The organism is Sulfurovum xiamenensis (genome assembly GCF_030347995.1).
In the GTDB taxonomy this organism is placed as follows: Bacteria; Campylobacterota; Campylobacteria; order Campylobacterales; family Sulfurovaceae; genus Sulfurovum; species Sulfurovum xiamenensis.
The window spans coordinates 269565-323270 of record NZ_JAQIBC010000003.1 but is presented as its reverse complement, the minus strand read 5'-3'; the positions used below and the strand labels follow the sequence as shown (position 1 = coordinate 323270).

The following is a 53706-nucleotide window of genomic DNA, read 5'->3' as shown; positions in this document are numbered from 1 at the left end:
AAGTTATATATTTTATAAGGTTTTCAACTAAAAGCAGAATTTACGGTTGAAGCTCTGGGGCGAATAGGAAACACCGCTTAGTTGGTGTCCAAACAAGCGATTATGAATTAGCTATTTTAATATTCTTTCTCTAGTTCCAAAACTTTATTCCATAACTCTTCGGAATTGCTTTGAATAGCTTCTTTATAGGCATTATATAGTTTCTCTTTCTTAGGTTTTATCTTGTTCTCCATTTCAAATGCTCGTTTATCATTAGGCCTATACATAGTGAGATATTTCTGGAAATTTTTTCTTGCTTCACTTAAAGAATAATCGTGGTTTGGACCGCCTCGAATAATGTCCGCATCATCTGAATCCTGACCGTCATCCTCCCAAAAGCATATATTGCAGAGCTCAAAAGCAGCACGATCATCCAGTGTCGGCATATAACAACAAGGGCATAGATATCGACCTCTATACGTTGCCCAATTCTTTTCTTTATCAATTTGGTGGCAGTACCAATTAAACCATTCAATACTCATTTTCTTCCTCATCCATTGGAAAGAATGTATATCCTTTGCCACCTAATCTTACCCACCATTTTGCCTCAGCTATTTCTTCTAAGTAGATCTTAGGAGTAAGGGTGCTGTCTTTAACAACCATCTGAATAAGATAATCATCATTTTTAATTAATTCTACTGCTGCCAATTCTGCTTCTTCTGAGTTAGAAGCTTTTACGGTTCTAGTTGTCATGAAACCGACATTTTGAATCTTCCCATCATAATTGATTTCAAAGTTCTCGCCTCTAAGCAATACAATAAATTTCACTATAGCTCCCTTGATTTATAACTATTTATTAAAGAAACAAAATGTTCTCTATCCCCTTTATTGAAGTATTAGTAGTATACAAAAAATGTCCTGTTGTTTTTTAGGGAAACATTAGTGCTGATGTGAGCTGAGCAACTTCTTGTGTAATAAGCTATNATACAATAAATTTCACTATAGCTCCCTTGATTTATAACTATTTATTAAAGAAACAAAATGTTCTCTATCCCCTTTATTGAAGTATTAGTAGTATACAAAAAATGTCCTGTTGTTTTTTAGGGAAACATTAGTGCTGATGTGAGCTGAGCAACTTCTTGTGTAATAAGCTATAAAATGAAAACCTTATAATCTAACATATTTTATAAGGTTATTCGCTATAACGACGTTTACGAGCCATGAATTTATACCCTTCGATAGAAAACCTTATAAAAAGTGCTATATAGAAGATTTTATAATGAAAGCATCTTATTTCGAAAAGTGCTGATAGTCTTTCACACCTGACCAGTCACCACCCCACTGCCAACCATATTTTTTAAATATTTGAACGGCTTTATCATCTTTCAGCAATACTGCTTTATCAGCATAAGTAGAGTTTTGATGTACTCTTTTTCTATAGGGTACCGATGCTTTATGGGAGATATATCCTTTTCTGGAAATATAGGGATTTTCTATCGGATTGATATCTATGGCCTTTCCGTAAGAGTGTTTGGACCATTTTTTACTGCCTGTAGCTTTACGGCAGTTAAATGCAGATGTATTGTCCGACTCTATGGATTGCCAGTCACTGCCTTTATAGTCACTCACCAGTCTCATTTTTTTGATAGGATACCCTATCTTATACAGTGTTTCGAAGACCTTTGTCACCTCAGCAGAAACCTCTTTATGTACAACTATTTCACCCATCTGCTCTTCACCGTTGAAATTGATATATTTGATACGTAAATAATGCAGATCTTTTAATCCTACAGGACAGCCTTTTCTCCAGGAGTTTCCTTGAACCATTCTTTGTTTGATCCGAGGTGTGATCTCCGTAATATGAGATTCAAATCCGGCGAAAGTCACTACTGTTACTGTGATGAATATATAAACTATTTTTACCATACCTTTATTATAACGCATTGTATGATTTACCTTCCGTTTGTATCTATATGGTATATTTATAATAAAAATAACTATTTTAAGGATAGCACACAATGGAACAATTGAAAACCTATGCTCTAATGACGGGACTTACCCTGTTATTTATCTGGTTTGGGGGTATGATAGCAGGAAAAACGGGAATGATCATCGCTTTTCTTGCCGCAGCAGGTATGAACTTTTATGCCTACTATTACAGTGATACACAGGTATTGAAACATTACCATGCCATACCTGTAGACCACAACTCTGCCACAGGGCTCTATACCATCGTAGAAAGACTCACACATCGTGCCAATCTGCCGATGCCTGCACTCTACATCATTCCTGAAGCACAGCCCAATGCATTTGCCACAGGTAGGGATTATGAACATGCTGCCGTAGCAGTTACTGAGGGTCTTTTAGACCTGATGACAGAAGAAGAAGTGGAAGCTGTTATTGCCCATGAACTGAGCCACATCAAACACTACGATATGCTCATAGGAACCGTAACAGCGACCATCGCAGGAGCTATAGCGATGTTGGCACAGTTTGGTATGTTCTTTGGCGGAGACCGTGATAGACCGACAAACCCGCTTGTCATGATAGCATTGATGATCATCATGCCGCTTGCTGCCACAGTGATACAGATGACTGTAAGCCGTAACCGTGAATTTATGGCGGATGAAGGTGCCGCAAGAATGACAGGCCATCCTGAATGGCTGCAGAGTGCCTTGGCTAAACTGGATAACTATGCCCGAGGCATGATGATGCACGATGCGGACCCGCAAACCGCACATATGTTCATCATCAATCCATTTACGGGTAAAGATATGTCACTCAAACAACTCTTTAGTACACATCCAAGTACAGAACAAAGAATAGAGAGACTTGAAGCGTTAAAGTAATATAATAACTCTTCATGAAAGTGACACTACCGTTTACTTTACAGACCATTGAAGAGAGTTTTTGACCATGTCCCCATTTGCCATACAACTTATCAACGGGTGTCTCATTTCAGACATCGAACAAGAAGACCAGAACAGTTTTCAGGCACTACAGCAATTGGGTGCCATTGAAGAAGTAGACGGGCTTTGGAAACTTAAATCCATCTATCGTGTCGGTAGACTCTACATAGGTAAAGATGGCAAAGGGTATGTGGAAGCAGAGTTCAAAGAGCAAAGAGACCTGCTGATTGAACCCGATGATCTTCGGGGCGCAAAGCATGGAGATGTGGTCGTTGCCAAACGGGTCATCGCCAGACGTGGACGTGCCAGTGGCAAAGTACAGCTTGTCATAGAAAAAGCCCATCTCTTTACGATCGCTTATACACACAGGGATGAATCAAATAATTTTCTTATTCTAGACATCCGTACAGGATTACCAACCCATGCTGTCATGGAAGGTATGGACCTTAAGGCATTCAAACTAGGTATGGTACTCAAAGTAGATATTGATACAGATAAAGTACTTGAAGTGATGGGAACCCTCGATGACCCTATGGTCGATGAGAAGATCTCACTGGCCCTTTATGAGCGTGAAGATGAATTCCCGCCAGCGTGTGTCACTGATGCACTGGAGGTTGAAGTAGAAGTCACCAAAGCAGAACATTCTGACCGTGTGGATCTTACACATCTTGATTTCTGTACGATCGACCCCGTGACCGCAAAAGATTTTGATGATGCTATCTATTTTGATATGGAAGAGTATACCCTTTATGTAGCGATCGCTGATGTCAGTCACTATGTGCCTTTCTTTACCCATATAGACAAAGAGGCCAAAAAAAGAGGTTTCACCACCTACCTGCCGCACAAATCTTTTCCTATGCTCCCCCGTGAGCTCAGTGAGAACATCTGTTCACTCAAACCTAAAGTAGACAGGCTTGCCTTCGTATCGAAGATAGCTTTGGACAGGACTACCCTAAAACCGATCAAAGAAGAGTTCTTTGAAGCGATCATCCACTCAAAGCACCGTTTTAACTATGACAATATCGATGCTATATTGGAAAATGGAACAGAAGGAGTTACCGATACCGTAGCCCAGATCCTCACATGGCTGCTTCCTTTACAGAAAATCACCGTCAAATTGCGTAATGAAAGGCTCAAGCACGGCTTTGATTTTAGGTCTGAAGAGACCAAGCTCACGATCGATGCTTCACATTTGCTGGTCAGTACAGAGATAGAAACAGGTACACCGTCACATTCGCTCATAGAAGAATGTATGCTTTTAGCCAACCAGGCTGCAGCGAAACGTTTTACAGGTGAAGGTGACAGTATCTTCCGTATCCATGAACCACCGCAGCTTGCCAAGATGGAAGCGTTACTGACTGAACTTGCGGCCATTGGTCTTTATGTGGAAGAGTATGAAGATGCACCTTCTCTTATACGTGCCATACAAAAAGAAGCAGCAAAAATGAATCTTTCCTCCGAAGTGGATGCTATGGTCATTAAAGCGTTACGGCGTGCAAGCTACTCGGCACAAAATGTGGGGCACTTTGGACTGGGATTCAGTCACTACAGCCACTTTACCTCACCCATACGTAGATATGCCGACCTGATACTGCATCGTCTTATCAAGACACAACTGCGTGATCAACCCGAAGAGGCAAGTTATCTGCTAAGAAATATCGAACCGCTCTGTGCAAGGGTCAGTGAACTTGAGAGAGATGCAACCAAAGCAGAATGGGACTTTAGAGACCGTAAATTCGCACGTTGGGCAGCCACACACTTGGGTGAGACTTTCGAAGCGGAGATCGTCGAAGTTGAAGAGAGTGCCAAAGCCGTACTCTTAGGCGAGATCAAAGGTGTTACGGTGCATCTTAAAGGGGACAATGTGATGCTTTTTGACAGAGTCAGGGTCAGGATCAATGAAGTCAATATCCCTCAAGCCATCATCATGGTTGAATTCGTTGAAAAATTGAGTAAAGATGCCATGGAGTTAGCCTAATGTACCAAAGAGAATTTGACCAGAAACTCAAACAGGCTTTTCCTAAATCTGTATTGTTTTATGGTGAAAATGACTACCTTGTGGACCATTACATCGATACCTATATCAAAAAAACCGATGCAAAAGAGAGTATGCTCACTCTCTACCACGACGAATGGGATTTTGAACAGGCTAAGAATTTTCTTTCCCAAACCTCTCTGTTTGGTGGTACAAATCTTGTAGTGGTCAAACACGATAAGAAAATACCCAAAAAAGAGCTCGATATACTCATAGAACTTGCCAACAAAAGTGAAGACAACTACTTTCTTTACGGTTATGCAGGTGCTCCCAAAGATGCAAAGAGTATGCAAGCGGCTTTCAGTGAGAAAAAAGGCGGAGTATGGGTACGGTTTTTCGAACCGAACATACGTGACGGTATAGCGATGCTACAACAAAAAGCACAGCAGATACAGCTTGACATCGATCACTATGCCCTCCAGCATCTGATGCTCATACTCAATAACAACCTGGCACTCTGTGCCAACGAACTGGATAAACTTGCCATACTGGGTATGAAAGTGACCAGTAAAGATATCGATAGACTTGTCTACTCGACCGCACCTCTGGCAACAGAACAACTGCTCATAGACCTTTTTAACAAAAAGCCTATCACGGCAACCATTACCAAACTGCTTGAACTGGGAGAAGATGAAGCGTCACTGCTTCGCTCCACACAATATTTTGTCAATCAGATCTTCCTCTTTCATGCCTATATCAAACTCCATGGACATGTCGATTCAGCGGCTATACTTGGATACAAACTGCCTAAACAGATAGAAGAACAAAAAGCACAGTTGGCTTTACGTGTAAAATCCGCGGCATTGCTGAAAATATTTGAACATTTACTGGAGAGTGAGATACTCATCAAAAAGGCGCCGGGTACGCAAAAAGAGGTATTGGTCTACAGTATGCTGATCAAGCTGCAGGGCTATCTGTAAAACATAATTTTTATTTTATTTTTGGAAAATTTAATAGGTTAAGGTTTTTAATAAGTTGTATTTAGATTTGAGGGTTTGAGTAAAGGAGGCTACACTGGTAGCTGATTACACTCATCCCTCAAAGATGAGTGCAAATCATTAAAAAGATGACCTATTAAGAGAAGAGTTCTCTCATTACTCCACCAAACCACTCTCTAGTCGCTTTTGCCGTACCTTTGGATCTGAACTTACCGCCACCGTCTTTTGGCTTAGGCACATTGCCTTTACCTACCAGCTTACCGCTTGGATCTGCTGTAAAGGTATGTGTCACCATGATCGCCTCTTCTGGTTTTCCACTTACCATAGAATAACATACATTTGCCGCTTTAGCCGGAAGACCTGCTTTAGGATCATTTGCTTTGGCGTTCAATTGATCAGTGATCTGTCCTGCTGCTCTGTGTGCTGCCCATATAGCTGTCTGTCCACTTGGTGGTATGGCATGTGTCACCGCATCCCCGATCACATAAATATTTGAATCTGTCTTGGATCTGAAGCTATACCCGTCCATCATTGCATACCCTGCACCATCGACTTCAATACCGGCCATAGCCACAACAGGCGAACACTTGTTGATAGGTATAAGGTTACACACTTCATACTTCTCTGTCTTCAATACACCTTCATCATCCGCTTCATCTTCAAACACTTTATAGGTAACGACTTTTTTCTCCGTATCGATATCCACGACCTCGGTCAAACCGTGATACTCAATGATATCCGGGAAGATATCTTTCCAAGACTCTTGAAACGCTGCCCCTTTAGCAAATTTACCGTTTCTTGTATCCAGTGCGATCACTTTCCCTTCGATACCTTCCTTCTTGAGATAATTCGCTACCATAGCTATTCTCTCATACGGTGCAGGAGGACATCTATACTTTCCTGTTGCTGGTGGTATGATGATCACGTTACCGTCATCCATATTCTCAAGTTGCCGTTTCAGCGCAATGTGTTCATTTCCTGGCATCAATGCAGCGGGACAAGCTTGTGAAACTTCTGCGATCTTTTCGGAAGACCAAGTAGGGAATTGTTTTTCATAATCATAAGCGATACCAGGAGAAAGGACAAGAATATCATAAGCGATATCTCCCGCAGTGGTTGTCACCGTCTTAGCTTTTCTATCGATAGACGTCACTGTCGCATGTACAAAATCATAACCATACTTTCCAGCCGGCTGGAAATAGTCACCTACAAACGTGTCTAAACTGACACCATCAAGACCGCCAAGCAGTGTGTTGGAAAAAGGACAAGCCATGAAGATATTGTTTTTCTCGATCACGGTTACTTCAATGTTTTTATCTTTTTTTCTAAGTGCTTTAGCTATGGTCAACCCACCAAAACCACCACCTACAATTACAACTGATTTGCCACTTGTCTTCTTTGCGGTTGATTTTTTCTCGCTAGCTGTCGCAATACTCGGCATTGCTGCAGCTGCTGCAGCAACACCGACAAGTTTAAATGTGTCTCTCCTATTCATTGCCATAATGTCTCCTCCTAAAATGGTATATTGTTGATCACTTTACATCATATAAAGTAACTCTATTATGACAAAAGTTTTCTTTGAATCAACTATTCTGAAGAGTGTAATGAATAATTTTGAAGATATAACAAAAAGCTACATGCAGATGTGGATCCCACACCTAATAAGATGTTGATGTGCTACATCATCATCTTATAGCTTACTTTTATAGTCGAATGATATCAGCAGAAAAATTTTTAAGTGTCTGTACTTTTGTCTCTTCTTTCGTAAGTTTTTTAGCTTTTCTTCTGTTCCCATAGAACTTTTTAAACTCATCTTTAAAGGCATCAAAGTAATCCTGGAACTTCACCGGACCCAATACGGCAACTGCCCAGATGTTATCTTCTGCATCCACTTCTAAAATAATAGAAGCCAAACCTTGAGTAGCCGGTCCGCCTACTACTTTCCCGCCTTGTTTAGGTTCAAATCTTGACAGATGGGACATACATACAAATGCGCCACCACTGTAAGCTTTTGTTGTACCTTTTTCATCTATATAATGGAACATACTCATCTCAGGCTGAGGGTGTGTGAGCTGATGTGGACAGATAGCAGAATAGGCAACGATCGTACCCTTTGCACCTACGCCTCCCCTATAGATATATTTTGTACCATCTTCAGCTGTAAGTTCAATATCCTTTTCTGCCGGTGAAGTAAGATTGACCATGATAGCCGGTGTACCTACATACGGGTAATTGAATACATAATTTTCCTCAACAGCTAACGCAGAAGCTTTGATAGGATTTCCTTCAGCGTCTTTCAGTTGTACCTTCTCAAAAGGTTGAAACAAACTTCCATCTTCGGCATAAAGTCTTTGAGTGATCAATGATGGAGCAATAGCTACTGCCATGGCTGATGTAGCGGATAACCGTAAAAAATTTCTTCTTTCCATACTGTAATACCTTCTGTAATAAATTAACTTTATTAAATCATACAAAAATATTTATTAATTTTAAGTTTAGGACCGAAAAAAGATGTAGATCCCTCTCTAATGTGCAACTAAGAAATAATATAGTAAACTATCGCTTCCAAAATTCTTGCTCATTTTTGGACAGCTAATGACAGCTGTATACATGGGCTATTAAACCAAAAGGAAACAATATGACTTGTTATGAAACACTGTTTGTAGTTAAACCTACACTTACAGAAGAAGAGATTGCAGCACAAATTGCGAAAGTAAAAGATGTTCTTGCTAAAGAAGGTGCCGAGCTAGTTGGTACGAATGACATGGGTATGAGAAAACTTGCATACCAAGTAGAAAAACATAACAGAGGTTACTATACTGTTCTTTTCTATAAAGCAGAAGGTGCAACGATCCAAGAACTTGAGAGAAATCTTAAGATCAACGAAGATATCATTAAGTTTTTAACTGTGAAATATACTAAAAACAAAGAGATCGCACAGTTTGAGAAACTTGTAGCAGAAGCAAACAAAGGTACGACAGAGACAAAAGCACCTGAAGCAGAAGCGACAGAAGCATAATCAACCATAGATTAGGAGCCACCTTATGTACAACAAGATCATTTTAGCCGGAAACCTCACTAGAGATATTGAGATTAAATATACACAAAGTGGAAGTGCCATCGGTAATACTGCCATTGCAACTTCACGTAAATTCAAATCTGCAACTGGTGAACAAAAAGAAGAAGTTCTCTTTATCGATCTTACTTTTTTTGGAAGAACGGCTGAAATTGCAAATCAGTACTTACGTAAAGGTAGCAAAGTTTTAGTAGACGGAAGATTGAAGCTAGATCAGTGGACAGCACAAGACGGAAGCAAAAGAAGTAGACACTCAGTTACAGTAGAAAACCTTCAAATGCTAGGAGGAAAAGACGAAGCAGCACCTATGGGTGATAACGGATATAGCCAAGGTGGACCATCAGGGTATGATGCTCCATCGCATGACAGCTATAGCCAACCTGCACCGTCTGCTCCAAAAGCTGCACCGCAACCTACGTCAAACATTCCAGAAATTGACATCAATGAAGATGAAATACCGTTTTAATCGATACTAAAATACAAGTGTAAATAACTATAAACTAACTTCCCAATATATAGGACTTAAACCACTATTTACACTTTTTATCAACTTATTTCCATTTGTGCTATAATGTATAACAAAAAAACTGGAAATAAGTATGATGCCTTACACTATAAAAAAAGTCATGTTTAGTACTGGGGAAAGACTCCCAATGCTGATAGACAATGAAACTGGGTTTCCTGATTACTGGAGTACTCTTTTTTCTATTACTCAACATAGATCCAAAGGTGATGCTGCCAATACCATTGAACAGGTACTGAGACATTTAATTATCCTGAAACTGTTTTTAAAGAACTACAAGATCAATGGTATAGATCTTGAGAATAGAATTGATCAAGGAAAAATACTTCACTTACATGAAATAGAATACCTTTGTGACCTCTGTAAACTTTATTTGGAGGATATCAGAGAAGAGGTAAAAACTGAAAATCAAAAACAATCTCTTACACTGAAGTCTTTAGAAGCATTTCGATCTAAAGATTCTACTAATTGTTTTAAAACAGTGGGAAGTGATACCGTTGCTCAAAGGATTAGACAGATCAGAGATTTTCTAGTTTGGATCGCTAATGTACATATGGCGCGACTAGCTGAATCAGATCCAATCCTAAACATACTGAGAGAATCTCAAAGTCAAGTCAAGACCACTATGACATCACGTATTCCAAGCTCCTCTTCAGGTTCATCCAGTGAAGCTCCAATGGGGTTATCTGATGAATCAACTGATGTGCTGCTGTCTATTATTAATCGTAACTCACCCGACAATCCCTGGAAAAGCGAATTTACAAAAGTTAGAAATGAGCTGATCATCTTATGGCTTTATACATTTGGACTCCGTAAAGGAGAACTGCTAAGTATTAAAATATCTGATATTGATTTCAGAGCTGAAACTGTTCAATTGGTACGACGACCTGATGACCCTCAAGATCCCAGAGTGACACAACCATTGGTGAAAACACTTGGACGTAAACTTGCAATACCAAAAAAAATTATTTCTTTAACAGAAAATTATATTATTGAACACAGAAAATTGCTGCCAAAGTCTAAAAAACATGAATACTTATTTGTTGCAGATAAATCTGGCTCACCACTCAGTCTAGTTGCCGTGAATAAACTTTTTAATAAGATCAAACAGTTTTCACCTGAGATACTTAAAAATTTAACACCACATATTCTTCGACACTCATGGAACGATAGATTTTCTGCTAAAATGGATGAGAAAAACATATCTGAAGAAAAAGAAAAGAAAATACGATCACAATTGATGGGATGGTCTGAAAGTTCAAACAGTGCAGCAACCTATACAAAACGTCATACGCAGACAAAAGCCAATGAAGTTATTTTGGAAATGGGCAATGAACAACTAAACAGATCTTATAAAGATACTGGAGACAAAAAATGAAGGCCACACCAAAAACCAAAACTAGTAAACACTATATACCTATATCAAAAACAAAAAATGGTCAAATATTTAACCCTAATGATGAAATATGGATTTTCAATGACATATCAAAAAAGCATATAATTAATTTTTCAGTGCTTCAAATATCTCAGAACATTAAATATGGATTAAAACGAATATTTGTATGGTACTTACAAAATCGTGCAGTTCAACACCCAGTTAATATGTATAATAGATTAAAAGAACTAATTCAATTTTTATTTGAACACTATAACTATGATATTTCTATAATAACTTCTACACATCTAATTAACTATAGAGGTACCCTAGATGCTCAACATGAATGGTATTTAGGCTCATTGTCCGGTTTTTTAAAAAAGTGGTACGAGATGGGATATCCAGGGGTATCTAAAGACGCCTATAGCTATCTCAATGAAACCAAATTTAAAAGTAATGAAAAAGGAAGAGCTGTCTTAACAATGGACCCTTATGATGGACCCTTTACGGATCTGGAGCTTGAAAATATTCAGAGTGCTATTAACAACAGTTATGCAAATGGAAATATTTCTCAAGAAGATTATCTACTCATCTGGCTATTAATGGTCTATGGCTCCAGGCCTATACAGTTTGCGCAAATGAAAGTCTGCGATCTGTTATCAGGAATGGTTAAAGATAATTCCAAAGAATACATCATCCGTATTCCTAGAGTAAAAAACAGAAAAAAGCCAAGATCAGAGTTCAAAGAACGCCTATTGCCTCCTGCTCTAGTAAAAGTACTATTCGACTATCGTGATAATATCAAAAAAACTTTTGCTGGGGTTCTTGATAATATTGAGCAATCTCCTCTTTTTCCATCAGAAGATCAGCAAAGGACTGGAGAGTTTGCATATCATAAAAGTTCTGACACGATAACTGACCAAGTTCAAAAAGTCATCGATAGTTTAAACGTAACCTCAGAAAGAACTGGGGAAAAGATCCATATCACTCCAACACGTTTTAGAAGAACAATTGGAACAAGAGCCGCAGCTGAAGGGCATGGTGAACTTATTATTGCTGAAATCCTCGATCATACGGACACTCAAAATGCTGGTGTATACACCCAAACTACTCCTGAGATTATAAAACGCATAGACAAAGCAGTTGCGCTACAAATTGCTCCAATAGCACAAGCATTTGCAGGTGTTATATTTACGGATAAATCTCAAGCTAAACGTGCAGATGATCCTTCTAGCGATATCATTGATCCAAGTATTGAAAGTGAATCTAATTCTCTGGGAAAATGTGGAAGCTATGGATTCTGCGGATTACTAGCTCCGTTGGCTTGCTACACCTGTGGCAGCTTCCAGGCATGGTCAGATGCTCCTCATGAAGAACTTTTGATAACCCTTCTGAAAAAGCGGGAAGAATTACTCGAGATAACTGACCATAGAATTGCAAGTGTAAATGATAACATTATCTTTGCAGTTGCCCAAGTGGTAGTGGAATGTCAGAACATCAATGCACGAAATATTTTGGAGGTAACCCAGTGAGTACCGTATTACAGTTTGAACCTATTGAAACACTTAGTTCACAAGAAAATCTGAACAGGTTCATCACAATGTGCAAAAATGATCTTACTGTATTTGGATCTGATCTTCCATTTAAAAATAATATATGGGATATTTCTTCTTTTATGGAACAAAAGGGTAAGACGAAACGTATTGCAGCTATTTTTTCAACATATGAATACGCTTCCAAAAATACTGGTGGAAAGATAAATGAAGAAAAAATGGTCGCTATGAAAGAGCCCTTCCTGAGTTTTACAAAAGCTTATTTTAGATATAGGTTTGGACATAATTCTTTCAAGTCTCCAGGACACCTATTAGAACCTTTGCGTGTAGTGGATCAAGCACTCATCAATATTAAAAATAGCTCTAATCCTAATGATATTGACAACTTTGTATTGGACGAGGCAGCAAGAATTACAAAGAAACACTATTCTAAAGCAAGAGCATATCGTATTGGAGCTGTTCTAGCAGATATTGGTTTATTTCTCACCAATAAACGTTTGATAAAAGTACCTATAGACTGGAGAAACCCGATGAAACGTCCTCCAGATAGTTCACGTGTCGGGAAAGAGGCTGATGAACTTCGAAATAAGAAAATGCCGTCCAAGGCAGGATTGGAAGCATTGCCAAAAATTTTCAATCAGGCCAGTACACCCTATGAACAACTTTCGATCTCATTGATTGCCCTACTGATCTGTGCACCAAACCGTGTCAACGAACTATTCTTATTGCCATATGATTGTGAAGTTACACAAAAAGATAGTGACGGTATTGAACAATATGGTCTGAGATGGTTCCCCGCTAAAGGTGCAGCACCAATGATCAAATGGATAATCCCCTCGATGGTCGATGTTGCAAAGGAAGCGATCTCAAGAATAAAAACCGTAACTATGCATGCCAGAGAGGTAACACAATGGTATGAGAACAATCCAAATAGAGTATATCTTTCCGAGGATATTGAGAACCTACGCGGTAAAGTACTCAACACTAAAGAGGTCGCTTATATCCTCTTTGGTAAATCTCAAACAGACAATGATCTAGAGCGTTTCAGAAGGTTGGCATCTGCCTGGGTCAATAAAAACTCTGTTCATTTTGAAAAAGATGGTAACAAACTTGTCATTAAATTTTCTGACCTTGAAAAAAGGATACTTGAGCTCTTGCCTGATAGATTTCCCTATCTCAACGAAGAAGTAGGCATAAAATTTTCTGAGGCACTTGTTTATCAAAGGATTAATGAATACCATAGTGATAAAGGCACATTAATCCCTACTGTAAAAGCAATTAGCGACCAACTAGTTTCAGATGCCCTAAAAACAAGAGGAAATGTACTTTCTCTCTTTGAAAAGTTTGGCTATACGGAAAATGATGGCAGTCCAATTCAAATGACATCCCATCAGTTTAGACACTGGCTCAATACACTGGCTCAAAAAGGAGGCTTAAGTCAGCTTGACATTGCCAAATGGTCAGGACGCCTTGATATCAGACAAAACCAAGCATACGACCACATCAGTGCCGATGAAATGCTTGAAATGGCACGTGAAGCCATAGGAAATGAAGAATTGATGAGTGGACCTTTATCCAATATAGACGATATCAAAAAGAAAGTGGTTATATCACGTGATGAATTTGCAAGACTGAAAGTCCCAACCGCTCATGTTGGAGAGTATGGTGTTTGTATCCATGACTTTACCATGACCCCCTGTCAACTTCATAGACACTGTATGGGATGTTCCGAACACTTCTGCGTAAAAGGGGACCTAATAAGAACTGATAGGATAAAACTACTAAAAGAAGAAACTGAAGTACTTTTGGAACGTGCGAAAGCAGCACAAGAAGATGGTCATTTTGGAGCTAACAGATGGGTTGAATCCCACTCAATCGACCTCGAAGTCCTGACAAATACATGTGAAATTCTGGACAATGATAGCATTCCTGACGGATCTATCATTCAATTATCCAATATTTTATCGGTTTCACCAATAGAGCAAGCATCCAATAGAAGAAAAGAAAATTTAAAGCTTGATCAAAAACAAACAGAACTGGAACCTGATGACTACAGCGATATAAAAAAACTAATAGACGAACTAGGGGATTTTTAATGGCACAAAAAAGAACACGAGAACGCTCAAAAAATTTAACAGATGCTGACATCGAGAAAATAGTCGACATTACCGATGGATGGTCCGGTAAATTAACTTGGGATGATCTTATATCTGAAGTTGAATTGCGACTGAAAGAACGCTACACACGTCAAACACTTGCAAAACATACTCGAATTAAATCTGCTTATGATTCTGCTCAAAAAAGATATCAAGATACAGGTGACGAGAAGAAAAAAAATACAATAGAATATGATGTATTACTACAAAGACTTGAAAGGCTTGAAGCACAAAATACAAGACTGATACAAGAGAATAATGCCCTGCTTGCACAATTTGCCCGATGGGAATATAATTCTTATGCTAATGGTGTAAGCAAAAAAGAACTGGATAAACCTTTACCAAAAATAGATCGGAGATAACATGATGATTCTTATTCCATTTTTTCATCAAGACCTTCGATTTCCATACTTCTACTTTTATCGAAGATATTTTGTAAAGTGGGAAGGGAATCGTCAGGGATGAATACCAAGCTTTTTCGTCTCATTTCCTCAAGCCTGATATACATAGTATACATACTGAAATAATCCAATATCTCTTCTTCCGAAAACTTAACCTTCATATTATCACGAACCTTTGGACCATTTTTGAGATACAAAATACACATGAGCAAAGTGGATGAAGGTACTTCATCAGTTCTATCCTCATCTAAAGCTTTTGCTTCCAGGACAAGTCTCTTAAATATATCCTCTGGAAGATTTTGAGGAAGAAGTATTTTCATTCCATGCTTTTTAACACATTTTCTAAGTTTATTTACTGGATGTGAATTTGTTTTCATCTCAAACTTCCTATAACTTGTTATAACAAGTTGAATGATAGCCTATATCTCATTAAACTTTACCAACTTCTTATAGCAAGGTAAAAAATGAAAGATATTGAAACACTTCCAGAGAATTATATAGATAGATTGTATACACAAATTGGGAGAAATGTAAAAAAGGCTAGAGAAAAGAAAGGCTTAACGCAACTTCAATTGTCACAAGCAATCGGACATAAATCAGTGACGATTGTTTCACTTGCAGAGATCCATAAAGGTCAACACTTTAATATTGAACATCTAGCTAAAATAGCTTATGTACTAGAAATAGATATTTGTAATCTTTTATCTAAGCTGCCAAACGAATAAATCAAACCATTATATAAAATCAGTTTACCAGAATAACCAATGTAGAAACAGCTATTTAAAAACCTGACCTTGGTAGTGAAAACATTAGGGAGGTTTTGGGGAGGTTCCAACTTATTTTTTCTTACGTATTTCTAAGATGTTGAATTGTTTTCATATATTAAGCTTAAAATATTTATTATACTCAATTTCATCAGCAATTTTAACTTTCTCATACCCTTATTCAATTTGTTGTTAATTCTTTTAGTCTATGTTGATAAAAGAAAACCTTGTCACTTCACTGAAATGTTTGAATATGTATTTAGCTCTTTTTAAGATATATAGCATATAAATTAAGTAGTATTTGTCACTCTAATTTATAAAAACCTAAGCTATAATCTAATAACAAAATAGAATGGATAAATATGATAATACTAGGCATTGGTAATGTACTGCAAAAAGACGATGGGTTAGGAGTTTACGCCGCTACTTATTTGAATGAGAATTATATATTTCCAAAGGAAATTCAAATTATTAATGGCGGGGTAAAGGGTATTCATTTGGTCAATATCTTTATGGAAAATGACCATATACTTATCTTGGATAGTATTGGGTTAGATGATGAACCTGCTTCTATTTATGCTATACCTGCTGAAGAGCTCAGTGGCTACGGACTCAATAGTGGTGGTGCACATGAGATAGGTGTGTTACAATGTTTGGATATGTTAGAACTTCAGGGAAAACCTGTGCCAAAAGCTCTGGTATTGGGTATTGTCCCTTTTGAAGTAACATTTGACATTGCATTGAGTGATACTATTAAAGAGGCTTTTATTGACTATATTGGTGTGGTATTACAATATCTTGAAAAACATGGTATAACATATAACGAAAAAGAAACCATCACTAGCTTAGAAGAAATCATTAATCGTGCAAAAGACCCATCTGGTGTTATGATTTAACCACACTTGTCTCCCAACCATCATAACTTGCTCCATATTCTTCTAATAAATCTATAAGATATAATGTAAGTTCATCTATATCGTGATAGAAAGGCTTATCTATACGGTAGAATTTTAAGCCTTTTACACCTTCTTCATTTTCTATCTCAGATTGAATTTTAAAACCTTTTACATCCAGTTTAGATACCAACTCATCTTTTTTTTCATCTCCATTTGAGAAAAATAATTTATGTTCTATTGCACGTGCCAGATGTAAGTTATCCTCTTTTGCTTTAAGCACATCACATACTTTATGGTTTTGAATAAGTTGCCACTCTTTTGGTGTGGGATAAAGTAGTTTTTTATAATAATTCCATTCTCTATCCTCCTGATATCCATTACTAATTTCATAACTTTCAAATTCCTCTAATGCAAACTCTAAAAAATCTTGCCAATTGTAGGTAAACTGTACATAAAATAAAAAAGTAACATATCCATCACTAATTACTCGACCTACATATTTTCCAATACGAAATTTGATGAGTGAGGCTTCCAATTTATCTTCCATAAAAAGGATCTCTGGCTCTTCCTGCTCTCCAATCAAACCATGTTCACTTGGTTCTTTCAGTTTTACTTTTACAAATGCAACAATAGGATGGGAGTATTGTAACTCATCTATATCCATAGAAATTCCCGCATTAAACTGTATAGAGGAAGGTTTACCCTCTAGATTTTTCATATATAATTCCCAATACTCTTGCATAATTTCTCCTTTATTCCATTTCTAAACTCATAAGATACATATCTTCACCATCAATGACCTTTACATCTAAACTTTCACACTCTGTACAGGCATAGCGCACTTCGTCTATTTCAAATTCGGTGCGGCAACTGTTACAATGCAGTTTTACCTTCTGCTCATTGATGATGAATTCTGCTCCATCACAAATTGTTCCTTCCTTAAAGGTATCAAATGCTGTTTGTAAAAGATGTGTCTCTATACCACTCATGACACCTATTTTGGTAATGACTTTTGTAACCATGTTTGCATTGTTTTGCTCTGCTACATCTTCACACTGATTTAAAAGTGCTTGTACTACACTATATTCATGCATATATTCTTTCCTTATTTACTATTAATTTCAATCTTTCTGGTGTTTCTATGGGACAAGTTTTATAAACAAATTCCTGACGTAAAATGTGAAAATCACTCTCTTTACTCCAAAACTCCGGATGCATGATTTCAAGTTCTGTCTCTTTCAGTGCTTCTATTTGTTCTTTATGCTGATCCAGGTAATCTTGTTTCTTCGAGATAAAATCATCACTATATACATTTTTAGCAAAATGATGTAACTCTTCATAGTATGTATCCTCGGTATACACTTCATCTATCATTTCCAATGCTTTAGCTTTCTCTACAGAAAGAGGTAAACACTTACTTAATAAAGTCTCTGCCATCTCTTTGCCTATACGCTTTGGTAGGCTATAGGTATGGTATTCGCTTCCACTAAGACCCAAGGTTTTATAGTGAGGATTTAAGACTACACCCTCCTTTCCTACAGCATAATCACACGCCAGTCCCATAAATACACCACCTGCTCCTGCATTATGTCCAAAAGAGGCGACTGTAACTACTTCATCTGCATAGAGTATGGAATGGACTAAATCATTCATAGCATTAATATTTGCCCATCCGTCTTCGCCTTGTTTAGCACTGTCTTCCAGTATGTTTAAATGTATACCGTTAGAGAAGAAATCCATTCCTCCCATCAGCACCAATACTTCACATTCATTTTTCAAATACTCAACAGCATACTTCAGGCGAATACACTGTTGAGTATTCATTGCTCCATTATGAAAATTAAAATGGAGATAGGCCACATTATCTTTCTTCTCTACACTTATTTCATAAAAAGTGTCATAACTCTTGTCAAATATAAGAGGTAGACGTTCTTCTTTAATACCCATTAGCTTTTCTTTTAGAACATACGTTGCAGGTAGTTTAAAACCTCCTACCTTTTTAAGGTGTGATATCCATATAGCCCCATCTCTCGTTCCCAGACAAATAGCTCCATCACGTTTGGCAAGTATTTCTTTAGGTTTCCCCCTAAATTTATCTTCTTTATGTACACCAAAAAGGTAACAAGGCACACCCAGTATTTCGTCCAGAACACCAGGGAAGCTATCTGAAAGATGTATTTTTTTTATAATGGTTTCAGTATCATCTGTTAGCCATTTTATTGCTCTTTTGGATTGTGTAAATTGTTCATGTATAGGATTTAAAAGTTGCGGTGTTACATTATCATTTTTTAGATTCACAAAAAACTGTTCAAGGGCTTGTAATGTTGCCCTTACTATCTCTTGACGATAGAGTGACGCTTTGTATGTATCTCGTACCTTGAAGTTCTGCTGTGCATAGATATCACCTCCGTCATAAAGTTTATTTGCTTTGAGTATGACAACTCCCCACTCTTTAGTATGGTTTTGAAGTGCATACTCCAAAGAATTAGGTCCTCTATCACCGATGGGCCCCGGATGGAAAATGTATGTAGGATAGTTTTCATAAATACTTTCAGGTAAATAACGCTTTAAATATGGGCATAAAATAAGCTGCGGTTCAAAATATTCTATTTCTGTTAACATTTGTACTTCACTGATTGCATATGCCACAGAAACATCATGCCCTCTATCTTTCAATTCAGTATATACTGCTTGTGTTTGAGTGTTAAAGGCGGTACAAAGCAACAGTATTCTCATGCAAATCCTTTAACAAATACGAGGTAATAATTCACCCGTTGGTAAGTCCAAAAATCTCTTTGTCCCCCATGAAGAATTTAGTATTACCTTCCCCTTATGTAACTCTGTTACAGTACCAATGATCGCTGAAGTTATATGCGTTTTCTGTAACACATCAAAAGCCTGCATTTCATCCTCTTTAGCCACTGCTAGAACGAAAGTTCCTTCATTTGCAAGATCAATAGCCTCAAACCCGAGCATTTCGCAGATACCTCTTACCTCTTCTTGTACAGGGATAGTCTCTTCTTCTATTTCCAGACACACATTTGAACTTCTCGCCCATTCATTGAGTACAGCCGAAACACCCCCGCGAGTAGCATCTCTCAATGCAATAATATTTATATTAGCATCTATTAATGCTTTAATTTGAGGGTATAATGAGGCACAATCAGTTTGTAATGAACTTTCAAGCTCAATCCCCTCACGTGCTGCAAATATAGTTGCACCATGTGTACCAACATCACGACTTACTAAAATACTCATGCCCTCTTTTAAAGCCGATGCAGATATATTTTTATGTACTATTTCGCCAATACCTGTAGTATTGATGAAAAGCTTATCTACACTGCCTCTGGGTACAACCTTTGTGTCACCGCTTACAACAATGGCACCATTTATCTCAAGCTCATTTTTCATACTCTTAACTATTTTTTCAAGATCACGTGTAGAGAAACCTTCTTCGATAATCACAGAACATGTCATGTATTTAGGTTCTGCACCCATCATGGCCAAGTCATTACATGTACCGCATACTGCAAGTTTTCCTATGTCTCCACCAGAGAAAAATAGAGGACTAACTGTAAAACTGTCTGTCGTAAAAGCAAGTTTCCCATCTTCTATAACTGCTGCATCTTCACTCTTGGCCAAAATGTCATTTTCAAAGTGTTTATAGAATATTTTTTTAATGAGTTCATTGTTCTCTTCTCCACCATTTCCATGGGCAATAGTTACTGTTTTTGTCATATTAGGTTTCCATATTTATAATAAGCTGCACATGCTCCTTCACTACTAACCATACAACTTCCAATCGGAGTCGTAGGCTTGCAAGCTGTTCCAAAGATAGTACATTCAGTTGGTTTTGCCATACCTCTTAATATATCACCGCAGATACAAAGTTTATGGTCTTCTATCTCTGCAATAGGAAGTACATCTTTATAGACAACTTCTGCATCCAAAGAGGCAAACTCATCTTTCAGTTTGAGCCCACTTTCAGGTACATTTCCCAGTCCTCTCCATCTAAAAAGATCCATTTTTTCAAAATAAGTATTTATGAGTTTTTGAGCATTCAAATTTCCTTCATGATTGACCACTCTTTTGTATTGGATTTCCAATTCACAGCGCTCCTCTATAAACTGTTTTACTAACATACTAATACCTTGCATTACATCAACAGGTTCAAACCCAGAGACCACCACAGGACGACCATAATCTTTTGGAAATTTATCATATATTTTTGATCCACTAATTACACTTACATGACTTGGTCCCAAAAATGCATCTATTCTGTTGTTATAACTATCAACATGTACATCACGGCTGTCTATAAGTTCCACCATCACTTCAGGTACTGTTACATGGTTGATATGAAATAAAATGTTGGGTATTTTTTGCTTAATAACATGCTCTACAAGTACAGCTGTCATCGGCGTTGTCGTTTCAAATCCTATGGCAAAGAAAACCACCGTTTTATCTGGATTTTCTTGTGCTATTTTAATACACTCCATAGGAGAGTAAACAAATCGTACATCTGCTCCTTTAGCTCTGGCATCTTGTAGGCTTCCGTTACTACCAGGGACTTTTATCATATCACCAAGAGTGACTAAAATAACATCTTCTTGCATAGCCAAAACATAGGCATGGTCAATTCGTTCTTTGGGCATAATACACACAGGACAACCAGGTCCATGGATAAAGTTAACATTATCTGGCATGAGTTGAAGTAACCCAAACTTCATTATGGTATGAGTATGTCCACCACATACTTCCATAATGTTAATAGGGTTTTTTAATTTCTTTGCATCCTCAGCAATGATCTGAGCATAAGCTTTAATAGTCTCTCCATCACGAAAGTCATCATATAGGTTTTTAAGTTCCAGTGCCATCATTCACTCCTGTTAGGACATTCATCATCATCAAGTATGGTCTTTCGCCTCTCATCCTCATCCATGATTTCAAGTATCTCTTTATAGGTCTCTATAGAAACCATTGCTTCTTTTTCATCAATCTTGTTCATAACAAAACCAATATGAAGCAAGACATAGTCACCCACTTGTATATCATCATCACCCATCATCATAAGGTTCGCATCACGCTCTACACCCATCGTATCGACGGTACACATGGTTTTATCATCTGAAATTTTTACAACTTTGCTTGGAATAGACAAACACATATTAACCCCTCATTTTACGTTTAAATTCTATCCAGTCTGCAACTGCCTTGACTGAATCTATATCATTCACATTGACCTCAAGTATGTCTACATTCGGCTTGATACGTCTTGCATCACATTTCTCTGCTTCTATATCATATGTAAAGTGTGGAAGTAAATCTGTTTTTGTGATAAGTACAAGATCAGCTTGACGAAACATGACTGGATACTTAGCTATTTTGTCTTCACCTTCAGGCACTGAGACCAGTACGATGTTTAAATGTGTTCCAACATCATAACTTGCAGGACAGACTAGATTTCCTACATTTTCTACAAAACAGACATCTAGGTCGTCAAGTGGCATATCGTGTAATCCTTTATGCACCATAAAAGCATCTAAGTGACATGCTGTACCTGTTTGTATCTGCATAGAAGGTATACCCTTGGCTTTAAGACGATTAGCATCACGTTCTGTTTCCAAGTCTCCTTCAACCACACCAAACTTGAACTCTGCCACATCAGCAAGGTATTCTAAAAGTGTTGTCTTACCAGAACCAGGACTAGACATTAGGTTAATGCCAAGTATACCTTTAGCTTCAAAGTGAGCTCTATTATGTTCTGCCTCATGGTCATTTTTATCAAGTATCTTTTGTATAACCGAAATTGTCTTTGAATCATTTAGCTGTGGGTTATGATGTAAATGCTCATGTGCTTTTTGATGTTCATGAGAATGACTATGCCCCTCTTCACTATGAGAATCCACATGAGTATGCTCTTCCATTCCTCTAATACTACAACCACAATCTGTACACATATTTTCTCCTATCCTATTAATATATTTGTTCCTACAATCAGTGAAATGACACCAGCCGTAGCAAAAGTTCTTCTTACATTTGTAAGATTGCCTAAAAAATTTTGATTCACATAAAGCATTACCATTCCAAATGCTCCAAAGACCAGCATTACACCTAGTGTAAATGCTGTTACCATTGTAAAGTCAACCATGCCACCTTGTACTGCACCAAGTGTGATAAGCATACCTCTAACACCGCCTGCCCCCATAAGAAGTCCCAGTGTAAGTGAAGAAGTTTTAGCCATATTGTCATCATTATGCTCATGTGATTTGCCAAACCATATGTGTATATGTTCTTTGTCATCATGTATGTGTTTACGTAACTGTATGCGAGATGTTGCAACCATATAAAGAAGGTACATACCCATAATAATGATAACTGCAGCTGAGATAATATCCCCATATGCTAAAACATTTTCTGAAATATCTATAGATTGTAATACTTTGGCAAACAGAAAAAGACTAAGTCCATGTCCTATAGCAAATAGTGCAGTGATACGTAGTGTTTTACTTTTATTTTTTCCTATAGAAAAATCAGCTATTGCAGTAAGATGATCAGGGCCAAATGCATGAAGTAATCCATACCAAAAAACCACAAGTAATGATAATTCCATTTGTTTTTCCTTTAAAAGTGAATACTTATTCACTATAATAGTATTTAATTATTAAATATATATTAAATATATACTTTCTACTCTATTTTAAGGACTAAAATGTATACTAATGAATGAAATGTATCTATTGTAAATATCCTTATACCTATCTACTTAAAGACAATCAACGTAAATGTGGTCAATGCAAACGTAAATTTAGCCCTCGGAAACTGGAACGAGAACAAAAATTACGTTCACTCTTCATTGAAGGGTACAATGCTAGAGAAACATCCATCAAAACTGGAATGCATTTTTCTACCGTACAAAAATATTACGAAAACTTCAGAATTGCCATTGCTCTTTATGCAGATGAACAATACCAACTACATGCTAAAAATATTACAGGCTATGATGAGTACCTTTATCTACCCAAAACACTAAAGATTAAAAAGAATATACATAAACTCCAACATTTCCTCACGCTTTCATATGAGAACAAAGTGTATAACCTTATGATGCCGACTCTGCAACATTTCAACTTCGATATAGCCGATGAAAAAGAACAAAAAATCCTCTTAAAATACCTACGTTTCAATAAAATAACAAAACTTACTAAAGCACAAAATACTATTACTCAGTTCTGGGAATTTTTTGAAGAATTTATACTGCAGTATAAAGGTGTGAGTAATGAGCAGTTTATTTTTTATTTAAAAGAAGCGGAGTGGCGGTTTAATTATTCAAAGAGTGAATTAATTCACTCTTTAAAATTATCATAACGGATTTAAAATCGTAGTGCAACATAGATATTAACTGATTTGATCAGCTCATATACTATATATCCTTTTTCTTCAAGGAATATTTGTTTAATATATTCATATTTTTATTTTCTTCTATTGATTCGTACAAAATGTTGAAGATAATAATAAACCTTACAACCTACACAATAATCAAAAGCCGCCTCTAAAAAAGCACAAATTAACAGGGCAATAACTAATATAGTTGCAATTTCAGTATATCCAAAGGTCAGAAAAAAAGTTAAGAAAGCAACAATTCCCAAGCCTAAATAAAGTGAAAAACGTTTGGGGGCCTCATCACAAAACTTGGGTTTCATATCTAAACAGTGAATGATAAGTTTTGCTATGTTAGTAAAAGGGCTTAATTTATTTATTTTTAAAGTACGAATCAAAAAATCAAATAATAAAAGAAAAGAAAAAAATAGATGTTCTGTTATTAAGAGAAGTAAACCAATAATTAATACTTCAAATGCAACAAAACGGACAAAATGTGCATCAATACGATGAATTGAAATAGGACATGATTGTGACATAATGAATCCTTTAAAATTAAATTTTGTGAGTATAATTTTTTTCTAACTTATGCAAGAAATCAACAACCTTGCCAAAAACAATAATTGCTGGTCTTTTTGCTGTTAAAGAAAGTACACTCAAATTATCAAGTGTGCCCACCTGAACCGACTGATTTTTTCTACTGGCATTTGAGATAATGGCACAAGAAGTGTTCATATCTATATCCAGTATTTTTGCCTGCTGTACGATCTCTTTGATACGGGTAAGTCCCATAAGTACAATGACCGTATGCTCTCTATTCTCTAACATAGGTACCCAGTCAAGATTGATAGCGTTACCTTTTAAGTGAGCAGAGACTACAGTAAAAGCATTGCTGTAATCCCTGGCAGTGATAGGGATATTTGCCATCAGCGGTCCTGAGATCGCTGAAGAGATACCTGGTATCACTTCAGTTTCAATACCTTTTTGCGTAAGATAGAGTAACTCTTCTGCTCCACGGCCAAAGATAAAAGGATCACCACTTTTTAATCGTGCAACAGAATAACCTTTTTTGATATATTTGCCTATCAATTTGTTGATCTCTTCTTGTGATTTTGTATGAAACCCTTTTTCTTTACCGACAAAGACTTTCTTTGTATGCTTTGGTACGATAGCCATTATCTCATTAGATATTAGGTGATCATAGAGTACAACATCCACATCTTTTATAATATTATAGGCTTTGAGGGTCAGTAGGTCAGGATCTCCCAGGCCACAGCCTACCAGATACGCTTTCGTTGTCATCTTTTCGATTTTTTTAAGCGTTTTTTCTCTTGCAATCATACCTTTATCTCTTGCTACTTGCAACGTATCTAAAAATGTATCGATGTTGTCAGGAATGAGTGACTGACACTTATCTCTAAAATATTTAGCTACGGTAGGACTTGCACCTGAACTTGACACTGCTATCTGTAGTGGTGCATTTTTTGTCAGTGCCATAAAGTAAAAGTCACAACATTGTGGTATATCTACAACATTTAGCAAGATAGGGTGTTTCTTCTTATACTCTAAAATCTTTTCAGTTACTTCGTCATCTCCTGTTGCATCTATCACTACAAGAGTATCTTTAATGTCTTGAGTTTTGAAGGATTTTTTCTGTATATCATTACATAATGTGTATATTTTAGGATGTACTTCTTTAGCTATAATAGAAAATGAAATATTGTTTTCAGCCAATACTTCTGCTTTCTGTAATGCAACCTTACCACCACCTAACAAAAGAATATGTTGCTCTTTCAGTAATATAGGTAAAGTTTTTCTAGATTTCATCTTTCTATCCAAACCTCTCGTAATGATTCTATAAAGTTTTCATTTTCTATATTCTCTTTTAAAAACCCATGTAATCCATTTTGTCCACTGTTAATATATTGTTCAATAATACTTTCAACAGTTCTATTAAGATATTTTGGTAATATCTTTATACCTGTTTTAAGACCAAAATTTGAGACTTCACCTTCTAAATTACCTCCTAATATGAGTTCGAATCCAGCAACTGAATTTCCTTCTTCATCTTTAACTTTTGTACCCATTAATCCTATATCAACAACATGTGGGTGTGCACAAGAATTTGGACATCCATTAAGAGATATAGACACAGTTTCATCAAAATTAGGAAATCTTTTTTCTAAATATGATGCCAAAAGTATTGCCTGATCTTTTGTTTCAACGACAGCAAATTTACAGAACTTTATCCCCGTACAGGAAATAGTTCTAGCCTTAAAAGGACTAGGTCTTGCATCAACATTTATATCCAATAGCGTATTGGCTAATTTTTCTGAATTTTTATCCGGAACATCTAAAACAATAAAGTTTTGTGTGTTCGTTGCTTTAATTGTGGTCGCTTGGTATTTTTCTAAAATATCTGCTAAATCTGCTAATCCTTTTGAACCAATATGCCCACCATTGATTGCACATCCTATGTATGAATACCCTGCTATAGATGATTTATGAATACCAAAATGTTCTCTTCGTGCATAAGGAGTAGCTTTAAAACTTGGTTTTTTTATTAATTCAAATCCAAGCTTCTCTTCTATACATGCTTTGAATTTATCCAATCCCCATTCATCAATCAAATGTCCTAATCGAGCTTTCTTTCTACTTTTTCTTAGACCATGATCTCTGTAAACAGTAGTTATGACTTTTACCGTATCAAGGACTTGTGCTGCTAAAACATAGCCCAAATGTAGTGCTATTTTTTTATTGGAACCTAATCCCCCACCAACACTAACTGCAAACAATACTTCACCATCAATCTTAACAGCTGTAAATGATAAGTCTTGTATCTCATGTCCCATGCAGTGTTTACTACAACCAGATATTCCTATTTTATATTTTCGTGGCAAATTAACAAGTTCAGGATTACCCCTTAGATAATTATTTATATCATGAGCTAAATAAGTTGTATCATATAGATCATCTTTATCTATGCCGGTAACAGGGCATGTTGCAACATTTCTCGGAACATCTCCAGCAGCAAATACTGAGCTCAATCCAACATTCTGAATACGTTCAAATATCTCAGGAAGATCAATTACTTTTATAAAATGAAATTGTATATCTTGTCTTGTTGTAAAATCAGCCGTAGATCTTGCAAACTCCTCTGATATTTTCGATAAACATCTTAGTTGATCTACATTTATAGCTCCTTGTTCCAATTTAATTCTTAACATAAAATATAATGTTTCATCATTATCATCTTGTAAATTTTTATTCTGAGTATAAAGACCATACCATTTAAATCTATCTATATCTTCAGGATCAATTTCCTTGTTTGAAATAGCATACTCTTTAATATCTGCCAATACAGAGAGGCCGTCTTTTTCACTTTTAATTCTCTCTACTCTTTGTGCTGCTGTTTCTCTTGCCATTGTTTTATCCTATACAATCATATTACTTTTCCCATGAGGAAAGTATTTTTCGACTAATGCATTTAATTCAATTAGAAAATCAGAATGGTTTAATTCTTTTTTATCTTGGTTTTCTGATCTATTTCTAATCATTCCTGCACCTACAGTATTATTTGTAATTCTGTCAATAATAATAAATGAACCCATTGCTTTATTATGCTCATATGGATCAAAAGCAATACTCTGCTCCAAATCTAGTTTAGCTCTTGCTATTTCATTTAGGTTTAATACGCTGGTACTTGATTGTTCCAATGTATTTACATCTGTTTTATAATAAAAACTATCAATTAAACCTACTGTTTGAGTTGATGCCCTTTTGATCAAGTATTGTTTTCCTTTAACTAATGGCTCTTCACCCATCCATACAATATCAACATCTAAATTTGCTGCATTATCTGGCTGTTCATCACTTTTTACGATTACATCACCTCTTGAAATATCAATTTCATCATTTAAAGTTAACGTAATTGCCTGCTGTGTATATGCATATTCTAAGTTTCCATCATAGGTTACAATCTCTTTTATTGTCGAACTTTTACCTGACGGTAAAACTGTAATAGCATCACCAACTTCAATAATCCCAGATGCAACAGTTCCACAAAAACCTCTAAAGTCCAAGTTTGGCCGATTGACATATTGAACAGGAAGTCTGAAGTGAGATAAATCTCTATCCTGATCAATTTCAATTGTTTCTAAAATATGCATTAAAGTGTCACCTTTATACCAAGGTGATCTAGGACTTAAATTGACAACATTGTCACCATTTAATGCAGATAATGGAATTAAGGTAATATCTTCCGTTAATCCCAGTTCTTTTGCAAAAACTAAATAGTTTTCACAAATTTCATTATATTTTTCTTCACTAAAATCAACTAAATCCATTTTATTCACGGCAATCACTATATGTTTAATACCTAATAATTTTGCAATAAATGAGTGTCGTCTAGTTTGAGTTTGAACACCATATCTGGCATCAATTAAAATAATTGCCAAATCTGCAGTTGATGCACCTGTTGCCATATTTCTTGTATATTGTTCGTGACCAGGTGTATCTGCAATAATAAATTTTCTTTTATCAGTGGTGAAGTATCTATAGGCAACATCAATTGTAATACCTTGTTCTCTTTCACTTTGTAAACCATCAACTAATAAGGCTAAATCAAATTCACCTTCAGTTGTACCAACTTTTTTACTATCATTTTTTATAGCTGATAATTGATCTTCGAAAATCATTTTAGAATCATGCAGTAGTCTTCCTATTAAAGTAGATTTACCATCATCAACAGAACCACAGGTAATAAATCTTAATAATTGTTTATTCTCGTGTTCTTTCAAATACGATTCTATATCGTTTGCTATTTTAGTTTCTTGTATTGACATCTTAAAAGTACCCCTCTATTTTTTTCTTTTCCATTGAACCAGCTGAGTCATTATCAATCACTCTACCTTGTCGTTCACTCGTTTTTGTTAATAACATCTCTTGAATAATCTCAGGTAAGGTAGCAGCTGTTGATTCTACTGCTCCTGTTAATGGATAACATCCAAGAGTTCTAAATCTAACCATTTCTTCTTTCACTTCATCCGTTTCTTCGATTGGCATTCTGTCATCATCAACCATAATCTTGACACCGTCTTTTTCAACAACAGGTCTTTTTGCTGCAAAATATAATGGGACAATTGGAATACCTTCAAGGTATATATATTGCCAGACATCCAATTCTGTCCAGTTAGAAATAGGGAAAACTCTAATTGATTCATCTTTATGCACTCTAGCATTATAAAGATTCCACAGTTCCGGTCTTTGGTTTTTTGGATCCCATCGATGATTCTTATCTCTGAAAGAATAGATCCTTTCTTTTGCCCGAGATTTTTCTTCATCTCTACGTGCTCCACCAAATACTGCATCAAACTTATATTTATTCAGTGCCTGTTTTAAAGCTTGTGTTTTCATAACATCAGTATGAACAGCAGAACCATGGGTAAATGGCCCTATATTCTTCTCAATTCCTTCAGGGTTTGAATGAACCAATAATTCAAATCCTTCTTCTTTAGCTCTCTGGTCTCTAAACTCAATCATCTCTTTAAATTTCCATTTAGTGTCCACATGTAAAAGTGGAAAAGGCAATTTTGCAGGTGCAAAAGCCTTTAAAGCAAGATGTAACATTACGGCTGAATCTTTACCTACAGAATACATCATCACAGGATTATTAAATTCTGATATAACTTCTCTCATAATGTGTATAGATTCAGCTTCAAGTTGTTTTAAATGTGTTAGTCTTTCTGTACTTATCATCTTTTTCCTTTTTTATTTTTTGTGTAAGCCACACTCTTTATGTTCTGGGTCTTCCCACCACCATCTACCAGCTCTAACATCTTCACCTTCTTTAACAGCCCTTGTACATGGGGCACACCCTATACTTGGGAATCCCTGGTCATGAAGCTTGTTATATGGAACTTGGTTTTCTTTGATGTAATTCCATACATCATCTTCACTCCAATCTATCAATGGATTAACTTTAATCACTTTAAAATTATCGTCATACTCTACAAAAGGCATCTCTGTTCTTGTCACGCTTTGATCTGCCCTTAATCCTGTAATCCATACATCCAATCCTTTAAGTGCTCGTTGTAAAGGTTCAATCTTTCTTACGAAACAACAATTTTTTCTATTTTCCATACTTTCATAATGGCCATTTACACCTTGTGTTTTATAAAGTTCTTGAATACGTAATGTATCAGGAAAATAAACCTCTATTTTCCTGTTGTATTTTAAATTTGTTGCATCCATAACATCATAGGTTTCAGGATGTAATCGTCCGGTATCAAGTGTAAAAATACGTACATCTTTATCAATTTTTAAGACCATATCTGTTAAAGCCTGATCTTCAGCACCAAAACTTGAAGAAAGTCCAATTTTACCTTGGTAGTTATCCAAAAAATATTCTAATTTTTCAGAAGGTGACTTACCTTTAAAGTTTCTATTTAAACTTTCTATTATTATTTTTGTTTCCATTTTTTCTCCTACTTATATACTCTGATCATCTTTACTCGACTGATGCCTTCCTAAACTAACTTTATTCCAACCTCTCTCATGAAAATAATATAAAATCATTTTGCTAAAAAGTTCAATCGAACCAATTGATGCAGCCATTTTGAAATTACTAGTTATCAAATATGATATGACTACAGTGTCAAGTGTTCCTATTGTTCTCCAAGAAATCGTTTTTATTATTGATCTATATGCCTTTTCTTTCATTTTTTATTCTTTATTCTTAATATTTACAATGAAATTATTTCAATACCATTTTTCTTTATGTACTGATAAAGTTTGCAACCAAAACATATTTTCGTACTTGCTTCCACTATTTTCCAAATTACCAACAGTAAAATTAAAGTAGACTCCAATTTTATGTATCCGAATAATTCCAGGACTATCAAACCACAAGTGATAAAAAGTGCAAGATGCAAAGCAAACTCTTTTTCTGACGTCTCCTTGTTATTCAAGTTATAACTAAATAATAAGGAAATTCTATTTGCTATGAATTCTAGAGGGCTCAGTGAAGGTGACAAATATATACTAATAAAAAAATGATAGATCAATAATATCAATAAACTTTTATAGCCCAAAAATACATAAGCTACCATAGTTAGTGCCACTAATGTTGCTACGATACGTAGCTGATTTTCATCAATAAGTGTATATTTACTCTCTACTATATTATTCATTTCGACTCCTAAATAAAGTTTTATAATTTAATGAATGAATAGTCATTCATATATTATTTTTGAAGTTTATCATCTTTTAATAATAATGTCAAGTATATCTATTGATTTACATATTTTTTTATAAGAATAAAATATATAATCACCATATAAGTACGATGTAATGGGAAGTTGTTGGGTTTAAATTAAAAGAAAATAAATAATATAAAAAGCTTAGAATAGTAATTTTATACTTGTATATGAGTACTGAGATTAAATATTAGGAATGAATTAACAGGGAGAATAAGATATTAGTCTACGGATATCCATTAATGATAACTAATGGTTCTAAGATAAAATATAAATAGATTTGAAACCATTCTAGTATCCGCTTTAAAGGGTATGGTGGCAATCAACTATCTAAAAAATCTAATTTTAGACTTTCTCTTTTAGCGTGATTTCCATCACAATATACCCCATTATAACTTTTTTTACATCTACAAAGATAACTTTCAGCTGTTCTAGTAGCAATAAATTCTCTAGGAACAAATGTACTTCCTTTATGGCTTCCATCACATAGTACCCCATCATCACTGTTGCCACAAGTACAAAAAAGATATTTTTCACCAGCCTCAAGTTTTACTCTTACGGGATGTTTCATTATTTTCCTTTATTTTTTAATTGTTTTTGCATACTAAATACTATCTGTCCTAATGCTATCCCGCCATCATTTGGTGGAATAGCATTAGAAATAATAGCTTCAGGTATCTTTTGTAAAACTAAGCCAAGTAATATCCTATTTTGAAACACTCCTCCACTTAAGATAAGGGGTAGATTATGCTGCTTATGTATTGTACAAATTATCTCTACGATGGAATGGAAAAACTTTGAGACAGCTATGTTAATATGTTGCTCTGAGAGCATAGTTTTTATGATGGGGAGTATGTCAATTTTTCCATTATTGTATCCAAAAGGATAATATCCTTCTACCCTATCATCATACAACTCTTCAAGCAAGATGCCACTCTCCCCTTCATAACTCATCACCTGACATACACCAAGTAAAGATGCCACAGCATCAAAAATTCTCCCAACGGAAGAGCTTAATGGGGAATTTAATCCTTTTCCCCATGCAATAAAATATGTCTTTAACTCCTCAGAAGAAAAAGCTTTTATAGTTGGTATATCCAGACTTAAAGCATCTTCTCCATATATATCAAATAGTAAGCTCAAGGCTACTCTTTTAGGCTCTTTAATGGCTTTAGCTCCTCCTAATAGTTTGAAGTACTTTATATGTGCTACTCTCTCAAATCCTTCATAATCACAAACTAAGAATTCACCACCCCAGAGTTTACCATCATCTCCATATCCTGTTCCATCAAATGCTACACCTAATACTTTAGTTGTTATTTTCTTTTCTGCCATGACTCCTAAGATATGTGCATAGTGATGCTGGACACCTCTTGTATTTTCATAATTAGCTAAAGCATATTTAGTCGATTCATAGTTTGGATGTTTATCATACATCACAATATCCGGCGTAAAATCGTAAACACGTGCTAACGTTTGTATATTCTTTTTAAAATATCCTACAGAATCAATACTGTTTAAATCACCTATATGCGGAGAGAGTATGACTTCTTTGTCGAAACCTATGGCAACAGTACTTTTTTGGTTTGCTCCAAGAGCTAATATGTTTTGATCTAGTTTAAATGGAAGTTTGATGCTCGAAGGTGCATATCCTCTTGCTCGTCTAAGTATTATTTGTCGCTCTTCAACAACCATCACCACAGAATCATCACAGCCATTGACTATGTCACGGTTATGATCTAGTACATAGTCATATACACTCTGTAACTTCTTAAGTGATTCCATATTTGTACAGATAGGCTCATCGGTTATATTGGCAGAAGTAGCAACTAAAGGCCTGTTAAGTTTTTTAAGCAGTAATACATGCAAAGGAGTATACGGTAAAAAGAGTCCTATCCTCGAAATGCCTGGTGCTACATGTTTACTATAGCTTTTCTCTTTAGTATCCAATAATACGATTGGACGTTCTTTGGACATGAGTAGTTCCTCTTCATGTTCATTGATAACAGCTATTTTTTTTGCTTCTTCAAGATTGGAAACCATCACTGCATATGGTTTGGACGGTCGTCTTTTACGTACTCGCATCTTCTGCACAGCAGCATCATTGGTCGCATCACATATCAAATGGTAACCCCCTACACCTTTGATAGCAATGATATTTCCTTTAGAGATAAGTTCTACTGTTTTATCGATAATTTTTGAACTGAAAACATTCTGACCCGCATTACCAAATAATGCTAACTGTGGTCCACAATCCCAACATCCAATTGGCTGTGCATGATAGCGTCTGTCCAGTGGGTTTGTATATTCTTTCTCACATGTATTGCACATATCGAAAAATTTCATAGAAGTATTTTTACGGTCATAGGGCAAATCATTAATAATAGAATAACGAACACCGCAATTTGTACAAGTAATAAACGGATATCCGTAGCGGCGGTTAGAAGGGTCAAATAGTTCAGCTTGACACTCTTTACAGATACTCACATCTGGAGGTATTCGCACTGTTCTTTTACCCTCTTTATTTGTTGAAATAATTTGAAAATCTTTAAATGCTTTAAGTTCTATAGTTTCTGTATGGATACTATCAATAGAGGCTAATGGGGGTAAATCATTTTTTATATTTTGTAAAAAATTATGTAATATCTTTTCTGTAGTATTAATGATTATTTCTACACCTTTTGTATCATTAGAAACTGTACCCATAAGACTAAATTGTGTGGCAAGTTGGTAAATAAATGGGCGAAATCCTACGCCTTGTACAGTACCATTAATAATAATTTTATAGGTATTGTGTTTCATTAATCTTCTTTATTGTCTTAGAATATTCCACAAAAAATTATATCATAATCAAAAAAGTCATCTTTTACTTTTTCTTTTCATCGTTCCATTCAAAAATAAAGCACATGGGTAACTTATTTTTCTTGTTTAGATATAGACCCATTAGAGATCCAGAAACAAATATAGAAGATATAGCTACTATTGATGCAAAAGCTAATGTAGAAAACCCAGTTAATCCCTGTCCTACAGTACAACCTATTGAAAGTACTCCACCGACACCCATCAAGGCACCACCTATCATACTATTTTTTAATTTATTCACTTTAATCTTTGATGCACATCCCAAATTGTACTTTGGATCAATTCTAGACATACTAAAAGCACCAATAAGTACCCCCAGAACAATGCAAATACCAAAATTCAAATTATTTGTTTTATAGTGAGTTATAAAGTCTAATGTTTTTGATATCGGACCAACAAAAGTTACACTTGTAAATGGAACATACCTTGTATCAAACTCCAAAGTTTCAGCAGCATACACACCAGTTAAATACCATCCAAAAGCTACTAATAGTCCAATGAGTATGCCATCTTTTAATGATGAAATTCTTTTGAAACTTTTAGTTAAATAAAACCATACAAAAAAAAGAAACAAAAGTACCATATAAATATTTGCCTGTCCATTCTCAACATATGAAGACAGGCTTAATAAAGTTTCATTTGTTGATAACGTATAAATAAGATTATTTAAAATACCTTTTGTACTAGCATATGCAAATATGGCAATAAAAATTAATGTCACGATAGAGTTTATATCACCTTGAGCAAACTTCACTAAATGACGACTACTACAACCATCTGCAATCATCATACCTATGCCAAATAAACTACCACCTATTATAATTGTAAAATAATTTATCTCTTCTCTTAACCATACAGTTTCAGTTAAATATATATCATAAGACAAAGTCAACATATTGGTTGCAATAATAGCCGTAATCATAGCAGTTATTACAGATGAACCTCTTTTAGTAGAGGATATTAATATATAATCTTTGATAGCACCATTAAAACAGAATTGCGTTTTTTGTGCAATGACACCAAAAGTAATACCCATAAATAAGGCTACTATATTGACTATCTCAAATATTTCATAATTCTCGGCATTGAACATTATAGTTTCCCTCTATTTACAGAAATAAATAATCATTTATTTCTTATGAAAAAAGTTTTCTTGTCATAAAATAACCAACCTTAACAAGTCCAACTGTATCTTCGAAAGTTTCTATATACTCATTATAGGTTACACCTCTATAATCTAAATATTCATTTAGATATTTTTGAGATGCTTCAATACCACCATTTTTTTCTTCCTCCAGTAAAGTGCTGTACAATTTACTTATATGATGTTTGGCTCTAAGTGATATTGGACCTTTATAGGAAAAATACTTACATTTACCATCTTTCTCTTTTAAGTAAAGATATGCTTTAGTACTTAACCAATAATACTCACCATTTTTTGATTTATTTTTTATAAAACCTATGAATTTTTCACCATTCTGTAATTTCTCCCACATTATTTTAAATATTATTTTTGGCATATCCGGATGCCTCATAATATTATGATTTTTTCCTATCAATTCCTCTTTTGTATAGCCTGATATTTTTTCGAAATCACTACACACATGTGTAATAATACCATCCTGGTTTGTAGTCGATGAATAGTTTGCATTATCATCGATCTTTAATTCTTTTTCTTTCATTATTTACCCTTTTTATTCTATTCTCACAAATACAATGCCCCATACACTGCATTCTCTTTTCCTATAGGAAAATTCTTATTCATAAGCGGATTGTATTGTCCAAGTGTTCTTTGTATACGTCCATAAAGTGATTGATTGGCAAAAGTCTCGCCTGTGAGTGTGATGATTTTTGCTTCAGTCTTTTCAATAAGTTGAGGAACTATTTCTCCTATATAGTCTCCAAATGACTCATAAATGCTATAACACATAAAATTATTCTCTACATCTCCGAGCTGATAACTCATAATACTCGTTAAAAAAGCATAGTTATCAAAACGATTATCTTTAATTCTAGTATCTATCTGCAGTCCCCCTTTTCCTAAAAAGCTTAATGCCTGTTCTGATATACCTTCAAGACTTTCATTTTCAAGGCCTAATGCTATAGCTGTAACTTTGAAAATATCCATATCACCTGCAAGACTATCTAAACGTTCAAACACTTCAGGATAAGCCTTTTTGTAATTTACGACTAGCCTGTCTGATCCTTCTCTAAGTGTAGAGATTTTTTCCCAAAGATTATCTGATTCAAAAGGTATTGCAGGAACAGCATTGATAACGTCTTTACCGTTATAATAGAGAAAATTTAATGTACCATCAAAATGTACACCTATGGCTTTTTGACCTACCTTACTATGTTCCGCAAGTACAGACATCATAGAAGCTTTCCACTGTAAAAAACGATGTTCATTACTGTGTCCACTCTCAAAATCTTCATCCTGAAGTACATACACCGAATCTGTTTGTACCGAATCAAATACTTCTACTGAATCTATGATACTCAGATTATCAACCTTTACACAAGCTAACCCATGTGCTACAGAAACCACATTTTTACTATTTTCTACTACCGTAGGAAATAAAATACGTTCACCAGAAACAAAAAGTTTTTTATCTTGATTTATAAATAATTTAGTGTCTTTTTGTGCATTGATAGGCATATCAAAATCTACTAAAAAATCTGATTCTTCATCTTCATTACACTCTATGTATGAAATGTACTGTAATCCAGAATTCATTATTTCACGGGCAAGTAACATAGTCATACCATCATCTGGGTACTTTACTTGTACAGATGATCCATAAAGAGCTTTAAGTTCATCACTTTTAGTTGCGATACGAAGTAGTGGCCTCTCTATACTTAAAAGTGCATTGAATTCTTGTATCACCATCATAAGATGTACATTAAAACCATTTGAATCAGCCATCAATAAAGTACTTTCTGCTGGACTATTTTCGACTGTTGGTTTAAAAAACTTTCTATAACCGTGTGCTGTTTTCATTAACACATTCTTTCCTGCGGCAATTGCTCTTCCCGAAACTTCAAAAAGCTTTCTATAGTCCCCTTTATTTAAGGCTAAATGTTCACTTTCTTTATCAAGCATGCGGATTGAAATTCCACACTCAATACATGTAATAAGAGGATAGTCTAAACGTAAAGTATTACTCTTAGCTTCTTCTTGACAGTCATTGCATGGAACAAGAAACTTCATCACTGTATGAGCACGATTATAGGGATACTTCTCCAGAAATGGATGTTGTGTACCACAATGATTACAAGAGGTAAAAGGATAATAATAACGACGGCTGCTTACGTCAAACATTTCTTTTTGACAAGTAGGACAGGGTGCTATGTTAACTGGTAAATTTATTTTAGTAACAGGTAATAATTCTGGTTTTACATCTGAGAAATAATGTTTTCCATTACCTAAAAAAAGTGATGCAGGAAGCACCTCTTCTATTCCATTTAAGAAGCTTTCAAGCTGTTCATCTTCTTTATCAAAAACCATTACTATTTTGTCATTACTTTGCATAACATCTATTTCCACCTGTTCTTGTTCAGCGTAAGCCAATATAAGATCAGAAAAATAACTTTTATTAGAAAAAAATTCAATTTCAAATATAAAATACATGTAAACTCCTAATGATTATTTACTACACAACCAGACTAAAAGGAATTAAAACATAGAATTGGAAGAAGCATGTTTTATTAAATCAATTTTAGAGTTATACTATTGAACAATTTAATTGATCGTCTGGCTGTATACTAAACAATGGTATTTGAAATTTTTATAAATAATTGATAATAATTATTTACTACACAACCAGACAAAAGGAAGTAACAAACATAGCAATCGGAGGTAGCATGTTTTCTTTTAAATCAATTTTCAGAGTTATACTATTGAACAAATGAATTGATTGTCTGGCTGTGTACTAAACAATGATATTTGAAATTTTCATAAATAATACGTAATAATTATTTACTACACAACCAGACAAAAGGAAGTAACAAACATAGCAATCGGAGGTAGCATGTTTTCTTTTAAATCAATTTTCAGAGTTATACTATTGAACAAATGAATTGATTGTCTGGCTGTGTACTAAACAATGATATTTGAAATTTTCATAAATAATACCTAATAATTATTTACTACACAACCAGACAAAAGGAAGTGACAAACATAGCAGTCGGAGGTAGCATGATTTCTTTTAAATCAATTTTCAGAGTCATACTATTGAACAAATGAATTGATTGTCTGGCTGTCTACTAAACAATGATATTTGAAATTTTCATAAATAATACGTAATAATTATTTACTACACAACCAGACAAAAGGAAGTGACAAACATAGCAGTCGGAGGTAGCATGTTTTCTTTTAAATCAATTTTCAGAGTTATACTATTGAACAAATGAATTGATTGTCTGGCTGTGTACTAAACAATGATATTTGAAATTTTCATAAATAATTCATAATAATTATTTACTACACAACCAGATAAAAAGAGAAAGAGCTATACAAATAAAAGGTTCTACAAAGCTCTACTTTTGGACAAGGTAAATAATAAAATAACTTATAATTTTTCTATCTTATCTGGCTGTGTACTAAACAATGTTACTTTAAAGAAATGTCAACTATAATATATGTATTACTCAACTGGTTCAGCATGAGCAAGATTTTAGTATAAATCAAGGTGGACTAAGTAAACATATCTATCTATGTGAAGATGGACAAACATATGTTTTTCTTACCCAGCTGAGTAATACATATTTTATATGAACTTTGACATGTCATTATAATCTTCCATTTTTGGATTAGCATAAGCATCTATTATTGTCTCAAAAGAGACTCTTTTACAAAAAGTTCTATGCAAACTAATACCGGAATCTCTCAACTCTTTTAATGTAGCATCTACGAGTTTCGGCATATGCTTTAGTACTGATGGTGTAAGTCCATTACGTACTTCTATAATATCTTTTGGTACCATCGTTATGAGTTGTACATCTCCCATATTCTCATGAAAAGAGCAGATCTCAAGCATCATAGTAATTTCTACTTCGTTCGCAGTTTGGCGTATTGTAGAACCATTATTCATCACTTCTTCACTAGACTCAGAAGATATAGTCCCCACTGGAGCATCTTTTGAGCCTGTGCCAACAACGATGATCTTGTCATACTCTTGATAGTAAGTCATAAGCGTAAAGCCTAATGTTCCTCCTTCAACGATGGTCAAACACTCTGGTATATTATAATTTTCTTCTATGTACTTCACTAAGTAGGCCCCAAGACCCTCATCATGAAACATAATATTACCAATACCGATAAGTGCTACTTTTTCATACCTCAATCTTAATCCTTTAAACAAAGAAGAAATATACTTATTTGTCATCTTCATTTATTTTTACATATTTACCGCCACCTATAACAATATTAATATCACCTTCTTTCCAGAAGATACTACGCCATACTTGATAATAAATATGAAATACTACCCAAGCAATGATCCACCACATCGTATAATGATGTGAAATACGCACATCCATAATAGAAGCTGTAGGTCCAGCACCGATTAGCCAACCACTTACCGGAATCGTCCAATCTGTGACAAGGTGTAACATCCATGGCCACCACTCACCAATTGAACTAAGGCCAGAACCTAAACCATGTACATACAACTGAAGTCCAGTCAAAAGCATCCACACTAACAACAAGTGGAAGATCGTGAAATAAACTGAATTAAAACTATCAAGATAACTTGAATCAAACTTCTTGCGTCTGTTAAGTGTCACAAGATTTAAAAATACCTCAAAAAACTGTTTTATATTACTTTGATTTGGAATATCTTTTTTATATGGTTTCACCTTTAGGAAACGCGTTGAAAATGCAAGATAAAAAATAACAATTGATGTCACATCAAAGATTATCGCAACAATAAAATGTCCCCAACGATTCCATGCCATAACATATTTATCTACAGCAGGATCAGCAATAAAGGTTTGATAATACGGATGAGCGATATAAAGCCCCGTTGCTACAGCTACAATCATCGAAAAGACATTGGTCCAGTGGATGATACGCGTGGTAGCATTCATCCGTTCAATTTTTCTATATCCAGGTTTCATCATATACTCCTTAAAAGGCACATGTAGGATCAACTTTATATACTGCTAATTCCTTACCTTTTGTGTCCACGACATGCACCGCACAAGCAATACAAGGATCAAAACTATGGACAGTTCTAATAATTTCTAACGGCTCCTCAGGATTAGCAACTTTTGTACCTATAAGACTTGCTTCATAAGCACCCAATTCACCATTTGGTCCTCTAGGTCCCGCATTCCATGTTGATGGGACAACAGCTTGATAGTTTTCAACTTTTCCGTCTTTTACTTTTACCCAGTGGCCTAGAGATCCTCTTGGTGCCTCTGCAAGTCCCACACCTTTTGTATCCGCACTTACATGATCAAAATCAAACTCTGTCCAAGTACTAAGATCACCCATAGCAACATTTTTTGCCAATTCATCAACCCATTCCATCATGACATCACACATTAACTCTGTCTCTATGGCACGTGCTGCAGTTCTACCAATAGTTGAAAAGAGAACTGTTACAGGCAAGTTTGATCTTTTTAAGAAATTACCTACATATTTTGTTACTCTTTTATCACCTTTTACATACCCAATAACCATACGTGCAAGTGGTCCAACTTCCACTTTTTTACCATCATACAGAGGAGACTTAATCCAAGAGTACTTTTCATCTGTTTTCAAGTATGAGTATCCATCTTCTTTTTTCTCAAACCCTGTAAATTTAGGGATAGTTGTACCCTCATATGGGTGTTCTGGAGCACCTGTACCCTCATACCAAGAATGTGTTACATCTTCAGTAATTTTTGCTTGATCAACTTCAAATGCTTTACTGATATCACCATCCAATACAAGTCCTGATGGGAAAAGTGTCTCTGCATTATAGAATCCTGTATCATCAAGTCTAAAGTCTCCATAAGACATATAACTTAAGATACCACCACCCGTTCCACCTACACCTTTGTAGGTAGCATCTGTATCAGTTGCCTCTTCAGCATACATAGTTCCAGCCATATATACATCTGGAAGATACGCTCTTTTAACAAATTCTGTACTGTCCTTTAATAACTGCTTAAAGAGTGCGATTCTAGCAGGGTTTTTAATATCCTGAACACAGGTCACACCACCCACGACAATAGATTGTGGATGTGGGTTTTTACCACCAAATATAGATTGCATTTTAGCTATATCTCTTTGAATATCAAGTGCTTTAAGATAGTGTGCTACACCAATAAGATTTTGTTCTGGTGTAAGTTCATAGTGGTCATTACCCCAATATCCATTTCCAAAGATACCCAATCTTCCTTCTTCGACAAACTTTATAATACGTTTTTGTATAAGCTTAAACTCTGAAGGATCAGAAGTAAATGCATCTACACCGGCCACACGTGCCCATTTAGCAGCTTCTACTGCAGTCTTATAAGGATCTGCCTTTGTTGCTGCTATAACATCGACAAAATCAAGTGCATGTAAATGATAGAAATGTACAAGATGATCATGTACATATAGTGCCCCTTGGATCAAATTTCTAACTAATCGTGCATTTTTAGGTATAGTGATGTCAAATGCATCTTCTACCGCTTCAATACTTCTCTGGTAATGTGTACCAGTACAGACACCACAAATACGCATTGCCATCAAACCACAATCTCTTGGATCTCTGCCCTTAAGGATTGTTTCTATCCCTCTAAACATTGTTGATGAACTGAATGCATCTACAATTTGATTATTCTCATCTATTACTGCTTCAATACGAAGATGTCCTTCAATTCTTGTAATAGGGTCAACAATTATATGTTTCTTAGACATTACTCTTCTCCTTTATCTACTCTTTTACCGGCAACTGCACTCGCAGCTGCATGAATACCTATACCAATACCTGCTGCAGTAAGTAACCCTAAACCAAACTCATCAACTGTTTTTTCTACACCGCCTGTAGGTGCTTTAATATTGGCATCTGACATTGGTCTTTCATACGCATACTTGTCCCAGAAATCTGGTTCAGAACAACCTATACACCCACGGCCAACACCAATAGGCCAATTTACACCTTCGTTATATCGTATAATAGAACAGTTGTTAAAAGTCATTGGACCTTTACATCCAACTTTATAGAGGCAGAAGTTATTTTTAGCCCCTTCATCACCCCACTCTTCCACGTATTCACCAGCATCAAAGTGTGCACGTCTTTCACAGTTATCATGGATACGATAACCAAAAGCAAACTTTGGTCTAAGTAAAGAATCAAGCTCCGGAATAGAACCAGTCAATACATAGTGTAAAATAACCCCTACCATATTTGAAGGGTTGGCAGGACATGCAGGTATATTTATAACTGGTTTACCTTTTACTACATCCATAACACCTACAGCGTCTGTAGGATTTGGTGCAGCTGCAGGAATTCCGCCATAGGTTGCACATGAACCTACTGCAACAACAGCAGCTGCATCAGCTGCTACACGGAGTAAATGATCATGGAATGTTTCTGCATGTGCACCAATTGTCCCATACTGACCATTCATACCCATAGGAATAGAACCTTCTACGAAAAGTAAATACTTTCCTTTAAAGTGTTCAACTGCTTCTTCCATTTGCTTTTCAGCTTGATGTCCTGATGCAGCCTGTAATGTTTCATGAAATTCTAAAGAGATGATATCAAGAATGATTTCATCAATTTGTGGCCCGTCACTTCTAAGTAATGCTTCAGAGTTACCTGCACAATCTTGTAACTCTAACCATATAACAGGTACACGATTCATCATAACAGCTGCTTCCGCAACCAATGGTGTAAATGAAGCTGGTAACATCAACATTGCAGTTGTTGCAGATGCCCATTTAAGAAAATCTCTTCTTTCAAGACCTTCATCTTCAATACTTTCTGTAAAGTCTAGTCTATTATTAAGCGGTTTTAACTTTTTTAAATCATCAAGTCTTGCTCGACATTTGATATACAACTCATCGTAATATGTATCGCCTTTATTTGTGTCCACTTTCGCACTTTGAGAGGTAAAAAGTTTTTTTACGGACTCTTGCTTATCCATACTCATCTATTCTCCTTTTTTTATTCAAAATATAATTGAATATTGATTCACCATAATAAACAAATTAAACTTAAATATAAATGAATATTCATTCATTTATATATATTTAATCACCTTTTTAAATATTTTAATATAAATATTGTATACAATTTGTTAATAAATTGTTATTATCTATTATCATTCCATTCATTTATATTATAATCTTTTCCATTGCGAGGAAGTATCCACATCTGATACATTGATGTTCCCCACATTATCACAAATGCCATCATGTAACCAAAACCACCTATAATTACAAACCATGCAAATTGTGGAAATATGGAGGTGATCCACCATGAAGAAATATCTATAATTAAAAATCCAAATGGAATCGCGATAATAAAAGCCTTAAGTTTTTCATTCAACCCTACAGCTAAAGAAAATATGAGCCCGACAAAAATGAATATGAAAGCAATACCAAAAAGATGAATATGAGAAACTCTAGTCAGAGAATCTACCGATGCACCCATATCTGTTTTTGCAACTTCAGCTGTTTCTTCATACTCATCAAACTTAGGTAATCCAGGTATTGAACTATGACACTGCACACAATTTGCTGAAAAAACTGGTTCAACTTTTTTCCAATGTTCTAGGGGTGCTCCTTCTCTTGCCCATTTGATCAATGTTGTTCTATCTTTATCACTAGCTTTATCTTTCATAGACCCATTTAACTTGACTTCTAATTTAGAAGAATTTCTATTACCATGATAACTATAAACAACGTCATCAACTGATACACCTAATTTACCATCTGCCATACCATGTGTTAAAAGTATTTGAATCCCTGACATTATAAATCCTACTGCCATCACTAGTAAATAACCTGTAAATAGTGTTCTTACGGCAATTCCTAAAGAAGGAAGATTCATTTGACCCATTACTTTATTATTCATCATAATAATCCTTTCTATACTTAATTTATTACATTTTTTCTAAAAAATGAATGAGTATTCAGTATAGTAGGTAAAAAAACTTAAAGTAAAATGAATACTTATTCACTTTATGTAAAATATTTATAAATGTTGATTTTTGAAATATCCTAAATATGTATTATATTATTGAGTGGTGCAGACAGAGCAGACATCAAATGTACGAAAAATAAACGTTGCTTCTTCTATACTTGAAGAACCAATCATCGCTTCTATTGCTATGCCCTGGTCTACTGCTTTGGAATTACCAAGATTCCACTGAGTCGGTGTAATAATGTCATAATTGGTGATGACACCATCCCGTACTGTTGTCTTATGTATTAGTGAGCCTCTAGCAGCTTCAACTGTACCTATACCATCAAAATCAGTAAGTCGTACATCCGATTTTAATACACAAGATGGCTCATCTAATTGTAATTTATTGAGTAAACTTTTAGAGTAGTCTAACAAAAGTGCTACTTCGTGTATACGTGCAAATACTCGTGATAATACAGAATCTTTAAAGCGTTTATGTAAACTTCTGACTATTGGTGTCTTAGCAACCATACCTCTAGCTAATGGGCCAACTTCATAAAACTTATCTTTATAGGTTACAGCCTTTGAAACCGTACCTTTTTGTTCATTTTCTATCACACAAGATATATCAACATTTGTAACATTTGTAATAATAGACCTACCTGGCTTAGAAAGGACACTTTCTCCAAAAACAATAAATCTGTCATGACTGTATCCTTTATTACCCATATCGTTAACTATCATAAGACGTAATAGTTTGCCAAAGTCACCTTGTATCTTATCAAACGAAGAGACTGATTCCATCGCTAGATAGTCATCTATAGAAAGTCCAATCACCACCTCTTCAAAGAATTTAATGCTTTCATCTACAAGACTTTGTGCTTGCATCACATCAAGATGTGTTGGATCACAGGTCACTCCACCTGGAATAGCATAAGAAGCATGTGGCCATTGTCCTGAAAAGACAGCTAATGCTTTAGTAATAGTAGAGGCAAGATATGTGGCCTTCATGGCATAATTTTCTTCGCTAACGGCTCCTACAAACTTTTCAAAGTGCGGGAATATAGTCATATAAAGCCATTTAATATGGTTTTGTATGAGTTCACATGACAATGTAAACTCTCGTATGGCTTTTGCTTTGGAAGTAAGATTTACTTTTAACCCTGAATTTTCATATCCATTTTCTATAGCACGTACCGCCGCTAAGAGATGTGCATGGTTACAAATACCACAAACTCGTGGTGTGATCACTAAAGCATCCCAAGCATCGTGACCTCTAAGTATTTCTTCTATACCACGGTAAAAACCAAAGTTTATCTTTACATCCTCTATTTCACCTTGGTTAAATGTGAAATCCAATTCCGCCTCACCTTCTATCTTCTCTATAAGTTTTTTAACGGTTATATTATTCATTTATCATATTCCATAAGTCGCTCTGAGAAACGTTTAATCGTAAAACTTTTCGCCACACTGGTAAGTGTCAGATATGCTCGCTTAGATACGCCGAGTGGCATCTTATCCGGTATTCCCATATTAGTTTTTGTTTCAAAGAATGATTCTTGCGGATAGTTAGGTTCCGTGCAACCAAAGCAAGGGGTTCCTGCACGTGTTTTGGAATTTATATCATTCCACAATATCTTGTTACAACTACCTCTAGTATAAGGGCCTCGGCATCCAGTCTCATAAAAAAGACAACCTTCCTTAAGTCCAAAAGTTTTTGTGTCTATCTTCCATTCAAAATACTCGTTACGCGTACATCCCATATGTACTGTGTATCCATAAAGTTCTACTGGACGGTGTAAGTTGTCAATAGGGATATCTTTCTTTCCTGATATCATCAAAAGGACATAAGAGAGCCACTTAGGATGCATTGGACAACCCGGTAGCGATATAAGTTTGGAAGCATACGCATTATAACGCTCTGTCTTCTCTTCAGCATTGAAACAAAAACCTGAAATTGCCTCAGGATTTTTTTGTTTAAATATGCCTCCAAAAGTTGCACAGGTCCCAACAGATATAATATGTTTAGCTTTATTTGCATAATGCTTTATAATTGATGACACTTCCACACCACTTTTCAAAAACCCTTCTTCTTGAAAAGAACCTTCAAGTATGAGTATATCACAAGGTACAATACCTGCTATAACATCTTCCATACTGTATGAACTATCAAGTACAGGATGATGCACAACTTCAAAATGTGAAAGTATAAAAAAGAGATCTGGATGATTTAAAAAAGAATGAGTGTTTCCATTGCAAGTGATAGACTGTAGCCAAAGCAATTTAGGTTTGTTTTGGCTTGCCATACTTTATACCTTTAATGCATTATATATGTTGTACGAAATATCATCTATATATTCTTCAATAGGCTTAGGTAATACATCCTCTCCTTTGAGAAAAACCATTCCACCCAAGTATCCCATGAACAGCCCAAAAGCAGAAAAGAAGTCCTGGTTACGTAACTCTCCAGAAGAAACAGATTCATCAAAGAAAATCATAATTTCAGTGATAAACCCAGAAACACAGACCATTCCTTCACAGCCATGATGAAATACCTCACGATTAGAAAGATATACGCGTAGAAAATACTCTATCATTTCAGGCTTATCTTTTGCCATCATAAAATAAACTTCAACAATCTTCCCAATCTTTTCTTTAGCACTCACATCCATCATATTAACTTTATGTATCTCTTTACCCAATGCTTGAGAAGTATATTTTATAATCTCCTGTGCTAAGATATCTTTGGATGAAAAATAATTATATACATTTCCTACACTCATATGAAGTTTCTTAGCTATATCAGGAATAGTTGTCCCATGAAAACCGTTTAGCGAAAAAAGTTGTAAGGCCGCTTGTATAATAGATTCACGTTTTAATGCTTTCTTATCTGTTATTTTCACGTTCAAGAATGTCCTTTTAAGATTATTGTATATTTTAACATAAATTATCATATTCTAAACAATTCACTCGTCTAAAATATTAATTTTCATCTATCTTAACCAAAAAATTACATTTGGAACCTTGTAAGTCAGCCTAATAGTTATATCAAAGCTCTTTTATAGAATACACTTTTTTTTTATTTTTTATAGTGTAAAGATATTTTTTAAATAATCTTATCATATATTATCGATATACGGATATATAAACTAGTGTACATTTTATAAATAAAATTGAATCAAATTTCAGTAGATTATAAAGAAAGCCGATGGACTGTGAACAATCCTGATGTTGTAGTCGATGCTTCGAGCTGGAAGATGTGGAAACCTTTGATTGGCAAAAGTTGCGAGTTTATATTTCATGGAGAAGAGCATCAGGTCTTAGAGCTTAAATGTAGTAATAAATCAATTTACTTCTCATCTCAAGAAGAAGGGAGCTGGTTCGCAGATGTTTTACACATTTCAGCATCAAAGCCTCTGTACAACAGCTAACAATCCAAAGGAGACCAATCAAAAAGCCGTGCGCAGGTTTTTGATTGGTCATTTCAAACGTTATGAACTTTTTATTCACTAAAAAACAAAACCTTATCATCTAACATATTTTATAACGTTTTTCGCTATAGCGGCGTTTGCGAGTCATAAAATCATACCTTTCAATAGAAAACCTTATAAAATGTTCTATATAGGAGGTTTTATAATGAAAACTATAAAAGAAAGCATAAGCTCAAAAGAGTTTAAAAAACTAATGATTTACACTAGAGGTAGAGAGGATCTAAGACGAAATACAAAAAAGAATTTGCTTAGAACATTTGTCTTTTTGTATTACACAGGTGCCAGATTAAATGAGCTTCAAACACTTAAAATTAAAGATGTAAAAAAATTACTCGAAAAAGGTGAATTGTTTCTGTTTACCCAAAAGACAAACTCCCAGAGGAAACTATATCTATCTCCTCGATTCAAACATGATCTGTTAAATCTTGAATTTGAAGACGATGGAGAATGTAATTTAATACAACGTGCGGGTCATCCAAAAAGCTCAATGCATCCTCTAAGCTATATAACCATTGTTAACAAGTTCATAAAAGACACTTTAGGGCCAAACTATACCTCTCATAGCTTTAGACAGGGATTGCTAACTGAAATGGCAGCTAAGGGTATAAATGTGCAGATCATGGCCAAGTTCGTCGGACATAGTTCTTTCAAGACCACATTAAACTATGTAACACCAACCGATGAGATGGTTATGTCATCGGTTGTTAGATAATTAGGTTTTATATTGTAAATTAGACACTAGATGATAGAGGGGGTATTGTTTTGAATTTTAATTGGCTCTACTATACAAAAATATTTAAAGCTTTTCTTTCCAAATCATCTAAATATTGTTTATATGGATCTGGAGTAAAACCTGGAAAATATTCATTTTCCTCAATACTATTTAATAGCTTAATACATTTATAGTTTGCCTGCAGGACACCATTCTGCTCATATGGACTAGAATCATTCATTATTTTTATTAACTTTTTTGCCAACAAAAGAGCATGTGGAGATTTTTGTTGAAAGAGATTCTTCATTTCATCTATATATCTTCTTGTTAAATACAATCCTTGAAAGTTAATTCTAGTAAATACTATTGCTTCATAGTGTATTCTGAATATAGGTAGACTCAATGCCTCCTCTTTATCCCTTTCGTCAAGTGTGGTTTTCATTTTATCAAGAGTTGGATTAAAAAAATTGCTTATTTTAAAACCTTCTCTCGACATTTCTGCAGTAATAGGAATATGCAATATAACACTACTTAACTCTCTTATAACCCTTTCTCTTTTATCGTTGTAATATTGTTTCTCCGGAACATAAAAACCATTTTTATGATATATTGCAGATAAAAAAGCAAAGATAAGATTTTCTATAGATAAACCAGTCTGTTTATTAATATTGACTAGTACATTTTGCTCATTAACCCCAAACGAAATATGCCTTTCATTATTACTATCGAAATGAAAGCTTAAAGGCTTTCGATAAATGCTTTGAACTTCATTCATTTTCTGTTGTAGTTTGAAGGAAGAATTTAATAGTTTTTCTAATCTTGTATGCAGCTTGTTGCAACAGTTCTTATAGAGCTTTCCACTTCCACATGCACATTTTTTTGCATGATCCTCAGTATTATTCCACACTAATTTGATTTGTTGGGTTTTTTGCTCAACTTCCGGTAAATCATAATGAAATCCTACTCCACTTATGCCTCCTTTGGATTCAATCTTTAGTGTGTCTTGATTACCACCATTTTTACTCAAACTTAATTTTATATTGTCGATTTCGCGATACCCAGGCAATGTATACTTTGTACCATTAAGTGTTTCATAATTAATGATGTTAGTACTTCCAACATAAATTTTATTTCCTTTAATCGAAAGCCAAAATGGAACTTTGTTAGAAACTGAATCACCACTAGGAAGTACTAACTCAGATTTAGAAGTTTTGACATAAAATTCTTTACCCTCTGATCCAGAAATATTTACATTGTTGTAAGATAAATCAAGTGTTTTGATTACAATATTATTTTCTGGTAAAAACTGTAATACTAAACTATATTTTCCAAGCTTTTTTCGTATGGTAATTGTATTTCCTTTTGTCTGTATATCAAATGCATTAATTGAACCAAACCATTCATTTTCGCAAATCCATGCAATTTCATTATTATTATCATCAAAAAATGAAGCCGAAATCCTAGGAATTGAAGAAGCTTTATTTTCGGGAGGATATATTGAAAGAATATTTTTGTCATCAATTTCAATAATATTTGATGTATTAATAAATTTATTACCACAGACATTAATAATAAAATCTTTACTGGGGTCAATATCCATATCAAATTTAGAATGTCCTGATTTTAGACAATATGGGTCATTTTTTGCTATTTTTATTCTTTCTTTTGACCAAAGCTTTCTAGTTACTTTAGAGTGACAATTTGGGCAGAGTAGTGCAATTCCTTCAGCAATATGTTCTCTAGCATTATAAAATTCAGGGTCTATATGCTCATAATCATAAATGGCGTTACCACAGACAACACAACCATATCCACATTTTTGTCTTACTTCTCGTTTAATTGTTTCTGGTATATGTCTTGAAAGGCCATATTTGTTTTTTATAGTAATAATACACCTCTAGTAATAAATAATGATTGTAGTGACAACTTGATATAAAGAGTATATCTAAAATGTCTTGCACTGAAAACCTTATAAAATATGTTAGATTATAAGGTTTCTATTGCTTTACTAAATAATTATGCTACAAAATTTTGTTTTTATGCATGTTTTATAAATTTAATTTGTGGCGAATATTTCTTAAAAAAAAATAAAAATATCTCTTACATTTTGCATAAGAACTAGATAATTTGTTAAAAAGATGATAGACTTTATCACATAATAATTAATTAGAGGTGGATATATGGCATATGCAAAGATAATAGAAGATGATATAGAAGAGATTAAGATTCAAAAACCTGACTACCTTGGATCATTTATAGGTGCATTAATGATGGGTGCTGTTGCTGCTTATATAGGTGAGGCATATGTCAAAGATATGTACAATATGTCTAATAGAGAAGCTGATGAAGTTTTTTTTATAGTTTATGGAATAACTATCTTGGTTTCCATGATGATAATCTATACACCAAAAAGAGCTGCAAAAGCTGAAGCTAATAAAATAAAGAAGAAAGTGGAAAAAGAAAAAGCAATAGATAAAAAAAGCATAACAGGTATTTGGAAAGATATGGAAGATAAATTTATACAAGTATTTAAGGTTAATGGAATACCTAGAGCATTTGGGAAGAAAGATACAGATCTATCAGGGGAAGTATATTTCTATACTGAAATTAATGGAAAAATACATAGAAGTAAAATTATAAGTTTTCAAGTTGGACAAGAGACTATGCAGAATATTCAAACTACCCTGATTTCTAATAAAATAGAGACTCAAAACAAGGGTGTATTTATTATTCATATAATGACAGAGGATGGAAATGGTATAGAGATTAAAAGTAATATTAAAGATGGAAGAAAAATGGAAAGTGATTATTTGTACTTTAAACATTTAGAGAAGCCTTTAGCATAACAACTTTTCAGAAAATGTTGCATGATCTAACTATTGGTGAATATAAAAGAACTATATATCTCTATCTATGGGTTCATTTTTAATACCTTATAATATATATAAATTTATTAGGTTTTATTAGCTGCTAATTGTTAAAGATAAGTATGAAGTTGAGTATGAATGTTTTCTAAGAGAAAAGAAAAAAGGCGTACCCTAGCTTTAGGATACGCCTTGCTTTTTTTATTCACAATATATTAAAATGAACCACCAAGATATGCATCCCAGTGTCCAGAATTATCTGGTATTCCTGAGCCAGCTTGATCTACTGGTGCAGGATGATGTGCCATAGCGCTTGAAGCTAAACCAATTGTTAGAAGTAAGATTGCTGTAAATTTTTTCATATTAAATCCTTTTTATTTAAATATCCATCTGATACTCAAGATCAGAACCGTGTTATTGAATTACAGAATGAAGTATAAGCAAGAAGTGTGAAACTAGTGTGAAGAGAAAACCTTATAAAATATATAACTTTATGAGGATTTCTTTCCCATTACATTCTATGTTAGATTATAAGGTTTTGATTTCACGATCTAAAAAATTGTGTTCTTTGAAGTAGTGCTAAAATAAAGAAGATATACGACATAATCTATACAAACAAAAATCTCAAGGCCGACATGGATGATAAATAAACTTTTAGAGCAATACTCTTTAGCAGAAAAAAAAAGATTAGATAATCCAAAGACTTATTTTTTATTAAAGAAGAGTAGTCTTGCCAGAAAAGCAACTTTTAAATTCACTTTTATTTTCTTTGTATTATATATCGCAACGGCTTTTTTACTTAATGGAAGAATATGCTATTTTTCTATCTATTTGGTCCCTGCATTTATAGGAGCTGTAGGTGTCTGGGCATTAATACATCAAAAGGTTTATAAATATGTGTTTAGTGATGAACTTGATGAGTGCAGATTGTATGTAAGCACAATTGAGAAGTTCATGATGAAATACATGGGAACGCTTCTTGGTCTCATAACTATCTCCATAAGTGTATTAATTTTCCTTTATTTTGTAGGAGTGGTAAAAATTTCATTTCTTCCTGAACCTTGTTCAATTAAAAAAGCCGTTCAGTTTAACAGGAACTACAGAGAAGCGTTAGAGAAATGTATTGAGGACATACCATTAGAGACACTTTTACCTAAAGAGGAAAAATAAAATAATTTATTTTAAAAACCTTATAAAATATATAACTTTATGAGGTTTTCATCGATATATGATGTCAAAAAGTATCATAAAAAAATACTTTTTAGTATCATATCAGTTGAATATAAAAATGATACTATTTGGTATCATTTTTAAATACTAATAGTTTTCACAAAAAATTATCACTAACAGACACCTTCTAAAATATATAACTTTATAGGGTTTTCATTGCGTTTAAATTATTTTACTCTAAGAAAAATCAAAGTCAAACTACTGTATTATATCGCTTCAAAATTCTTGCTCATTTAGACGAGTTAAAAAACTCACATTTATATGGGCTATTAAACCAAAAGGACCAACATGGCAGAAAGAAGAAAATTTAAAAAAAGATTTTGTAAATATTGTGAATCAAAAGTAGACTTTATAGACTACAAAGACTTGGGATTACTTAAATTCTCACTAAGTGAGAGATTTAAAATCATGCCAAGAAGACTCACTGGTAACTGTAAAAGACATCAAGAGCTTGTAACAGGCGCGATCAAAAGAGCTAGACAAACAGCACTTATTCCGTATATCGTAGATAGAAAGAATGTTGTTGAAAATCCATTTGAAAACCTTAAATAGTTTTTTAACTATTTTAGATTTCAAATTACTTCCCATTATCTTAATGGGAATATATCCTTTTAATATCACAAATATCTCATTAATTTCAAAATAAATTAACATTGTCAATTTTTAGAATGTATCTACTTAAACTTTACCTCAAAAGAAAGTCTTGCATAAACATAAGCAACATCATGGTTTCAATAAGTGTAAATTCATAGAAATTAATATAGCATAGTATATTAATTTTACCAATACATATTTTTGGTTTTTGTGTTTATACACAACCAAGTGTCTACTGTGCCTCTATAATTTATTATCTAGGAAATCTTGAAAAACACAGTCTCTACCTAAAGAGTATTTTTTTAATCTACTCCTGCATGGAGAGGTTTATAAAAAATATTCTATGATCACTTATAGTGTAAATATAATTAGTTATTTTTTCCAAAATAATTGAATTTATTTACATTTAATATAATAATCTTATCTTAAAACCGTGTAAATAAGGTTTATATACAGTTATTTACACTATATTTGTTATACATACCCTTTTTAGGAGAACACCATGGCAGAAAGAAGAAAATTTAAAAAAAGATTTTGTAAATATTGTGAATCAAAAGTAGACTATATAGACTACAAAGACTTGGGATTACTTAAATTCTCACT

The 53706-nt window shown here is 34.6% G+C and carries 54 protein-coding genes and 1 pseudogene; 18 read left to right on the top strand and 37 right to left on the bottom strand.

The window, feature by feature from the left end:
• Positions 1-116 precede the first annotated feature (116 nt).
• From PF327_RS07250 to PF327_RS07240, 3 genes are all read right to left on the bottom strand, one after another.
• Complete coding sequence (locus tag PF327_RS07250; RefSeq protein ID WP_289401920.1) at positions 117-521, bottom strand: CPCC family cysteine-rich protein; 405 nt, start codon at positions 519-521, stop codon at positions 117-119.
• The gene (locus PF327_RS07245) at positions 511-807 is read right to left on the bottom strand and encodes a hypothetical protein (protein ID WP_289401919.1); all 297 of its coding nucleotides are present in this window, start codon (positions 805-807) and stop codon (positions 511-513) included. Before PF327_RS07245 ends, PF327_RS07250 begins: the two co-directional genes overlap by 11 nt.
• 462 nt (positions 808-1269) lie before the next feature.
• Positions 1270-1923, bottom strand: a complete 654-nt coding sequence (locus PF327_RS07240) for a M15 family metallopeptidase (protein WP_289401918.1) — start codon at positions 1921-1923, stop codon at positions 1270-1272.
• A 74-nt stretch (positions 1924-1997) separates the two neighbouring features.
• On the opposite strand from PF327_RS07240, the gene htpX reads away from it, so the two are divergent.
• From htpX to holA, 3 genes are all read left to right on the top strand, one after another.
• Entirely contained in the window at positions 1998-2828 is an 831-nt protein-coding gene (gene htpX / locus PF327_RS07235) for a zinc metalloprotease HtpX (protein ID WP_008245381.1), read from the top strand.
• Positions 2829-2895: 67 nt separating this feature from the next.
• Positions 2896-4866, top strand: coding sequence for a VacB/RNase II family 3'-5' exoribonuclease (locus PF327_RS07230; protein WP_289401932.1), 1971 nt, complete (start codon positions 2896-2898; stop codon positions 4864-4866).
• Positions 4866-5843 carry a DNA polymerase III subunit delta gene (gene holA, locus PF327_RS07225; protein ID WP_289401917.1) on the top strand — a complete coding sequence of 326 codons (978 nt, stop codon included), beginning with the start codon at positions 4866-4868 and terminating at the stop codon, positions 5841-5843. The genes PF327_RS07230 and holA overlap by 1 nt, the downstream gene beginning before the upstream one ends.
• A 154-nt stretch (positions 5844-5997) precedes the next feature.
• On the opposite strand, the gene PF327_RS07220 is transcribed toward holA, so the two are convergent.
• Both PF327_RS07220 and PF327_RS07215 read right to left on the bottom strand, forming a co-directional pair.
• On the bottom strand, positions 5998-7362 hold the full coding sequence (locus PF327_RS07220; RefSeq protein ID WP_008245388.1) for an FAD-dependent oxidoreductase: 1365 nt from the start codon (positions 7360-7362) through the stop codon (positions 5998-6000).
• Between the two features lie 202 nt (positions 7363-7564).
• On the bottom strand, positions 7565-8290 hold the full coding sequence (locus tag PF327_RS07215) for a Rieske 2Fe-2S domain-containing protein (RefSeq protein WP_289401916.1): 726 nt from the start codon (positions 8288-8290) through the stop codon (positions 7565-7567).
• Positions 8291-8499: 209 nt separating this feature from the next.
• Between PF327_RS07215 and rpsF the strand changes: the two genes are divergently transcribed.
• From rpsF to PF327_RS07185, 6 genes are all read left to right on the top strand, one after another.
• A complete protein-coding gene (gene rpsF / locus PF327_RS07210; protein ID WP_289401914.1) occupies positions 8500-8880 on the top strand; it encodes a 30S ribosomal protein S6 in 381 nt (126 codons plus the stop codon).
• A gap of 25 nt (positions 8881-8905) precedes the next feature.
• Entirely contained in the window at positions 8906-9403 is a 498-nt protein-coding gene (locus PF327_RS07205) for a single-stranded DNA-binding protein (RefSeq protein WP_008245394.1), read from the top strand.
• Between the two features lie 187 nt (positions 9404-9590).
• A complete protein-coding gene (locus PF327_RS07200; protein WP_289401913.1) occupies positions 9591-10838 on the top strand; it encodes a tyrosine-type recombinase/integrase in 1248 nt (415 codons plus the stop codon).
• Positions 10835-12367 carry a site-specific integrase gene (locus tag PF327_RS07195; protein WP_289401912.1) on the top strand — a complete coding sequence of 511 codons (1533 nt, stop codon included), beginning with the start codon at positions 10835-10837 and terminating at the stop codon, positions 12365-12367. The genes PF327_RS07200 and PF327_RS07195 overlap by 4 nt, the downstream gene beginning before the upstream one ends.
• Entirely contained in the window at positions 12364-14484 is a 2121-nt protein-coding gene (locus tag PF327_RS07190; RefSeq protein ID WP_289401911.1) for a hypothetical protein, read from the top strand. Before PF327_RS07195 ends, PF327_RS07190 begins: the two co-directional genes overlap by 4 nt.
• Positions 14484-14906 carry a hypothetical protein gene (locus tag PF327_RS07185; protein ID WP_289401910.1) on the top strand — a complete coding sequence of 141 codons (423 nt, stop codon included), beginning with the start codon at positions 14484-14486 and terminating at the stop codon, positions 14904-14906. The genes PF327_RS07190 and PF327_RS07185 overlap by 1 nt, the downstream gene beginning before the upstream one ends.
• An 11-nt stretch (positions 14907-14917) precedes the next feature.
• Here PF327_RS07185 and PF327_RS07180 read toward each other — a convergent pair whose 3' ends face one another.
• A complete protein-coding gene (locus tag PF327_RS07180) occupies positions 14918-15322 on the bottom strand; it encodes a hypothetical protein (RefSeq protein WP_289401909.1) in 405 nt (134 codons plus the stop codon).
• 87 nt (positions 15323-15409) lie between these two features.
• Here PF327_RS07180 and PF327_RS07175 point away from each other — a divergent pair, with 87 nt between their 5' ends.
• Together PF327_RS07175 and PF327_RS07170 are read left to right on the top strand one after the other, a co-directional pair.
• Positions 15410-15670, top strand: a complete 261-nt coding sequence (locus PF327_RS07175; RefSeq protein WP_289401908.1) for a helix-turn-helix domain-containing protein — start codon at positions 15410-15412, stop codon at positions 15668-15670.
• 401 nt (positions 15671-16071) lie between these two features.
• Positions 16072-16605, top strand: coding sequence for a HyaD/HybD family hydrogenase maturation endopeptidase (locus PF327_RS07170; RefSeq protein ID WP_289401907.1), 534 nt, complete (start codon positions 16072-16074; stop codon positions 16603-16605).
• On the opposite strand, the gene PF327_RS07165 is transcribed toward PF327_RS07170, so the two are convergent.
• The 8 genes from PF327_RS07165 to PF327_RS07130 are packed head-to-tail and all read right to left on the bottom strand — an operon-like array spanning position 16595 to position 23218.
• Entirely contained in the window at positions 16595-17347 is a 753-nt protein-coding gene (locus tag PF327_RS07165) for a DUF695 domain-containing protein (RefSeq protein ID WP_289401906.1), read from the bottom strand. The two genes, PF327_RS07170 and PF327_RS07165, sit on opposite strands and share 11 nt — an antisense overlap.
• A gap of 10 nt (positions 17348-17357) precedes the next feature.
• A complete protein-coding gene (gene hypA / locus PF327_RS07160) occupies positions 17358-17699 on the bottom strand; it encodes a hydrogenase maturation nickel metallochaperone HypA (RefSeq protein WP_289401904.1) in 342 nt (113 codons plus the stop codon).
• A complete protein-coding gene (locus PF327_RS07155) occupies positions 17692-19341 on the bottom strand; it encodes a hydrogenase maturation protein (protein ID WP_289401903.1) in 1650 nt (549 codons plus the stop codon). The genes hypA and PF327_RS07155 overlap by 8 nt, the downstream gene beginning before the upstream one ends.
• Before the next feature lie 9 nt (positions 19342-19350).
• The gene (hypE, locus tag PF327_RS07150) at positions 19351-20343 is read right to left on the bottom strand and encodes a hydrogenase expression/formation protein HypE (RefSeq protein WP_289401902.1); all 993 of its coding nucleotides are present in this window, start codon (positions 20341-20343) and stop codon (positions 19351-19353) included.
• On the bottom strand, positions 20340-21485 hold the full coding sequence (gene hypD, locus PF327_RS07145) for a hydrogenase formation protein HypD (RefSeq protein ID WP_289401901.1): 1146 nt from the start codon (positions 21483-21485) through the stop codon (positions 20340-20342). Before hypD ends, hypE begins: the two co-directional genes overlap by 4 nt.
• On the bottom strand, positions 21482-21772 hold the full coding sequence (locus PF327_RS07140; protein ID WP_289401899.1) for a HypC/HybG/HupF family hydrogenase formation chaperone: 291 nt from the start codon (positions 21770-21772) through the stop codon (positions 21482-21484). The genes hypD and PF327_RS07140 overlap by 4 nt, the downstream gene beginning before the upstream one ends.
• A gap of 1 nt (position 21773) precedes the next feature.
• A complete protein-coding gene (gene hypB / locus PF327_RS07135; protein ID WP_289401898.1) occupies positions 21774-22565 on the bottom strand; it encodes a hydrogenase nickel incorporation protein HypB in 792 nt (263 codons plus the stop codon).
• Between the two features lie 8 nt (positions 22566-22573).
• Positions 22574-23218: a hypothetical protein gene (locus PF327_RS07130; RefSeq protein ID WP_289401897.1), complete on the bottom strand. Its 645-nt coding sequence runs from the start codon at positions 23216-23218 to the stop codon at positions 22574-22576.
• 113 nt (positions 23219-23331) lie between these two features.
• Between PF327_RS07130 and PF327_RS07125 the strand changes: the two genes are divergently transcribed.
• Complete coding sequence (locus PF327_RS07125; RefSeq protein ID WP_289401896.1) at positions 23332-23973, top strand: transposase; 642 nt, start codon at positions 23332-23334, stop codon at positions 23971-23973.
• Between the two features lie 104 nt (positions 23974-24077).
• Here PF327_RS07125 and PF327_RS07120 read toward each other — a convergent pair whose 3' ends face one another.
• From PF327_RS07120 to PF327_RS07020, 21 genes are all read right to left on the bottom strand, one after another.
• Positions 24078-24524: a DUF4395 domain-containing protein gene (locus PF327_RS07120; RefSeq protein WP_289401895.1), complete on the bottom strand. Its 447-nt coding sequence runs from the start codon at positions 24522-24524 to the stop codon at positions 24078-24080.
• A gap of 16 nt (positions 24525-24540) precedes the next feature.
• Positions 24541-25812 carry a uroporphyrinogen-III C-methyltransferase gene (gene cobA, locus PF327_RS07115; protein ID WP_289401894.1) on the bottom strand — a complete coding sequence of 424 codons (1272 nt, stop codon included), beginning with the start codon at positions 25810-25812 and terminating at the stop codon, positions 24541-24543.
• On the bottom strand, positions 25809-27410 hold the full coding sequence (locus PF327_RS07110; RefSeq protein ID WP_289401893.1) for a nitrite/sulfite reductase: 1602 nt from the start codon (positions 27408-27410) through the stop codon (positions 25809-25811). The genes cobA and PF327_RS07110 overlap by 4 nt, the downstream gene beginning before the upstream one ends.
• A gap of 9 nt (positions 27411-27419) precedes the next feature.
• Entirely contained in the window at positions 27420-28829 is a 1410-nt protein-coding gene (cysN, locus tag PF327_RS07105) for a sulfate adenylyltransferase subunit CysN (protein WP_289401892.1), read from the bottom strand.
• A gap of 1 nt (position 28830) precedes the next feature.
• Positions 28831-29742: a sulfate adenylyltransferase subunit CysD gene (gene cysD / locus PF327_RS07100; RefSeq protein ID WP_289401891.1), complete on the bottom strand. Its 912-nt coding sequence runs from the start codon at positions 29740-29742 to the stop codon at positions 28831-28833.
• A 12-nt stretch (positions 29743-29754) separates the two neighbouring features.
• Positions 29755-30462, bottom strand: a complete 708-nt coding sequence (locus tag PF327_RS07095) for a phosphoadenylyl-sulfate reductase (protein ID WP_289401889.1) — start codon at positions 30460-30462, stop codon at positions 29755-29757.
• 12 nt (positions 30463-30474) lie between these two features.
• On the bottom strand, positions 30475-30705 hold the full coding sequence (locus tag PF327_RS07090) for a DUF2061 domain-containing protein (protein WP_289401888.1): 231 nt from the start codon (positions 30703-30705) through the stop codon (positions 30475-30477).
• A gap of 23 nt (positions 30706-30728) precedes the next feature.
• Complete coding sequence (locus tag PF327_RS07085) at positions 30729-31175, bottom strand: DUF4395 family protein (protein ID WP_289401887.1); 447 nt, start codon at positions 31173-31175, stop codon at positions 30729-30731.
• 388 nt (positions 31176-31563) lie between these two features.
• Positions 31564-31812, bottom strand: coding sequence for a CDGSH iron-sulfur domain-containing protein (locus tag PF327_RS07080; RefSeq protein WP_289401885.1), 249 nt, complete (start codon positions 31810-31812; stop codon positions 31564-31566).
• Positions 31812-34043, bottom strand: coding sequence for a carbamoyltransferase HypF (hypF, locus tag PF327_RS07075; RefSeq protein ID WP_289401884.1), 2232 nt, complete (start codon positions 34041-34043; stop codon positions 31812-31814). The genes PF327_RS07080 and hypF overlap by 1 nt, the downstream gene beginning before the upstream one ends.
• 64 nt (positions 34044-34107) lie before the next feature.
• On the bottom strand, positions 34108-35196 hold the full coding sequence (locus tag PF327_RS07070; protein ID WP_289401883.1) for a YeeE/YedE family protein: 1089 nt from the start codon (positions 35194-35196) through the stop codon (positions 34108-34110).
• A gap of 43 nt (positions 35197-35239) precedes the next feature.
• Entirely contained in the window at positions 35240-35785 is a 546-nt protein-coding gene (locus PF327_RS07065; RefSeq protein WP_289401881.1) for a PAS domain-containing protein, read from the bottom strand.
• Between the two features lie 23 nt (positions 35786-35808).
• The gene (locus PF327_RS07060; RefSeq protein WP_289401880.1) at positions 35809-37734 is read right to left on the bottom strand and encodes a carbamoyltransferase HypF; all 1926 of its coding nucleotides are present in this window, start codon (positions 37732-37734) and stop codon (positions 35809-35811) included.
• 1138 nt (positions 37735-38872) lie between these two features.
• A complete protein-coding gene (locus PF327_RS07055; RefSeq protein ID WP_289401879.1) occupies positions 38873-39448 on the bottom strand; it encodes a HyaD/HybD family hydrogenase maturation endopeptidase in 576 nt (191 codons plus the stop codon).
• Positions 39449-39479: 31 nt separating this feature from the next.
• On the bottom strand, positions 39480-40223 hold the full coding sequence (locus tag PF327_RS07050; protein WP_289401877.1) for a cytochrome b/b6 domain-containing protein: 744 nt from the start codon (positions 40221-40223) through the stop codon (positions 39480-39482).
• A gap of 10 nt (positions 40224-40233) precedes the next feature.
• Positions 40234-41997: a nickel-dependent hydrogenase large subunit gene (locus PF327_RS07045; RefSeq protein ID WP_289401876.1), complete on the bottom strand. Its 1764-nt coding sequence runs from the start codon at positions 41995-41997 to the stop codon at positions 40234-40236.
• Positions 41997-43235, bottom strand: a complete 1239-nt coding sequence (locus tag PF327_RS07040; RefSeq protein WP_289401875.1) for a hydrogenase small subunit — start codon at positions 43233-43235, stop codon at positions 41997-41999. The genes PF327_RS07045 and PF327_RS07040 overlap by 1 nt, the downstream gene beginning before the upstream one ends.
• 161 nt (positions 43236-43396) lie before the next feature.
• Positions 43397-44164 carry an Aq_1264-related membrane protein gene (locus PF327_RS07035; RefSeq protein WP_289401874.1) on the bottom strand — a complete coding sequence of 256 codons (768 nt, stop codon included), beginning with the start codon at positions 44162-44164 and terminating at the stop codon, positions 43397-43399.
• A 159-nt stretch (positions 44165-44323) separates the two neighbouring features.
• Positions 44324-45625 carry a nickel-dependent hydrogenase large subunit gene (locus PF327_RS07030; protein ID WP_289401873.1) on the bottom strand — a complete coding sequence of 434 codons (1302 nt, stop codon included), beginning with the start codon at positions 45623-45625 and terminating at the stop codon, positions 44324-44326.
• Complete coding sequence (locus tag PF327_RS07025; RefSeq protein ID WP_289401872.1) at positions 45622-46518, bottom strand: NADH-quinone oxidoreductase subunit B family protein; 897 nt, start codon at positions 46516-46518, stop codon at positions 45622-45624. Before PF327_RS07025 ends, PF327_RS07030 begins: the two co-directional genes overlap by 4 nt.
• A gap of 3 nt (positions 46519-46521) precedes the next feature.
• Complete coding sequence (locus PF327_RS07020; protein WP_353049157.1) at positions 46522-47115, bottom strand: TetR/AcrR family transcriptional regulator; 594 nt, start codon at positions 47113-47115, stop codon at positions 46522-46524.
• 484 nt (positions 47116-47599) lie between these two features.
• Between PF327_RS07020 and PF327_RS07015 the strand changes: the two genes are divergently transcribed.
• Complete coding sequence (locus tag PF327_RS07015; RefSeq protein ID WP_289401871.1) at positions 47600-47725, top strand: hypothetical protein; 126 nt, start codon at positions 47600-47602, stop codon at positions 47723-47725.
• 123 nt (positions 47726-47848) lie between these two features.
• Positions 47849-48415: a tyrosine-type recombinase/integrase gene (locus PF327_RS07010; protein WP_289401870.1), complete on the top strand. Its 567-nt coding sequence runs from the start codon at positions 47849-47851 to the stop codon at positions 48413-48415.
• A gap of 70 nt (positions 48416-48485) precedes the next feature.
• Here the strand turns inward: PF327_RS07010 and PF327_RS07005 are convergent, their stop codons facing one another.
• Complete coding sequence (locus PF327_RS07005) at positions 48486-50015, bottom strand: SEC-C domain-containing protein (RefSeq protein WP_289401869.1); 1530 nt, start codon at positions 50013-50015, stop codon at positions 48486-48488.
• A gap of 580 nt (positions 50016-50595) precedes the next feature.
• Here PF327_RS07005 and PF327_RS07000 point away from each other — a divergent pair.
• Positions 50596-51261, top strand: a complete 666-nt coding sequence (locus PF327_RS07000) for a hypothetical protein (RefSeq protein ID WP_289401868.1) — start codon at positions 50596-50598, stop codon at positions 51259-51261.
• Positions 51262-51494: 233 nt separating this feature from the next.
• On the opposite strand, the gene PF327_RS06995 is transcribed toward PF327_RS07000, so the two are convergent.
• Positions 51495-51641: a hypothetical protein gene (locus PF327_RS06995; protein ID WP_223889964.1), complete on the bottom strand. Its 147-nt coding sequence runs from the start codon at positions 51639-51641 to the stop codon at positions 51495-51497.
• 277 nt (positions 51642-51918) lie between these two features.
• On the opposite strand from PF327_RS06995, the gene PF327_RS06990 reads away from it, so the two are divergent.
• The 3 genes and pseudogenes from PF327_RS06990 to PF327_RS06980 form a co-directional block, all read left to right on the top strand.
• Positions 51919-52449 (top strand): hypothetical protein, encoded by a 531-nt coding sequence (locus PF327_RS06990; protein ID WP_289401867.1) that lies wholly within the window; start codon positions 51919-51921, stop codon positions 52447-52449.
• Between the two features lie 348 nt (positions 52450-52797).
• Positions 52798-53061 (top strand): 30S ribosomal protein S18, encoded by a 264-nt coding sequence (rpsR, locus tag PF327_RS06985; RefSeq protein ID WP_289401866.1) that lies wholly within the window; start codon positions 52798-52800, stop codon positions 53059-53061.
• A gap of 544 nt (positions 53062-53605) precedes the next feature.
• A pseudogene (locus PF327_RS06980) lies at positions 53606-53706 on the top strand (30S ribosomal protein S18); the annotation flags it as partial.

Coding starts and splice junctions, on each gene's coding strand:
- PF327_RS07125 (WP_289401896.1), top strand. CDS start 23,332: ATGAAATGTATCTATTGTAAATATCCTTATACCTATCTACTTAAAGAC.
- PF327_RS07240 (WP_289401918.1), bottom strand. CDS start 1,923: ATGCGTTATAATAAAGGTATGGTAAAAATAGTTTATATATTCATCACA.
- PF327_RS07170 (WP_289401907.1), top strand. CDS start 16,072: ATGATAATACTAGGCATTGGTAATGTACTGCAAAAAGACGATGGGTTA.
- hypD (WP_289401901.1), bottom strand. CDS start 21,485: ATGATGGCACTGGAACTTAAAAACCTATATGATGACTTTCGTGATGGA.
- PF327_RS07045 (WP_289401876.1), bottom strand. CDS start 41,997: ATGTCTAAGAAACATATAATTGTTGACCCTATTACAAGAATTGAAGGA.
- rpsR (WP_289401866.1), top strand. CDS start 52,798: ATGGCAGAAAGAAGAAAATTTAAAAAAAGATTTTGTAAATATTGTGAA.
- PF327_RS07165 (WP_289401906.1), bottom strand. CDS start 17,347: ATGCAAGAGTATTGGGAATTATATATGAAAAATCTAGAGGGTAAACCT.
- PF327_RS07040 (WP_289401875.1), bottom strand. CDS start 43,235: ATGAGTATGGATAAGCAAGAGTCCGTAAAAAAACTTTTTACCTCTCAA.
- PF327_RS07080 (WP_289401885.1), bottom strand. CDS start 31,812: ATGAAACATCCCGTAAGAGTAAAACTTGAGGCTGGTGAAAAATATCTT.
- PF327_RS07185 (WP_289401910.1), top strand. CDS start 14,484: ATGGCACAAAAAAGAACACGAGAACGCTCAAAAAATTTAACAGATGCT.
- PF327_RS07030 (WP_289401873.1), bottom strand. CDS start 45,625: ATGAATAATATAACCGTTAAAAAACTTATAGAGAAGATAGAAGGTGAG.
- PF327_RS07090 (WP_289401888.1), bottom strand. CDS start 30,705: ATGAAAGAAAAGGCATATAGATCAATAATAAAAACGATTTCTTGGAGA.
- PF327_RS07120 (WP_289401895.1), bottom strand. CDS start 24,524: ATGTCACAATCATGTCCTATTTCAATTCATCGTATTGATGCACATTTT.
- PF327_RS07220 (WP_008245388.1), bottom strand. CDS start 7,362: ATGGCAATGAATAGGAGAGACACATTTAAACTTGTCGGTGTTGCTGCA.
- PF327_RS07205 (WP_008245394.1), top strand. CDS start 8,906: ATGTACAACAAGATCATTTTAGCCGGAAACCTCACTAGAGATATTGAG.
- PF327_RS07035 (WP_289401874.1), bottom strand. CDS start 44,164: ATGATGAATAATAAAGTAATGGGTCAAATGAATCTTCCTTCTTTAGGA.
- PF327_RS07070 (WP_289401883.1), bottom strand. CDS start 35,196: ATGTTCAATGCCGAGAATTATGAAATATTTGAGATAGTCAATATAGTA.
- PF327_RS07015 (WP_289401871.1), top strand. CDS start 47,600: ATGTTTTACACATTTCAGCATCAAAGCCTCTGTACAACAGCTAACAAT.
- cysD (WP_289401891.1), bottom strand. CDS start 29,742: ATGATAAGTACAGAAAGACTAACACATTTAAAACAACTTGAAGCTGAA.
- PF327_RS07065 (WP_289401881.1), bottom strand. CDS start 35,785: ATGAAAGAAAAAGAATTAAAGATCGATGATAATGCAAACTATTCATCG.
- PF327_RS07215 (WP_289401916.1), bottom strand. CDS start 8,290: ATGGAAAGAAGAAATTTTTTACGGTTATCCGCTACATCAGCCATGGCA.
- hypE (WP_289401902.1), bottom strand. CDS start 20,343: ATGACAAAAACAGTAACTATTGCCCATGGAAATGGTGGAGAAGAGAAC.
- PF327_RS07175 (WP_289401908.1), top strand. CDS start 15,410: ATGAAAGATATTGAAACACTTCCAGAGAATTATATAGATAGATTGTAT.
- PF327_RS06990 (WP_289401867.1), top strand. CDS start 51,919: ATGATAAATAAACTTTTAGAGCAATACTCTTTAGCAGAAAAAAAAAGA.
- PF327_RS07005 (WP_289401869.1), bottom strand. CDS start 50,015: ATGGATATTGACCCCAGTAAAGATTTTATTATTAATGTCTGTGGTAAT.
- PF327_RS07060 (WP_289401880.1), bottom strand. CDS start 37,734: ATGTATTTTATATTTGAAATTGAATTTTTTTCTAATAAAAGTTATTTT.
- PF327_RS07200 (WP_289401913.1), top strand. CDS start 9,591: ATGCTGATAGACAATGAAACTGGGTTTCCTGATTACTGGAGTACTCTT.
- PF327_RS06995 (WP_223889964.1), bottom strand. CDS start 51,641: ATGAAAAAATTTACAGCAATCTTACTTCTAACAATTGGTTTAGCTTCA.
- PF327_RS07250 (WP_289401920.1), bottom strand. CDS start 521: ATGAGTATTGAATGGTTTAATTGGTACTGCCACCAAATTGATAAAGAA.
- PF327_RS07110 (WP_289401893.1), bottom strand. CDS start 27,410: ATGGCAAGAGAAACAGCAGCACAAAGAGTAGAGAGAATTAAAAGTGAA.
- hypB (WP_289401898.1), bottom strand. CDS start 22,565: ATGTGTACAGATTGTGGTTGTAGTATTAGAGGAATGGAAGAGCATACT.
- cobA (WP_289401894.1), bottom strand. CDS start 25,812: ATGAAATCTAGAAAAACTTTACCTATATTACTGAAAGAGCAACATATT.
- PF327_RS07085 (WP_289401887.1), bottom strand. CDS start 31,175: ATGAATAATATAGTAGAGAGTAAATATACACTTATTGATGAAAATCAG.
- PF327_RS07180 (WP_289401909.1), bottom strand. CDS start 15,322: ATGAAAACAAATTCACATCCAGTAAATAAACTTAGAAAATGTGTTAAA.
- PF327_RS07000 (WP_289401868.1), top strand. CDS start 50,596: ATGGCATATGCAAAGATAATAGAAGATGATATAGAAGAGATTAAGATT.
- PF327_RS07130 (WP_289401897.1), bottom strand. CDS start 23,218: ATGGAATTATCATTACTTGTGGTTTTTTGGTATGGATTACTTCATGCA.
- PF327_RS07140 (WP_289401899.1), bottom strand. CDS start 21,772: ATGTGTTTGTCTATTCCAAGCAAAGTTGTAAAAATTTCAGATGATAAA.
- PF327_RS07050 (WP_289401877.1), bottom strand. CDS start 40,223: ATGAAACCTGGATATAGAAAAATTGAACGGATGAATGCTACCACGCGT.
- hypA (WP_289401904.1), bottom strand. CDS start 17,699: ATGCATGAATATAGTGTAGTACAAGCACTTTTAAATCAGTGTGAAGAT.
- PF327_RS07095 (WP_289401889.1), bottom strand. CDS start 30,462: ATGGAAACAAAAATAATAATAGAAAGTTTAAATAGAAACTTTAAAGGT.
- PF327_RS07025 (WP_289401872.1), bottom strand. CDS start 46,518: ATGGCAAGCCAAAACAAACCTAAATTGCTTTGGCTACAGTCTATCACT.
- cysN (WP_289401892.1), bottom strand. CDS start 28,829: ATGTCAATACAAGAAACTAAAATAGCAAACGATATAGAATCGTATTTG.
- PF327_RS07155 (WP_289401903.1), bottom strand. CDS start 19,341: ATGAGAATACTGTTGCTTTGTACCGCCTTTAACACTCAAACACAAGCA.
- htpX (WP_008245381.1), top strand. CDS start 1,998: ATGGAACAATTGAAAACCTATGCTCTAATGACGGGACTTACCCTGTTA.
- rpsF (WP_289401914.1), top strand. CDS start 8,500: ATGACTTGTTATGAAACACTGTTTGTAGTTAAACCTACACTTACAGAA.
- hypF (WP_289401884.1), bottom strand. CDS start 34,043: ATGAAACACAATACCTATAAAATTATTATTAATGGTACTGTACAAGGC.
- PF327_RS07230 (WP_289401932.1), top strand. CDS start 2,896: ATGTCCCCATTTGCCATACAACTTATCAACGGGTGTCTCATTTCAGAC.
- PF327_RS07195 (WP_289401912.1), top strand. CDS start 10,835: ATGAAGGCCACACCAAAAACCAAAACTAGTAAACACTATATACCTATA.
- PF327_RS07010 (WP_289401870.1), top strand. CDS start 47,849: ATGAAAACTATAAAAGAAAGCATAAGCTCAAAAGAGTTTAAAAAACTA.
- holA (WP_289401917.1), top strand. CDS start 4,866: ATGTACCAAAGAGAATTTGACCAGAAACTCAAACAGGCTTTTCCTAAA.